39 protein-coding genes and 2 pseudogenes (1 of these 41 cut by a window edge) are annotated in these 43,029 nt (G+C 51.6%); 12 read left to right on the forward strand and 29 right to left on the reverse strand.

The features are described from left to right. On the reverse strand, positions 1-1,159 hold the 5' portion of the coding sequence (gene zwf, locus AWJ19_RS01585; RefSeq protein ID WP_068720946.1) for a glucose-6-phosphate dehydrogenase. It extends 368 nt beyond the left edge of the window; the window shows 1,159 of its 1,527 coding nt (coding positions 1-1,159); it begins with the start codon at positions 1,157-1,159; the stop codon falls past the left edge of the window. Between the two features lie 198 nt (positions 1,160-1,357). Here zwf and AWJ19_RS01590 point away from each other — a divergent pair. Next, positions 1,358-1,671 (forward strand): annotated as a pseudogene (locus AWJ19_RS01590) (helix-turn-helix domain-containing protein). A 101-nt stretch (positions 1,672-1,772) separates the two neighbouring features. Here the strand turns inward: AWJ19_RS01590 and AWJ19_RS01595 are convergent. Continuing rightward, the gene (locus tag AWJ19_RS01595) at positions 1,773-5,096 is read right to left on the reverse strand and encodes a LamG-like jellyroll fold domain-containing protein (protein ID WP_241781560.1); all 3,324 of its coding nucleotides are present in this window, start codon (positions 5,094-5,096) and stop codon (positions 1,773-1,775) included. On the opposite strand from AWJ19_RS01595, the gene AWJ19_RS35545 reads away from it, so the two are divergent. Then, positions 5,086-5,298, forward strand: a complete 213-nt coding sequence (locus AWJ19_RS35545) for a hypothetical protein (RefSeq protein ID WP_068720950.1) — start codon at positions 5,086-5,088, stop codon at positions 5,296-5,298. The genes AWJ19_RS01595 and AWJ19_RS35545 overlap by 11 nt on opposite strands. Before the next feature lie 49 nt (positions 5,299-5,347). Here the strand turns inward: AWJ19_RS35545 and AWJ19_RS01605 are convergent, their stop codons facing one another. Next, entirely contained in the window at positions 5,348-6,529 is a 1,182-nt protein-coding gene (locus tag AWJ19_RS01605; RefSeq protein WP_068720952.1) for an S-layer homology domain-containing protein, read from the reverse strand. Between the two features lie 408 nt (positions 6,530-6,937). After that, positions 6,938-7,621 (reverse strand): TetR family transcriptional regulator, encoded by a 684-nt coding sequence (locus tag AWJ19_RS01610; protein WP_068720954.1) that lies wholly within the window; start codon positions 7,619-7,621, stop codon positions 6,938-6,940. Positions 7,622-7,756: 135 nt separating this feature from the next. Between AWJ19_RS01610 and AWJ19_RS01615 the strand changes: the two genes are divergently transcribed. Beyond that, the gene (locus tag AWJ19_RS01615) at positions 7,757-9,109 is read left to right on the forward strand and encodes an MATE family efflux transporter (protein WP_068720955.1); all 1,353 of its coding nucleotides are present in this window, start codon (positions 7,757-7,759) and stop codon (positions 9,107-9,109) included. 76 nt (positions 9,110-9,185) lie between these two features. On the opposite strand, the gene AWJ19_RS01620 is transcribed toward AWJ19_RS01615, so the two are convergent. The 10 genes from AWJ19_RS01620 to AWJ19_RS01665 all read right to left on the reverse strand — a co-directional run bounded on the left by AWJ19_RS01620 (position 9,186) and on the right by AWJ19_RS01665 (position 21,286). Continuing rightward, a complete protein-coding gene (locus AWJ19_RS01620) occupies positions 9,186-9,605 on the reverse strand; it encodes a GNAT family N-acetyltransferase (protein ID WP_068720957.1) in 420 nt (139 codons plus the stop codon). Between the two features lie 113 nt (positions 9,606-9,718). Continuing rightward, on the reverse strand, positions 9,719-10,861 hold the full coding sequence (chrA, locus tag AWJ19_RS01625) for a chromate efflux transporter (RefSeq protein WP_068721019.1): 1,143 nt from the start codon (positions 10,859-10,861) through the stop codon (positions 9,719-9,721). 223 nt (positions 10,862-11,084) lie between these two features. Next, entirely contained in the window at positions 11,085-12,005 is a 921-nt protein-coding gene (locus AWJ19_RS01630) for a DUF4180 domain-containing protein (RefSeq protein WP_068720960.1), read from the reverse strand. Positions 12,006-12,113: 108 nt separating this feature from the next. After that, positions 12,114-12,968, reverse strand: a complete 855-nt coding sequence (locus AWJ19_RS01635) for a chromosome condensation regulator (protein ID WP_068720962.1) — start codon at positions 12,966-12,968, stop codon at positions 12,114-12,116. A gap of 112 nt (positions 12,969-13,080) precedes the next feature. Beyond that, positions 13,081-13,917 (reverse strand): carbohydrate ABC transporter permease, encoded by an 837-nt coding sequence (locus AWJ19_RS01640; RefSeq protein WP_068720964.1) that lies wholly within the window; start codon positions 13,915-13,917, stop codon positions 13,081-13,083. Between the two features lies 1 nt (position 13,918). Then, positions 13,919-14,851 carry a sugar ABC transporter permease gene (locus tag AWJ19_RS01645; RefSeq protein WP_068720966.1) on the reverse strand — a complete coding sequence of 311 codons (933 nt, stop codon included), beginning with the start codon at positions 14,849-14,851 and terminating at the stop codon, positions 13,919-13,921. Between the two features lie 114 nt (positions 14,852-14,965). Beyond that, a complete protein-coding gene (locus AWJ19_RS01650; RefSeq protein WP_068720967.1) occupies positions 14,966-16,318 on the reverse strand; it encodes an extracellular solute-binding protein in 1,353 nt (450 codons plus the stop codon). 231 nt (positions 16,319-16,549) lie between these two features. Beyond that, complete coding sequence (locus tag AWJ19_RS01655) at positions 16,550-17,866, reverse strand: extracellular solute-binding protein (protein WP_068720969.1); 1,317 nt, start codon at positions 17,864-17,866, stop codon at positions 16,550-16,552. A 27-nt stretch (positions 17,867-17,893) separates the two neighbouring features. Further along, positions 17,894-19,648, reverse strand: coding sequence for a sensor histidine kinase (locus AWJ19_RS01660; protein ID WP_082707643.1), 1,755 nt, complete (start codon positions 19,646-19,648; stop codon positions 17,894-17,896). Between the two features lie 33 nt (positions 19,649-19,681). Beyond that, the gene (locus tag AWJ19_RS01665) at positions 19,682-21,286 is read right to left on the reverse strand and encodes a response regulator (RefSeq protein ID WP_068720971.1); all 1,605 of its coding nucleotides are present in this window, start codon (positions 21,284-21,286) and stop codon (positions 19,682-19,684) included. 221 nt (positions 21,287-21,507) lie between these two features. Here AWJ19_RS01665 and AWJ19_RS01670 point away from each other — a divergent pair, with 221 nt between their 5' ends. Continuing rightward, positions 21,508-22,254, forward strand: a complete 747-nt coding sequence (locus tag AWJ19_RS01670) for a YdcF family protein (protein WP_068721023.1) — start codon at positions 21,508-21,510, stop codon at positions 22,252-22,254. Between the two features lie 107 nt (positions 22,255-22,361). On the opposite strand, the gene ybaK is transcribed toward AWJ19_RS01670, so the two are convergent. Next, entirely contained in the window at positions 22,362-22,835 is a 474-nt protein-coding gene (ybaK, locus tag AWJ19_RS01675) for a Cys-tRNA(Pro) deacylase (RefSeq protein WP_068720973.1), read from the reverse strand. 206 nt (positions 22,836-23,041) lie between these two features. Here ybaK and AWJ19_RS33775 point away from each other — a divergent pair, with 206 nt between their 5' ends. Then, a complete protein-coding gene (locus AWJ19_RS33775) occupies positions 23,042-23,185 on the forward strand; it encodes a hypothetical protein (RefSeq protein WP_198536447.1) in 144 nt (47 codons plus the stop codon). Positions 23,186-23,270: 85 nt separating this feature from the next. Here the strand turns inward: AWJ19_RS33775 and AWJ19_RS01680 are convergent, their stop codons facing one another. From AWJ19_RS01680 to AWJ19_RS01695, 4 genes and pseudogenes are all read right to left on the reverse strand, one after another. Next, a complete protein-coding gene (locus AWJ19_RS01680) occupies positions 23,271-23,522 on the reverse strand; it encodes a YolD-like family protein (RefSeq protein WP_068720975.1) in 252 nt (83 codons plus the stop codon). Positions 23,523-23,681: 159 nt separating this feature from the next. Beyond that, positions 23,682-24,851: pseudogene (locus AWJ19_RS34525) on the reverse strand (right-handed parallel beta-helix repeat-containing protein); the annotation flags it as partial. A 1,317-nt stretch (positions 24,852-26,168) separates the two neighbouring features. Then, complete coding sequence (locus tag AWJ19_RS36190) at positions 26,169-26,474, reverse strand: hypothetical protein (protein WP_241781561.1); 306 nt, start codon at positions 26,472-26,474, stop codon at positions 26,169-26,171. Positions 26,475-26,592: 118 nt separating this feature from the next. After that, the gene (locus AWJ19_RS01695; protein ID WP_068720977.1) at positions 26,593-28,266 is read right to left on the reverse strand and encodes a hypothetical protein; all 1,674 of its coding nucleotides are present in this window, start codon (positions 28,264-28,266) and stop codon (positions 26,593-26,595) included. A gap of 190 nt (positions 28,267-28,456) precedes the next feature. Here AWJ19_RS01695 and kduI point away from each other — a divergent pair, with 190 nt between their 5' ends. From kduI to kduD, 3 genes are read left to right on the forward strand one after another with little or no spacing between them, the layout of a single operon-like run. Beyond that, positions 28,457-29,290, forward strand: coding sequence for a 5-dehydro-4-deoxy-D-glucuronate isomerase (gene kduI, locus AWJ19_RS01700; RefSeq protein WP_068720979.1), 834 nt, complete (start codon positions 28,457-28,459; stop codon positions 29,288-29,290). Positions 29,291-29,324: 34 nt separating this feature from the next. Next, a complete protein-coding gene (locus tag AWJ19_RS01705) occupies positions 29,325-30,080 on the forward strand; it encodes a DeoR/GlpR family DNA-binding transcription regulator (protein ID WP_068720980.1) in 756 nt (251 codons plus the stop codon). Between the two features lie 52 nt (positions 30,081-30,132). Then, the gene (kduD, locus tag AWJ19_RS01710) at positions 30,133-30,888 is read left to right on the forward strand and encodes a 2-dehydro-3-deoxy-D-gluconate 5-dehydrogenase KduD (protein ID WP_068720982.1); all 756 of its coding nucleotides are present in this window, start codon (positions 30,133-30,135) and stop codon (positions 30,886-30,888) included. Between the two features lie 96 nt (positions 30,889-30,984). On the opposite strand, the gene AWJ19_RS01715 is transcribed toward kduD, so the two are convergent. After that, positions 30,985-31,506: a hypothetical protein gene (locus AWJ19_RS01715; protein ID WP_068720984.1), complete on the reverse strand. Its 522-nt coding sequence runs from the start codon at positions 31,504-31,506 to the stop codon at positions 30,985-30,987. Positions 31,507-31,532: 26 nt separating this feature from the next. Further along, a complete protein-coding gene (locus tag AWJ19_RS01720) occupies positions 31,533-32,615 on the reverse strand; it encodes a stalk domain-containing protein (RefSeq protein ID WP_068720987.1) in 1,083 nt (360 codons plus the stop codon). Between the two features lie 156 nt (positions 32,616-32,771). Between AWJ19_RS01720 and AWJ19_RS01725 the strand changes: the two genes are divergently transcribed. Both AWJ19_RS01725 and AWJ19_RS01730 read left to right on the forward strand, forming a co-directional pair. Then, the gene (locus tag AWJ19_RS01725) at positions 32,772-33,395 is read left to right on the forward strand and encodes an NUDIX domain-containing protein (RefSeq protein WP_068720989.1); all 624 of its coding nucleotides are present in this window, start codon (positions 32,772-32,774) and stop codon (positions 33,393-33,395) included. 36 nt (positions 33,396-33,431) lie between these two features. Then, positions 33,432-34,706: an MFS transporter gene (locus AWJ19_RS01730; protein ID WP_068720991.1), complete on the forward strand. Its 1,275-nt coding sequence runs from the start codon at positions 33,432-33,434 to the stop codon at positions 34,704-34,706. Positions 34,707-34,771: 65 nt separating this feature from the next. On the opposite strand, the gene AWJ19_RS01735 is transcribed toward AWJ19_RS01730, so the two are convergent. From AWJ19_RS01735 to AWJ19_RS01765, 7 genes are all read right to left on the reverse strand, one after another. Further along, positions 34,772-35,149 (reverse strand): hypothetical protein, encoded by a 378-nt coding sequence (locus AWJ19_RS01735; RefSeq protein WP_068720993.1) that lies wholly within the window; start codon positions 35,147-35,149, stop codon positions 34,772-34,774. Positions 35,150-35,291: 142 nt separating this feature from the next. Then, entirely contained in the window at positions 35,292-36,173 is an 882-nt protein-coding gene (locus tag AWJ19_RS01740) for an alpha/beta hydrolase (RefSeq protein WP_068720995.1), read from the reverse strand. A 22-nt stretch (positions 36,174-36,195) separates the two neighbouring features. Continuing rightward, positions 36,196-36,678: an NUDIX hydrolase gene (locus AWJ19_RS01745; protein ID WP_068720997.1), complete on the reverse strand. Its 483-nt coding sequence runs from the start codon at positions 36,676-36,678 to the stop codon at positions 36,196-36,198. 161 nt (positions 36,679-36,839) lie between these two features. Then, positions 36,840-37,694 carry a manganese catalase family protein gene (locus AWJ19_RS01750; protein WP_068720999.1) on the reverse strand — a complete coding sequence of 285 codons (855 nt, stop codon included), beginning with the start codon at positions 37,692-37,694 and terminating at the stop codon, positions 36,840-36,842. Positions 37,695-37,902: 208 nt separating this feature from the next. Then, positions 37,903-38,787 carry a DegV family protein gene (locus AWJ19_RS01755; protein ID WP_068721001.1) on the reverse strand — a complete coding sequence of 295 codons (885 nt, stop codon included), beginning with the start codon at positions 38,785-38,787 and terminating at the stop codon, positions 37,903-37,905. 390 nt (positions 38,788-39,177) lie between these two features. Beyond that, complete coding sequence (locus AWJ19_RS01760) at positions 39,178-39,447, reverse strand: hypothetical protein (RefSeq protein WP_068721003.1); 270 nt, start codon at positions 39,445-39,447, stop codon at positions 39,178-39,180. A gap of 81 nt (positions 39,448-39,528) precedes the next feature. Further along, positions 39,529-40,326: a hypothetical protein gene (locus tag AWJ19_RS01765; protein WP_068721005.1), complete on the reverse strand. Its 798-nt coding sequence runs from the start codon at positions 40,324-40,326 to the stop codon at positions 39,529-39,531. Between the two features lie 201 nt (positions 40,327-40,527). Here AWJ19_RS01765 and AWJ19_RS01770 point away from each other — a divergent pair, with 201 nt between their 5' ends. Then, entirely contained in the window at positions 40,528-41,328 is an 801-nt protein-coding gene (locus AWJ19_RS01770) for an AAC(3) family N-acetyltransferase (protein WP_068721007.1), read from the forward strand. Between the two features lie 178 nt (positions 41,329-41,506). Here the strand turns inward: AWJ19_RS01770 and AWJ19_RS01775 are convergent, their stop codons facing one another. Further along, positions 41,507-42,202 (reverse strand): helix-turn-helix domain-containing protein, encoded by a 696-nt coding sequence (locus AWJ19_RS01775; protein ID WP_068721009.1) that lies wholly within the window; start codon positions 42,200-42,202, stop codon positions 41,507-41,509. A gap of 95 nt (positions 42,203-42,297) precedes the next feature. On the opposite strand from AWJ19_RS01775, the gene AWJ19_RS01780 reads away from it, so the two are divergent. Further along, positions 42,298-42,918 carry a flavin reductase family protein gene (locus tag AWJ19_RS01780; protein WP_068721011.1) on the forward strand — a complete coding sequence of 207 codons (621 nt, stop codon included), beginning with the start codon at positions 42,298-42,300 and terminating at the stop codon, positions 42,916-42,918. Positions 42,919-43,029: the final 111 nt, after the last annotated feature.

A 43,029-nucleotide genomic window follows, 5' to 3' on the forward strand; every position in this document is an offset into this window, starting at 1 on the left:
TCCCTTCACCAGGCCCGATTTCAATCACCAGCAGATTAGGATCAAGCGGAAGCTTGCCTCTGTTAACGTTATGAGAGTCATTAAACGGTTCCTTGAACTCAATAACAATTCTGGTTGATTTCTCCTTCAACCGTTTGCCGGTGCGGATGTAAAAAGGCACCTCGCTCCACATCGGATCATCGATCCATAGCCGTGCGGCGATATATGTTTCATTCTGTGAACTTGCATCAATGCCTGGTTCATTAAGGTAGGCTGGCACCGCTTTGCCTTTAATATGGCCGGCGCCGTATTGTCCGCGCACAACATGCTGCGTGACCTCTTCCTTCAGCAGCGGCCGCACGGAACGGATGACATGGCGCTTTTTGCTGCGGACGTCCTCAGGACTGCTGTCTTTAGGAAGCTGCATGGCCATCATCATCAGCAGCTGCAGCATATGGTTCTGGAACATGTCGCGCAGCGCGCCTGATTTGTCATAATAGCCTGCCCGTTCTTCCACACCAACAGTCTCGGCAGCCGTAATCTGAACGTTAGCGATGTAACGGTTCTGCCAGAGCGCCCGGAGCACCGGGTTAGAGTACTTGAGCACTTCCAGGTTCTGCACCATCGGCTTGCCGAGGAAATGGTCGATCCGGAAAATCTCCTCTTCCCGGAAAGCCGCAGTCAGGCTCTCATTAAGCTCCCGCGCGGACTGCAGATCCCGGCCGAACGGCTTCTCAATAATCAGGCGTTTCCAGCCAGCAGTGTCTCCCAGACCGCTCTCATGAATATTTGCGGCAATCGGACCGAAAAATTCAGGGCCGACCGACAAATAGAACATCCGGTTACCCGGAATGCCGAGCTCCGCTTCCCGCCGCTGCACGTGGGCCAGCAGCTTCGTATAATCCTCCGGACGTCCAACGTCCAGCACGCTATATTCAAAAGCCAGCAGGAAACGCTGCAGCCCCGCTGATTCTAAGACAGGACGGCGGGAAAAGGTACGCAGTGAATCAAGCACCTGCGCCTGGAACGTTTCGTTGCTGAGCTCTCTTCTTCCCAGACCAATCACGGAGAGAGGACCGGAAAGCTTGCCATCGGCAAACAAGTTATAGAGAGCCGGATAGATTTTGCGTTTCGCCAGATCCCCGGTAGCGCCAAACAGCACAAAGGTAGATGATTCCACTTTCATTCCTCCCGTTATTATATATTGTTTATAAGGTTACTATTAATTACTCACAAACTTAACAAAACTCATCATACGCCTGCAAAAACCATTCGTCAACCTCATTTCGACATTTACGAAAAGTACTTATTTTCACGAAGTTTTCGCTATGGTATAGTTAGTGGGATATTAATAATAACTGCTAAGGACGGATGTGCGATGGATCAGGAAATCAGGCCGTTACTTGCCAAAGTGGAGCATGCTTATCATATCGTCGGGAAAAAATGGGTGAATTTCATCATTCATGTACTGATGGAAGGCCCCAAACGGTTCAGCGAACTGCACACCCTCATTCCGGATCTGAGCAAACGTATATTGAACGAGCGGCTGAAGGAGCTGGAGGGCTGCGGGCTGCTTACCCGTACCGTGATCCCGACCGGCCGGTCCGGACGGAATATTCGCTGACAGTCAAGGGGCAGGAGCTTGGGGCAGCACTCAGCCATGTTGAGAAGTGGGCGGTTAAATGGCTTTGAGGCCCCTGCTGCACGGGATCAGCTTTATGTATAGACAAAAAAGGAGCAGGACATCGCGTCCTGCTCCTTCTCTTTATTTCCTTCCAAATGGGCCGGGCCGTTTAAAGACCAGCCGATTGGTAATCAGCCAGCACCGCTTCGGGTGCAAGCACATTGTTATACAGCTTCAGCTCGTCGATCAGCCCCTTGAATGGAACATCCCAATAGTTGACCCCAAGCGTGAAGACCCCGTTTTTGTTCGTAAAAATATCCGGAAATCCGCTGCCCGAGAACTTTTCCTCTCCGTTAATGTACAGCTTGACCGTCCCGTTATTAACCGTGAAAGTGACATGCGTCCAGGTTCCGGCAGGTATAATATAGCCTGCTGTTGCCTCATAGACAGCGTTTGACCAAAGGATGGTTGCATCCGAAGGGCCCTTCGGCACAAGACTGATCCAGCTGCTGTTAGAGCTTGCCCCAAAAAAGGCGGTCGTGTAAGTCGTTAGCTGATCCGGCTTCAGCCACATTGAGACTGAATAATTGTTGCTGTTAATCAGTCCGTCCGGCAGCCGAATACCGGAAGCTCCGTCAAATAATGCCGCCTGGCCCGTTACACCGTCACCGTAAGTAATACTGCCTACAGTAGCGCTGCCGACCAGCTGACCTGTTACTCTGCCTTCACCCGAGAGCTCAAGCGAATCCTTCAAATTGCCGTCAAAAGAGTACACCGCGACCCGGCCGTCCGAAACCTTCACAGATAAGCTTGCGGTTACATTGCTTCCGTCGGTGGAGGCAGCGGTAATGATAGCATCGCCTACATGCTTTGCCGTTACAACCCCGGATGCACTATCAACCTCAGCAATAGCAGGTGCACTTGAGGTCCAGACCAACGCCCGGTTGCCGGCATTAGCTGGCAGGACAGAAACTGCTGGAATAAAGGTATTTCCGACAGCGATGCTTGCAGCAGCATCAGCAAAAGCAATCGCGCTCACCTTCACATTGGCATCCGGTTCACCGTTCACCAGCCAGCCGACGGCTTCAGGCGTCAGCGCTTTTTCATAGACACGGAACTTGTCAATCAGCCCCTTGTACGGGATATCCCAATAGTTGACGCCGAGTGCAAAGACGCTGTCTTCACTGTCAAACAGGTCGGTATAGTTTGTCCCTGTATATTTCAGCACTCCGTTCAGGTACAGCTTAACCGTTCCGGCATCGTAGGTGAACGCTATATGCGACCATTTGCCGGCCCCGATCTGCAGGCCGGCATCGGCATCCAGCCAGGTTTCACTGCCGAACCATACCCGGGTCGTTGCCCCGCCGTTGCCGTAAGGCAGCAGACTCATCCAGTTATTGGTGCCCTTGGCTCCAAAAAAGGCCGATGTGAAGGCTGTCAGCTCCTGCGGGTTCAGCCACAGGCTGAACGTATAGGCGCTGCCGTTAATCAGACCGTCCGGCAGCCGAACACCGGAGCTGCCTGTAAGCTTAAGCGCCTGCCCGTCCTCGCCGGCCGCATACTCCACTGCTCCATCAGCTGTGTTCAGCAGCTTGCCGGTTGCGCTGCCGTCAGCCTGCCGCCCGGCGCTCTCCGCCAGGCTGTCTTCAAAGTCATACGCTGCAACCAGTCCGTCTTCCAGCAGCGTGCCGCCAAGCTGAATGACAACGACAGTGAACGTCTTCGTGACCGAAGCATTGCCAAGCTTAATGGCAGCTGTCAGCTGAACCTCGGCATTGCCGCTTCCCGCCTGCGGCCGGGTAACCTTGCCGTCTGCGGCAACAACCGCCGGGCTGGAGGATGTCCAGTTAATGACAGCTCCGTGCACGCCGGATACCGGAAGGGTCAGGTCTTTATAGACCTTACTGGTGTCCCCAAGCGTCAGGCCGCCGGCAATATTAGCAACCAGCTGATCATCGCTGAGCAGCTTGATGGCACTGCCCCAGACGGCAACGCCCTGGTCTGACATCGCCGTAAAGACCATGACCTGTTCATTCCGGGTGGAATCCCATTGCTTCACGAATACACCCTTGTACAGGTGCTGTACTGTACTGCCGTTCTCTGTTTCGTCGATCAGCAGGCGGGCGTAATAATCGCCCGCCAGTTCCCAGCTGCCGCTAACCGCTCCGCCCAGAGTGCCGTCTGCCAGCAGTTCGACATCGACGGTCGGCTTGATTTTGGCCGAGGTATCCTTGCCGTGGTTGACAAACTGATAGGCACCTACGACATCTGCCCGCTGAACCTTGGCAAGCGTCTCACCGGAATAACGGTGCGGAGCCACAACCGGCCAGGCGTCCTCGTTCATGAACATCTGGTGCACCCGCACCTCGTGGGTTTCCCCGCGCATAGGAAATCTGGTATGGAAGAAATTGAACAGCTTGCCCTGCTCCTCATCATAATAAACCGAGTTATGCCCGGAGGAGACATAGCCGTATACCGGGAAATCCGCCTCCCCGTTCAGATTGCTGAACAGGAAATTACCGATCAGCTTGTTGCCGATGTTCGAGTGATCCCCGTCCGTCGCCAGCACTGCATTCTGCCCTGCCGCATCCTTGTAAGGACCGTCCGGATTCACGGAGCGGAATAGCCGCATATTGTAGCCGCCATCAGCAGCCAGCCCGCCATAGGTTACATACAGGTAGTAATAGCCGGCTGCCTGGTCATAGACAATATAAGGACCTTCTCCGGATTTGTAATTACCGCCGGAAATTTTGGTGCCAAAGTAACGGTCAATCAGTCTGCCGTCTGCGGTAGTCCCGTCTTTGCCGGGATATACCGGTTGTCCGGTCGCCGGGTCAACCTCCAGCAGGAAGATTCCGCCTGACCAGGAGCCGTAGGTCATCCACAGCTTCCCGTCCTTGTCATAGAACAGAGTCGGATCAATGGCATTGGTATATTGCTTGTTGTTATATGTGCCGTTTGCATTGAACCAGGCCGGATTCATGCCTTCCAGCGTTCCTTTGCCGATCAGTGTCTGAATGTTAGTATTGGTCCACTTTTTGTTGACCTTGCTGCTCACATCATACTGCTCATCCAGTGTAAAGCCGGAGTAGATTACAGTGCCGCCGTAAATATACGGACCTTCAATCTTCTGCGATACGGCAAAGCCGATTGCAGAACGGATATACGTGGATGAGGTGCTGTAATAGATCATATATGCGCCTTTACTGCCATCCCCGTTCACATAATCCGCATTCCAGAATACATCCGGCGCCCAGACGGCGTATCCGCCTTTGCTGTCGGAGTCATTCTCCCCCGCCCAGGCGAAGGATTCCGCCAGATTGGCAGACAGATCGCCGTAAAGCGCATTGTCCGGTGTCTTGTAGCCGTTGGTGAATGTGCTCCAGTTCAGCAGATCCTGTGATTTGGCCGCTTCAATATGCGAACCAAACACATAATACGTCCCGCCGTCCTTCACTACTGAAGGGTCATGTACGGATACGTTGCTGAACACCGGGGCAGACGGAGCCGGGGAGGCTTCCGGTGTAGGTGCCGGTGTAGCCTGCGGAGTCACTGCCGGCGTTGGCGATGCTGCAGAGCTTGGCGCAGCGGTTGGTGATACAGTACTTCCTCCGTTACTTACCGGTGCAGCCGTAGCTGTTGCCGTTGCCGCTGGAGTTTCCAGCTTGATTAAACCGCTGAATTTCGGGTCATAGCTTACCCTGCCCGTACCCCGAACCGTAAGCTGACTGCTTAGATTAAGAATCAGATTCCTGATTTCGCTTCCGGCCTCCGCACGAAGTGCGCCATGCGGTTAAGTGTCATTTCTGCGATTGTTCCTCTCACCAGCACAAGCTCCGGCTCCCCTGCAGCATTGACTACAACAGAATCAAAGCTGCCGCTAAGCTGGATGCGCGAACCCGCAGGCAGGGTATTCTCAAGCTTGACCCGGCTGAAGCCCGCTCCGCCAAGTGCCGTATCCTCTTCCAGTCTGACACCCGACTCCGCTGTTACATCCGGTATGCTACTACTGCCCTTCAGAACAATCCGCAGCTTGCCGTCCGGCTTGTCTGCGGTCAGCGAGGCTGCTGAGGTATTGTTCAGCACGACACTGTTTTCACCGCCGCCGCTGACGATAATCTTGCCCGCAACCTTCACGTTGTCCAGCAGAATATCTCCACCGGCAATCCCTTCCGTGAGATACAGGTTGCCTGTAATTTCAGTGTCCTTAAGCGACACACCGGCGCTGCTAATTACCAGATTCTTTGCCTGCAGCTGTGCATAACTGCCGCTTTGCAGAATAATCTCTCCTGACAGCTTGCCGATCATCCGAACAGCCTCTGCCCGTGTTACCGGACGTCCTCCTTTAAAGCTGCCGTCCTCATAGCCGCTAAGGAATCCATCGCCTAGCAAGCTTAGGACGGCTTCTCTACTCCACTCCGGCAGCGTTTCAGCATCCTGCGGTCCTGCCCCAGCTGCCGCAGCATCAAGCCGGAACAGCCTGTATAGCATAACCGCCGCTTCCTGGCGGCTGACAATCTGCTGCGGGTGGAAGGTTCCATCGCTGTAACCGGACACATATCCTGCAGATACCGCTTTCATAACTTCACTGTAGTAAGCCTTGCCCTGTTCCACATCACTGAAGCTGTTTGCAGCAGCCACAGTCTGCAGATTAAATACCCGGTTTACAAGGGCGACCCATTCCGCCCGGGTAATGTTCTGATCCGGCTTAAATACGCCGTTTCCGTACCCCGACAGCAGTCCTTTGTCTACCCAAGTCTGCAAATCTCCGGCTGCCCAGTGCCCTGTATAATCCGGTGCTGCAGCCGCCTGCTGTCCCGCAGAATTGCCGTCCGTTACTGTTCCCGAAGCCCCCAATGCCGGGGAAGGAACAAGCAGCAGCAGTGCAAGAAGTGAAGAAGTCAGCCTGCCAGTCCATTTATTCAAAAGTAAATCCCTCCGTTTCTAAAATTGGCCTCAACGGTTCCCTTACCATTCCCTTTCTCGCACATAAGCCATAAGCAGCATTTAAGGTACCGGAAAGCACCTCCTTATTAGCCAGTATAAATAAAACGCTTACAAGAGAAATTTGATAAAAAAGTTTCTTTTCGGCCTTCGTTTATTTTATACATAACTAAACTAAACCCTTTAAGAAACTCTGTAACCGCTTTTATTCTATAGCGATATTCCCATATTAGTCAATTGAAATTTTTAAATAGTGTGAATCTTTTTATATTTTTATTTATTAATTACAAAACCCAAAAAAGAGCAGCTTCCCCTCGGCATAATCCGGAAAGGTGCTGCTCTCTTTAGTATTCTTTTACCGCCTAATCATCACCTGACACGTATTGATCTTTACTTTTTTTCCAGCTCCATAATTACCTGCTCAATCCCCAGCACAATCAGCTTTAGGCCAAACTCAAACGCCCGGTCGGTCCCCATCAGCTCGAACAGGCCGGTCGTAAACATCCTCCGGAACAGCCCCGCGTCATTATCACTCATAGAATCCAGAAGCTGAAGCATTTCTTCACCCGGGAGCGCTTCCTGATCCTTAATCATAGCGGAGATATTACGTTCATGCTGATAACGGTCCAGAACGAAAAAGAACACATAGTTCATAAGCGTAGTAGCCACCTGCATTTTTTGCTCCGGCTCAAGCGGCGTCTCTTCTACGCAGAGCAGCATCCGGTTTGTAAACCGGATAATATCCGGTTCATGGGGCAATGTCATCATCATGAGCTGTGTGGAGCAGGGATACCGGCTAAGCACGTTTCGTACGGTTACCGCAAGTCCAGTCAGCTGCGCTTTCCAATCCCCCTCAGCGTGGAATTCCTCCAGTATGATTTTGGATATTTGATTGGCCAGGCCCTGGTAAAGATTCTGTTTGCTCTTGAAGTACCAGTATAGAGAGGGAGCCTGAATCCCCACTCTGTCCGCCAGCCGTCTCATGCTGAATTTCTCAATGCCCTCTTCTCCAAGAAGCTCCCATGAAGCTTCCAAAATCCGCTCCTCAGAAATCTGAGGCTGCTGCTTTTTCATTATTATCCGCCCTTTTATCTAACAGTGTAAGTTTATGCTTTACAAGCTCCTAAACCCATGATATCATCTAACACTGTAAGGTTCAATCTAACACCGTTAGATAAGCAATTAATAAACAAGAAAGAAGTGATTTAAATGGATGCAGAAAACCTCCATTATTTTGAGAAAGCCCCTGTCGCCAAAGCCGTAGCCCACTTCGCTGTCCCCATGATGCTGGGCATGTCAATGAGTGTCATCTACTCCATCCTGAATGCCTATTTTATAGGTACTCTCCACAATACTGCGATGTTAACTGCACTTGCGCTAACCTTGCCGTTATTCGCAATCATAATGGCGCTGGGGAACTTTATCGGCATGGGCAGCGGTACCTTCATCTCCCGTTTACTGGGTGAGAAGAAATACGATGACGTAAAGCATGTATCCTCATTCGCTTTTTACAGCAGCCTGGCACTCGGTCTTATCGTCATTGCAGTTGGCCTCCCGTTCATCGATTCCATTGTCCATAGCCTTGGAGCAACGCCTGAGTCCTTCGGCTTTACTAAGGATTATGTCACGGTTATGCTGATTGGTTCACCCTTCCTCGTATTATGCTTCACGCTTGAGAATATTGTACGCTCTGAGGGCGCAGCCATTACGTCGATGATCGGCATGATTCTCAGCGTTGCTGTAAATATAATCCTCGATGCGCTGGTAATCTTCGTGTTCCATTGGGACGTTATCGGCGTTGCGTCAGCCACAGTCGTCTCCAACCTCGTTGCGAGTGTCTATTACGCCTTCCACATGGGGTATAAAAGCCAGTTTTTAACGGTTTCCGTACGGTGGTTCAAAGCCAGCAAAGAAATAGTCAGCAATGTTGTTAAAATCGGAGTTCCCGTCTTCATTATGAGTATCTTTATGGGGGCAATGTCGCTGATCTTCAATCATTATCTTGTGGAATATGGCGATTCAGCCGTAGCCGCTTACGGTATTTCATCCCGATTACTTCAATTTCCCGAGTTTATCATTATGGGCTTATGTGAGGGAGTCGTCCCGCTTATCGCTTTCTCCTTTACAGCCAACAGATTGCGGATGAAGCAAAGCATCGGATTCACGGTCAAAACGATTGTAGTATTGGCAGTCGCTTTCGGTCTTATCGTCTATCTGATTTCCGACCATTTAATCGGCTTGTTTACAAATGACCCGCAGTTAATTGAAATGGGCAGCTATATTCTGCATGTGACCTTCTTATCCCTGTTCATTTCAGGAACAACGGCGTTGTTTACGGGGATCTTCCAGGCAACAGCGCAAGGGACCGCCGCATTTATTATGTCAATTATTCAAGGCGCTACGCTGATCCCTGTGCTCTACATCGCCAACCGGATGAACGGTTTTCACGGGGTGGTCTGGTCACTGGTCATTGCGGATGCTGCTGCGTTCCTTGTCGGTGCCGGAATGCTGTATATTCTGCGGAACAAATTACAGCCGGATCTGGAGAGCCTGGCGCAGTGAACAATGTTTTTCCAGGTAAAAATAAAGCCCGTTCTCAGCCGGCTGATTGGCGAAAACGGGCTTCATATTTGTAAGTTCAAACTGTAAGGTCCAGCTTCTTGGTAAGCAGGATTTCCAACGGCTGCGTATCCAGGATTAGACAGCCTGCGTCTATATAGCCAAGCTTTCTGTAAAAATGCTGGGCTTCTTCGTCAGCCTGGGTGGATGTCATCACCATATTAAATCCCTTTTGCTTCATCTGCTCCTCCCAGAAGTGAACAACTTCAGCTCCTGCACCCTTGCCCCGGTGGGGTTCATCTATCCAGATCAGGTTCATGAACGGGATGTTGTCCCAGAAGTATCCAAACCGCATCCATCCGATATTCGCTTCGTCCCCGTCCCGCAGAATATAGAATTCCTTCCGCTTTATTTTATCGGATATAAGGTTCTCAGGAATATGCCGGTCATGGCTGCTTATGTATTCATAGTCAGAATCGTTTGCGAAAGCGATGTACATGATGTTTCCTCCAGATAAAAAGATTTGGAACCATTATACCGCTTCTCTATCATTCGGAGTCTATAAATAACAGATATAATTAAACTCTGCTGCCGCTATCACAGTCTTCCGATCTATATCAGAGCCATCACAGTTCCACCCAGCGCACCTGTCAACACTACGATCCAAGGCGGCAGCTTCCAATAAACTAACATACTGAATAATATCGCTGCAAAAGCAAAGTCAGCAGGTGCAAGGATTGAGCTGGTCCAAATCGGCTGATAAAAGGCAGAGATTAATATACCTACTACTGCAGCGTTCACGCCCATTAAAGCCCCTTTTGCTTTTGGATTCCGGCGCAGGCCATCCCAGAAAGGAAGGGTTCCCAGGATCAATAAAAAAGCAGGCAGGAAAATAGCTACTGTCGCGAGCAGGCCCCCTGCCCATCCGTTCATCACAGCACCCAGATAGGAGGCAAACGTAAACAACGGCCCCGGGACAGCCTGAGCCGCCCCGTATCCTGCGAGAAAGGCCTCTTTACTCACCCAGCCTGAGGCTACGAATTCCCGTTCAAGCAGCGGCAAAACAACATGTCCCCCGCCAAACACAAGTGCACCGGAACGGTAAAAGCTGTCAAACACTGCAATCCAGCGAATGGAGGTCATTTCTCTCAGCACCGGAAGAAGCAGCAGCAATCCAAAAAATAAAGCTAAACATAACGCAGCCAATCTGCGCTTAACCGGAAAGCTGATTCTGCTGTCAGCATCTGCTTCGTGCCGTCTATAGATCAGGAAACCCAGTATTGCTGATAAAAGAATCATTCCGACCTGGGAAAAGGCTGTCTGCCATAATAATGTAATTACCATTGCCAATAATGCGATGGCTTTTCTTTTTAAATCGGGAGTCAGCTTTTGGGCCATGCCGATAATCGCGTGTGCTACAACGGCGACAGCCACCAGTTTCAAGCCATGAATCCAGCCTGCGTTACTTACATCCAGGCCCTGAAGAATCAATGCAAATAGGATTAAGGCTACTACAGAAGGTAATGTAAAACCAAGGAATGAAACAATCCCGCCCGGTACCCCGGCCCGCATAATCCCCATGCCAATCCCAACCTGACTGCTGGCCGGTCCGGGTAAAAATTGGCACAGCGCCACCAGGTCAGCATAATTTTTTTCGTCCATCCATTTTCTTTTGCGGATATATTCATCATGAAAATAACCAAGGTGGGCTATGGGACCGCCAAATGAGGTGAAGCCCAATCTGCCTGATACCATTAAAATTTCTAGCAGCCTCTTGAATAATCCCTGCTCCCGCTGTACCTGCTTATCCACTTCAATCACCCCTGTATGTTATCGAATGCCTAAATTGAATGTTACCTTTATACTGCCGTTCCCACAACGAATTGACTGAAAAATTACATTGCACTAACATTGCTCTTACATTTGCAGCAAAAAAGACCGTCAAAGAGACGGCCTTCATAGCTACACACTATAACGTTTAATCTTTCTGCAGCAGCCAGGCCGCCGCCTCTTCCTCATTGCCGAATGTCCGGAAGCTGCTCCCCTTGTTCAGCTCGGAGAGCAGCTCCTTGAACCTGCCCTTGCCTGCCTGCCCGCTGCCAATGACCGCCGCACCTCTCACTCTGTAATTCATGAATTTCTGCAGCAGCGTTCCGGCCAGCCCGGTCCGCAGATTATAGAATTCCTCCGGTAGCGCCGCTTCATTGAGCAGAACTTTATATACATCATGCTCCATGCAGGCACCGATCAGATCCAGAATATCCTGCTCTGTACTTAGCATACTGTCAGCCGGGCGTAATTCGAGGTACTGCTGTCCTTCACGGGTCATCACTTCAACCTTCACTTGCTTCACTCCATTCCCATTCTCATTAGTAAGGGCCCTGCGGACCTCTCCAATCCATTGCAATTCACTCGTATGCGCCGACAGCTTGTTCGCCTGAATCAGCTTCCAGAGCATAGCTTCCCGCGGGCTCCGCCCGGGCGAATACTGCCCTTTAGCCTCACGGCCCTGTTCCAGGTGGATAAGGCTCATAATCTCCTGCTCGTAAGCATCCAGCATCCCGAGAATTTCGGCGGTTTCCAGCTGATCGCTCCAGGCGAGCTGAATAAGGAAGGTGTTTCGGGCTTCCGGCTGCACCGGTGCCGACAGAACCCAGCGCTTCAACTCAGCCCTTCCTTCCGGGGTTATGGTATACATTTTCTTGGAAGGCGAGCTCTCCTGATGCTGTACCTCACTGGTCACATATTCTTCCTTCAAAAGTTCAACCAGCGCCTTATAAATCTGATTGTTATTCCCTGACCAGTACATGAAGGAAGAATCCTGAATGATCTTCTTCATGTCGTACCCGGTCAGGGACTGGCTGCTTAACAGACCCAAAATGGCATAATTAATCGACATCCCATTCACTCCAATACGAATAACCTATGTTAATAGTAACATAGGTTATTCCCATCATACAAACAAAAAATAATAAGCCATGCGCCGGAAACGGCACATGGCTGTTCATTATCCAATGAAGGGCAGGCGGATATCATACCAGCCGCTTACCCCGCATTGGCCATATTCATTACTGCCCGCTGCCATCACTGTTCCATCGGCTTTCAGACCGACAGTATGCGTACAGCCGGCGGCTACGGCTACAATACCGCGCCAGCCGCTTACCTCGCATTCGCCGTACTTATTCCAGCCTGTAGCCGTTACTGTACCATCAGCTTTCAGGCCGACGGTATGATGGCTCCCCGCCGCTATCGCTGTAATCCCGCGCCAGCTGCTTACCTCGCATTGGCTCTCCTTGTTCCGGCCCGCGGCCACCACCGTACCGTCCGCCTCAAGACCCGCGGTATGCAGATATCCAGCGGCTACGGCCACAATACTGTGCCAGCCGCTAACCCTGCATTGGCCATACCGGTTATTGCCTGTAGCAATAACCCTGCCGTCTGATTGCAGTCCGGCTGTGTGCCAGTCACCTGCTGCCGCCGCTATGATATTCCGCCAGCCGCCTACCTCGCACTCGCCATCCTGATTCCGGCCCGCGGCAACTGCTGTGCCATCCGCTTTCAGGCCGATCGTCCGGCGCCAGGCTGCCGCCACTGCCACAATCCCGCGCCAGCTGCTTACCTCACATTGGCCGTGCTTGTTCCAGCCTGCAGCCGCCACTGTACCGTCTGCTCTCAGCCCAATGGTATGGGCATTACCTGTATGTGCGTTGCCTGCGGCTACCGCGACAATATCATTCCAATCGCTTACATTGCATTGGCCGTATATATTATCCCCTGCAGCCGTCACCGTACCGTCCGCTTTCAGACCGGCCGTATGACGGTATCCCGCCGCCAGGGATGGCAAGGTTTGCCTTACAATCATAACCCCCGCTCCTTCATCATGGTCAGATGCCACTCATTAACAAGTTCATCTTACATTAAACCATAATGACAGGATATTTTCTGCAGCAAGACTGATTAAGAACTCAATACCTTTAACCTTTGGTAGCCCCGGCAGCAATGCCCTTAACGAAGTATTTCTGCAGGGCTACGAACACAATCAGCACCGGCACAACCGACATTGCGGTTCCGGCAAAAATCATATCCCAGCGCGAGGAGAATTCTCCTATATAGCGGTATATTTCCACCACCATCGTCTTCGGCTCGCCGGAAGGCAGCACCAGCATCGGCATCAGGAAGTCATTCCAGATCCCCAGCCCGTTCAGCACCACCATACTGGCCGTAACCGGACCCATCAGCGGGAACACGATCCGCCAGAAGATCCCGTAGCGGGAGCAGCCGTCAATTTCCGCCGCCTCTTCAATTTCCTGCGGAATGCCTTTTACGAAGCTGGTATAGAGCAGGCAGCCGAAGCCGACAGCACCGGCGACATAGACCAGGATCGGACCGGCCAGACTGCCGTACAAGCCGAACATTCTCAGCTCCTTGAACAGCGGAATCATGTAAGCCTGGAACGGAATCATCATCCCGGCCAGGAAATACAGGAACATGAACCTTGTCCAGCGGGCGTTCCGCCGCTCAATCGCATAGCCGGCCATCGGAATGATCAGCACCTGGGCGACGATGGACACCAGCGTCAGAATCAGGCTGTTCAATATGGCGCGCGGAAACTCCGTCTCGGTCAGCAGATATTTGAAGCTTTCCAGGTAAAGCCCTTTAGGAAAGGCAATCGCATCCCGCATGATTTCGGCGTTGCTTTTGAAGGCAGACATCAGATTGAAGAAAATCGGGAAAAAGAAAATGACCGCCAGCACCAGCGTAACAATAAACATCGAGATTTCAGCAATTCTTTTTTTCGTTTGAAGCGTCATATTACATCTGCACCTCCCGTTTCCGGAGGAATTTCACTTGAATGACCGTAATCAGCATAATGATCAGGAACAGCACCATGGCCAGTGCCGTACCAAAGCCCTGCCGCAGCTCGCCAAAGCCGACTTTATATATAATATAGGTCAATGTCTCGGTCTCAAAGCCCGGACCTCCATCCGTCATGACCGCAATCTGGTCAAAAATCTTCAGCGCGCTGATCATCGACAGTACCATGCATACCGTCATTGAACCGGCCAGCAGCGGGAAGGTAATGTGCCGGAACTGCTGGAAGCCGTTCGCCCCGTCAATGCTGGCCGCTTCATTCAGCTCAGGCGGAATGCCCTGCAGCCCGGCCAGATAGATAATCATGTAATAGCCCGCGCCTTTCCAGACTGTAGACAGAATAATCGACAGCATGGCGTATTTCGGATTGCCCAGCCAGTCAACGACCCAGCTGCCCAGTCCGACCGCATCAAGAATCTGATTGAACACGCCGAAATTATAATTCAGGATCATTGCCCACACAAAGCCCATTACGATCCCGCTCAGCAGTGTCGGGAAATAAAAAATGCTTCTGAACAGGTTGCGGAACCAGCGGACCCTATCAACAAGAATGGCCATGGCAATCGCTGCGATATTTTCGAGCACCACCAGGCTGATGGTCATGACCAGCGTATTTTTAAGCGCATTGTGCACGCGGGGGCTGTGCCAGATTTCCACGAAATTGGCGAACCCGATATACCGCATATCCTCGCTGATCCCGTCCCATGAGGTGAAGCTGAGATAAATGCTGCCTGCTGTCGGCACGATGACAAATAATGTATAGATCAGAAATGACGGCAAAATAAACATCAGTGCATAGGACTGCCACTGCTTCTTTTTCTTCGGCTTCAGTGCCGCAAGCGGCTTGTCTGTCTGTTGCAATGCTGTAGACATGGATGCTCTCCCTCCCGGAGCTGCTCACCGGAGAAGAAGGTCCGGGCCCGCCGGATAGCAGGCCCTTCCCTCCCCCGGGCAGCTTTTCTTTTTTTACATATAATCCGGTACTGCTTACTGCTGGTTCGCTTTCACCTGTGCGTCATATTCGGTGTCCGCCTGCTTCATATAATTGGTGACGTTCTCGTTCTTCACGACCAGATCCTGCAGGAGTTTATAGAACCAGTTACGGAACTGCGGAGGAATCAGGTTATCGCCCCACCAGTTGTTGATTGCCAGCGATTTGGTGACATTCGGGTCGGCAATCAGATCAAGCGCTACCTGCATCTGTTCCCCGGTTTCATAAGTAACCTTCTCTTTGGTGGAAGGAATGGCGTTGATGCTGGCCAGATATTTGGCATACTGCTCAGGTGCAAAGAAGAAGCGGATGAAATCCTTGATCGCCTCTGTTTTGTCCGCATCCTTGGCTGCTTCGGCAGAGAGCGACCAGCCGGCCGGCGACGGCAGACCGATTACGTTCACTTTGCCTTCACGGTCAGGAATCGCATAGAAGCCGAATTCAAAGCTTGGATCAGCCTCCTGAATCTGCGTAAACATCCAGGTGCCGGAGTAGAGCTGAGCCGCTTTGCCTGCTACTAGAATAGAAGCCGTCTGGTTATCCCCGGTGCTGAGCCAGCCTTTGTCCACATAGTTGGTGAACAGGTCTTTAAAGTCTGTCATCGCCTGTACAACATTCGCGTCCGTGAAGCTGACTGTCTTGGCCGTACGCTTGGAGTTCCAGTCCGGATCCTTCGAATACACATCATCAATCAGGAATTTGTTCACCCAGAAGCCCATATGGAAAATATCCTTACCGCCGACAACAAGCGGGGTGATGCCGCTGGCCTTCAGCTTTTCCTGGATTGCGAGAAACTCGTCATACGTTTTGGGAAGCTCGGTGATGCCGGCATCCGCATACGCTTTTTTGCTGTAGATAATGCCCTGCGGCACGTTTACCGACATCGGCGCATTCCACACCTTGCCGTCTACCTGCGGCGGATTGTCGAACAGCTCGGCCAGATCGGCAGGCAGCTCGACGATTTTGCCGGCATCGGCAAAGACCTGAGTGTCACGGATTTCAACGAGATCCGGGAATTCGCCGACAGCATCCTTGGTTTTGAGCCAGTCCAGATAAGCCGCTGAAGAGGTTTCGCTGATGTCTTTGATTTTGACGTTCGGATTCGCTTCCATGAAAGCCTTGACGGCATCTGCTATCGCCTCTTTGGTCGCCGGGTCGCCGGAAGCGTAGCCGATGGAGAACTGCACTTCTTTTTTGGCGTCCGTTGTTGCCGCTGGTGCATTAGTTGCTGTTGTGTTATTTCCGTTGTTAGCAGTATCTGAAGCGTTATTGTTACTTCCGCAAGCCGACAGAATGGCCGTAGCGGCCAGAAGGGTTGCAGACAATGCGGTTACTGATTTCTTATACATATGAACAAGACCCCCTATGAGACTGAAGATGGATTAAAGCGGGAAACAGCACCCGATGTGCGCATCATCTTAGAAAGCGTTTCCTTGTGTTTACAGGATAGCACTCCGCTCTCCAGGGTTGAATGCAGTTTTTTAAGCTCCGTATGCGGTAATTTTAATAGATCTCTATGGTAAAAAAAGAGGCAGATCCGCAGATCTCCCTCGCGTGTGCGTTATTCAGCTGAATATCTGCTATTCCTTCAAGCCCTCTTCCCGCGCCTGCCGGTCGTATTCCCGGTCCGCTTCTTTCATTGCGCTGCTTACATCGCCATTGCTGACAACGAGCTCCTCCAGCAGCTTATAGTACCAGTTGCGGAACTGCTGCGGAATGGTATTGCCGCCCCACCAGTTGTTGATCATCCTTGATTTCACAGTCTGCGGGTCGTCAAGAATACGCAGAGCCTCCTCCATCGGCTCACTGACCGGATAGACCGGTTTAACTATGGTGGCCGGAATTCCGTTAATGGCGGCCAGAAAGGTGCCGTACTGCTCAGGACTGAAGAAAAAGTGCAGGAAGTCCTTGATCGCCGCAGACTTCACCGGATCACCGGCGGCTTCCGCCGAGTAGGACCAGCCGGCGAGCGAAGGAAGGCCGGTCACCTTCACCTGCCCGGAGCGGTCCGGCACCGCATAGAAGCCGAATTCAAAAGCCGGATCCGCGGCCGAAATCGGCGAGAACATCCACGGCCCCGAGTAGAGCTGGGCCGCTTTACCTGAGACAAGGAAGGATACGGTCTGGTTATCGCCGATATTCTGCCAGCCCGGATCAACATACCGGGTGAACAGCTGCTTGAAGTCGCTTACAGCCTGAATCACATTGGTATCGGTAAAGCTGACCTCGCCGGCCGTTCTGTGTGCGTTCCAATCCGGATCCAGGGCATACACATTGTCGATCAGAAATTTGTTGATCCAGAAGCCCAGGTGAAACAGGTCCTTCCCCCCGGCCACCAGCGGTGTAATGCCGGAGGCCTTCAGCTTCTCCTGCACAGCCAGAAACTCATCATAGGTTTGCGGCAGACTGGTAATGCCGGCTGCCGCATAGGCCTTTTTGCTATAAATGATGCCCTGCGGCGGGGTTTCATAGAGCGGAGCGTTCCACACTTGTCCGTACACCTGTACAGGATGGTCCAGAAGCTCCACCAGCTCCTGCGGGAGCGGGGCGATTTTGCCTGCAGCGGCGAAGGCCTCTGTATCACGCATCTCCAGCAGATCGGGAAACTCGCCGACGGCATCCTTTATTTTCAGCCAGTCCAGATAGGCGCTGGAGGAAATTTCGCTGATGTCATTGATCGTAACATTGGGATTCGCCTGCATATAGGCGGCAATAACCGCCTTTAGCGCCTGGGTCGTCGCCATATCCCCTGCAGCATAGGCAATGGAAAAGGTGACGGACCGTAGAGGTTCTACCTTTCCTCCGCCCTCATCTCCGGAGCCGCCAGCACTGCAGGAAGCAAGGATCGCGATGGTGAGGATACCCGCTGCCGTTTGTTTTTTGCTAATCTTGTACATACACCGCTCGCGCTCCCTTACATTAGACTACGATTGTTGCGCAATAACAGGAAACAGCAGGGTAACGGAAGTTCCGATATGCTCCCGGCTGCTGACGGCAAGGCCATACTCCTCCCCGAAGGTAGATCGGATGCGTTCATGGACATTCTTCAGCCCAACATTTTTGCTTGGGGCAGCGGGGTCTTCCAGATTCCTGTGAAGCTGTGCCAGCGTCTCCCGGCTCATGCCGATGCCGTCATCATAAATGGTGACAGCCAGCACCTGCTCCCTGCGCTCAACCGTGATGCCGATCGTCCCCTTCCCTTTTTGGCGCAGACCATGCTGTACAGCATTCTCGACCACAGGCTGCAGCGACAGCTTCAGCACCGGCCAGTCCATATCAATATCCTGGGGAATCTCCTGCTGAAGTGTATACCGGTTTTCATACCGGACGGAAATAATGTAGAAATAATTATGCAGATGCATAAGCTCGCTGCCGAGGCTGACCCTGTCCTCCCCGTAATCAATCACATACTTCAGCTGATCCGAGAGGGCCAGAATCATATCCGCCACTTCCCCGGCCTCCTTGTCTACCGCATTCATGCGGATAACTTCCAGGGTGTTGTAGAGATAATGCGGCCGGATCTGGCTTTTGAGCGCGTTCAGCTCGGTCTGCTTCTGCTTGATCTGGGCCACATAGGCTTCGTCGATATGAATCCTGAGGCGTTCCACCATCCGGTTAAACCCATGGGCCAGCCGGCCCATCTCATCGTTGCTGTTCACGGTCAGCTGTGTATCAAGGTTGCCTGACTCCACCACCGTCATTTGCCTGATCAGCTCCCGGATTGGTGCAGCCAGACGGCGGGAAAACCACGCCCCCATCACTATCATCACCACTGCGCAGATTGCGATGGCAATGTACACGGTCATCCTTGCCGACAGCAGCTGCTCGAACAGACTGCCGCGGTGGATTGCGGCGATAATCTGCCCGTCCAGAAAAGGAATCTCCTGGCTGAGTGTAATCCGCTCCTCATCATCCAGCACGGGCTGTATGATAGCCCCCGGAGCCACATCCTGATTACTGAAATACACTCTGCCCTGCCCGTCCAGCAGGTATAGCTCATCCCTGGCGCCGAGGCTGAGTTCCCCGATAAACTGCTGGAACAGCGAGGTGTCGATGTCAAGGAAAAGGGTCCCAACCACCTTGGGCTCCCGGGTCACTCTGCCCGAGGTATCGATCAGGGTCCGGCCGATGGTGAACACGGTTTTGTGTGAATCAAAAAAATAATCATCCGTATGGGCCGGAAATACCGCTGCCTTGGCCGGATCTTTAGCCATGGCCGCCAGCCACTCCGGCCGGGCGAAGTCGTCCGTCACCAGCGAGCGGTTCTCCTTCTGCTGCGAGTATACCTTGCCGTCGGCATTCCTTACAAACTGCACACCGGTAATATAGGAATCGCTGAACAGCAGCGTTTTTAGAAAGCTGTCAATCGGGATGGCATTAATCTGCCCCAGCTCATTGACATTCGCCGTCTGGTTGCGGCTGTAGCTGTCGATGTATCCGTCGTAACGGCCGGTGTACATCAGCTTGGAGATTTCATTGTACTGGTTAAACGCCGAATTCAGATTATAGCCCATATACAGCACCATCTGCTGCAGATTGCTGGCCGTATAGCGCTCCACATAACCGGAAAAGGTCTTAACGGAAAAAAAGCTGAGCGCCAGCAGCGGAATCAGCCCGACCAGCAGAAAGGATGCCGAAAATTTGATAAAAACACTGCTGCTCCGCCCCCTGTTCAGCACACATACTCCCCCTCAAACTCTAATATCATGCCTTCAAGGCTTCAAGGACTGCTTATATTCCTGCGGCAGCCTGCCGAATTTCTTCTTGAACATGTCGCTGAAGTGACGGGCATTGTTGTAGCCGACCTGTTCGGCGATTTCATAGATCATCAGGCTGCTCTGGAGCAGCAGCCGGCGGGCATGGTTCAGCCTTACCTCCGTTAAGTAGTGCTTGAAGTTCTGGCCGGTATGCTTCTTGAAAAAGCTGCTGAAATAATACGGGTTCATGTACAGCAGCGCAGCCATGGATTCCAGCGTAATATTCTCGGCATAATGCTCCTCCACATAGGCTTTCACCTGCAGCAGCTGAGGCATCTCTTTACCGCTCAACCTGCCGGCCAGCTGGCTGAACAGCTCCTCTACCGCGCTGCAGAAAGCAGCACCCAGGGCAGCATAAGTCGGGGCTGCCGTAAACTGCTCCAGCAGCGCCGGACTTGGACCCTGCTGCGCGGCAGCATCTACACTGTATTCGGCCAGCTCCTGCTCCAGCTGGAGCACCGTATTGTAGATGTGCGATACCGCCTGGGCGGGGCTGCCGCCCGAGAGCTGCTCCACCTGGTCAAGCAGCTCTTTGCACCGGACAGAGGCAGTCTCCTTCTCCAGCATCTTCAGCGCTTCTATCAGCGACAGCTGCGTATCCGCCAGGGGGGCCGGCGAGGTCAGGGAAGACAGTGCACCAGGTGCACCATCGTCTTCAATAACCCGGTTGAGGCCGCAAAAATATTTCGATCTTAGCGCTTTCAAAGCGCTGCGGTATGAATCATCGGCCTCCTCCAATCCGCCTCCCGGCTTGCCGACGCCGATAGTCACCTGCAGCTTCAGATAGCTGTTGATCTTCTGGTGCAGATCATCTATCAGCGAACGCGGCTCGTCCGGCTGCTCGTGCTGCAGGAGTATACACAGCCGTTCTCCCTTGCGGAATACGTATCCGCTGCCACTGCTTTCGACCGTCTCCTTGATAATATTGCTGAGCGCGAATTCCACCAGCTTGCGTTCATGCTCCTCCCAGCGGGACGAGCCGCCGCTGTATTCATCGATCTCCACTGCACAAATGGTAGCAAAGCGGGTAATGGCCGTATTCCCCAGCCGGGCCAGCGTGACTGCAGCCCCCTTGTTGCCGTCCGTCAGCTGTTCAAGCAGCTCCTCAATCGTGCCGGAGACCTTTTTGCGTTCATAGGATTTCAGCCTCTCCTTGTTCCGCTCCTCTTCCGACTCCTGGCGGATCAGCGCGACTGCCTTGCCTGCCGCCTGCTCCAGCTGGCCGGTATTGACCGGTTTAAGCAGATAGTCCACTGCACCGTACTGTAGTGCCTGCCGTGCATAGGCGAACTCCTGATAGGCGCTGATGAACACCACCTTGATGGAGCGGCCTGATTCATGAATTCCGCGTATAATATCAATGCCTGAATAACCCGGCATGCTAATGTCACTGATAATCAGATCGGGAGCAGCGCTGTCAATCAGCGTCTTCAGCTCAATCCCGTCGCAGGCTTCTCCGACGATTTCAAGGCCCAGCGACTCCCAGGCGATCAACTTTTTGAGCCCGCGCAGAATAACCGGCTCATCATCAGCCAGTACAACACGTATGCTTCTGTTCATGCTTATTCCTCCGTGGATATGACATCATGCTGCCGTTACCGGGATTGCCCCACCACTACTGTACCACATAAGCCCGGTGCGGCAGATGCAGCTTTTTAATGGAAAACCGCAGTTTTTTAAGCGGGCTGAAGGCAACCGGCCGTCCCCTCATCTTGCAGGAGCATGGCACAATCCCGCTGCAGCTTGTATACTTGTACCAAAAAGGAAAGGCGGTCATCTTCCTGATCTATTTCATTAAATTCCTCTACAGCTTCATCCTGCCGCCGGGCCTGTTCGTCCTGCTGCTGACTGCGGCTGCACTCTGGATCTGGCGCAAAAACCGCCGTCCGGCCGTCACTCTGCTGATTGTTACCTCTCTGCTCTACCTGTCTATGACACCGCTGATGTCCAATCTGCTGATGGGCAGCCTGGAACGTAAATACAGTCCGCCAACCCGGATCGACGGCGATGTGATCGTCATCCTCGGCGGCGGGGCCACAAGCGGAACGCCGGATATTGACGGTGATGGCAATCTGTATGGGCCCGCTGCTAACCGGCTGCTGACCGCAGCCCGGCTGTACAGGGAAACCGGCCTGCCGCTGCTGTTCACCGGCGGCCAGGTGTTCGCCGACAGCGGCAACGAAGCTGACATTGCGAAGCGCCAGCTGATTGGACTTGGCATTCCGGCAGAGGATATCCTGACCGAGAACAAGTCGCTCAACACCGAGCAGAACGCTGAATTTACCGCAGCGCTGATGAAGGAGTACGCGCTCAGCCGCCCGGTGCTGGTCACCTCCGCCTTCCATATTGCGCGCGGCATGGAGGAATTCCGCAGCGCCGGCTTATCCCCGCAGGCTTACCCGAGCGATTATAGGATCAGCCGCATGGGTTCCTTCTCCCTCTCCAAGCTGTTCCCTTCACCCGGATCGATGGAATCTACCGGAGTGGCGCTGAAGGAATACCTTGGCCTTCTGGCGGCGAGGTTATAGACAGCCTGGCCGGAATCCACCCCGGACATGCGGCTCCGGTAGCGGACCAAATAAAAAGCAGTGGCCGAAGGAATTTCCCCGCGCCACTGCTTTTTTTGCCCTGCAGCCTATTTGACCAGATCGTAAAATACGGAATCGGTCATGCCGGCCAGCTCCTGTGGATCCAGCTCCATCTGCATGCCGATTTTGCCGGCACTGACTGCAATTGTATCGTACAGCTCCGCGCTTTCCTCAATAAAGGTCGGATACAGCTTCTTCATCCCGACCGGCGAGCAGCCGCCCCGGATGTACCCGGTCCACTTCAGCAGATCCTTCACAGGAAGCATCTCAATCTTCTTCTCTCCTGCAGCCTTGGCCGCCTTCTTCAGATCCAGCTCCCCGCCTACCGGAATGACGAACACATACAGATTGGGTCCGTTGTGTGCCACCAGGGTCTTAAAGACCGTATCCGGATCAAGACCGATCTTCTCGGCCACTGCGGTCCCGTGAATAGCCCCGTCCTCATTGTCATAAAGATGCAGCTTATAGCGGATGCCCTTGGCATCCAGCATCCGCAGCGCGTTGGTTTTGCCGGTCTGCATGTTCCCCACCCTTTTCTGCGCAGTATCATTTTATAGATTAGTAACCTGCTGAATATGTATAAAAGCTATTATAACATGTTGCGTTCACAGTCTATAATAAAACCAGACTCTGTCTATTCGCCGTCTCAGGAAAGGAGATTACATGCGTACTGTATTTGACGCTCATCTGCACATTATCGATCCCCGCTGTCAATCCGGATGCGTTAATGTTCGGTACCGATCTGCCGTCCACAAGAGCGCGCCGCCCCTACCACCCTGCGGATCTTGAGCTGATCTGCGAGACACTCGGGGAAAAGCTCGCCGGTAAAGTGCTGTATCAGAACGCGGCAGACTGGTATCTAAAGCGCTGACGGACTGCCGGACAATAACAAAAACCCTTGGTTTTCCAAGGGTTCAGTTATTGAAATCGTCATCCGGTCAAGTTGTCTTGCCCGGCTAATCGCGCGGATAATTCACTGCCATAATATCCATAAACGGAACCTTGTGCAGTTCCCCGTTAAAGCTGACATGCACCTTGCCGGTCCGGGAGTCCATGCCGGTAATCTGCCCGCGCACCTCTTCTTCTTTTCCCCATACGGTCAGCACGATCACTGACTCCTCCTGCATTGCTTCTGTCAGCTGGTTTCCGAGCTCCTCCAGCACAAACTCATCTCTTGTCGGCCGTTTGGCCACTTTCGCTTTTGCCACGCTTTACCTCCATTAAGCCATTCCTGGGATTCCTTTTAGCAACTGTTCAGCAGCTATAATGAATGCTCCTGAATATTATAACATGTACTCTCCTGGCAGCAACCCGCTTTGCAGCAAAAAGGAACCGGACGGCAGCCCGGTTCCTCTAAGTACAATAAACTATTGAATAGTGGCGCCGATGTTAGTGCCGGCTGGTGTACCGGAACCAATCAGATCGCTGCCTGAGGCCAGCTTCAGGAAATTGCCGAGGCTGAAAGAGCCGTCAGCATTCCGGCTAACTGAAGGAGTCAGGCTTACGAAATCAGCACTGCTAGCCACAAGACCCTTGGCATTGGTGCTGGCGTTATTCTTCCACCAGACGTTAGTGCTGGAAACATCCGTTCCGCTTGTCTTGTCGCTCGATGATCCCGCAAAGCTCAGGTTATTCGTAAATACATGGGTACCAGCATCAAAAGCAAAGTTGCTTCCGCCGTTGCTCCATGATGTATTGTTGGTCATTTTGATGGAGCCGGGGTTGCTGTTATAGGTGAAGCCGTGCTTTTTGTTCTGGAAGGCCATGCTGTTCGTTACAATATGATTTACGGATATGGATTCACCGCCCAGCTTAAAGCCGTTGCCGTCACTGTTTGAGGTTGAATTGCCGTTGGAGGTTTGGCCGTTCTTGTAAGCAATGCTGTTCTTAATGGTGACTGCACCGATCGGGCCGGTATCCGTCTTGGTGTACAGGTCCCATCCGTCATCGGTGTTCCAGGCTGCTATACATTTATCAAACACGTTTCCGGGGCCAATCGTCAGCTTGGCGGCAAACCCGTCAGCATCCTCTCCGTTATCCGGGTCAAAATTGTCATGGGAGTATACGCCGATAATCTGATTGTAGCTTGGCCATTCGCTCATACTGGAGGCAGATGAGGCATAACGGCTGATTTGCAGGCCCGAATCCCGGTTATGATGCGTCTCTACATTTTCGATAATGTTATAGTTGCCGCCTATAAAGATCCCGTTGTCTCCGGCTCCCTTGACTTCAATCCCTTTTACGTGCCAGTAATGCCCAAAGATCTGCAAGCCGCGTTCCGAGGATGCAAAGGCTTGAGCGGAGAAATCAAAAACCGGCTTTTCACTTCCATAGGCAACGATGGTCTTGTGCGCGCTGGCGGTGCCGCTGTTGTCCCGCTCGATCGTCACTGGTGAAGAGAAGGCATAAGTGCCGCCGCGCAGGTAGATCGTTCCGCCTGCAGCAACCCGGGTCAATGCAGATTGCAGCGTAGTCGGGCTTCCAATCGTACCGGCATTGCCTGCAGCACCGTTAGCCGCGACATAAAGCGCGCCGGAAACAGGAGTTGCTGTCGGGACAGCGGTAGGCGCAGGAGTAGGCGCTGTTGTCGCTGTTGCTGAAGGAGTTGCCGTCGGTGTAGGCGCTGCTGTAGGCGCTGCTGTAGGCGCTGCTGTAGGACTGCTGGTTGGTGCCGTTGTAGCGGTTGGCGTGGATGTAGGAGTTGCAGTGGTATCGCTTACAATTACATTATCAAATTTGGCAGCCGTCTTGTAGGCAATCAATCCAACTCCGCCGGAGGTTAAATTGTTATCGTGTGCATTTAGTTGCAGCACATTATTCACGTACATGCTGATCGAATCTCCCGCTAGTTCCAGCCGGATATTGTACACTGTCCCTGTCGTGATTGAGAAGCCGGTCTTCGTAGCGAGTGTAGTGCTTTCGCCGCCGAACTTTTTGCGGATTTCCAGTGTTCCCCCGTTCGAATTGGAGATGGAAGCTGCATAGTAATTGTTGCCGTCCTTGTAACGGCCGCACACATACGTACGGTTTGTGCCGTTAAAATTATCGATTTTAACATCAGCCTTGACGCTGTAGTCGGTCCAGGAGCCGCTGCCTGCCGAGGTGCGGCCTTCTGAACTGCCGGATTGATAATATACATAAGAGCTGCCGTCCTTAACTACTGACCAGATACCTGTCGTGCTGGTCCAATTGCCGGCGCTGCCGGACTCAAAATCATCACTGAAGACGTTTGCCGCATGTACTGACGGTATACCCCATTGCAAGCCGCCAAAAGCGATTACAGCAGAAAGCGCAATACATGCAGTGAAAGAAAATCTCTTTTTTATTTTCACGTTAACATTTACCTCCAGATTATTTTTTTATTTTTTCAGTAGCAACTGCAGCTGTAGCATTCCATGTCATTCTTGCTGTTTTACGAAACAACAGTTAATTATCGTTCATCGCATCCCTCCTTGCCCGGATAACTGCAGATTACTGCGAAGGGTGTTTTTCCGCAGGAGTCAACCTAACTTCCACTATAAATCCTTTTTCAGGATTGTACAGATGCTTTTAAGTAAATTTATTACATATATGTGAATGTATTCGGTTTTTCTTTCGTGTCTTAATTGTAGAGGGAAACGATAGGTATCTGAGCATGCAAAAAGCTGCCCTGCCGGGCAGCTTCATATGATCCTCTATTCAGCTATTCCGCATCCGCTCAACCAGTGCGGTATACACCTTATACTGCTCTTCCCACGCATGCATGCGGTTGCCGAACCCTTTTCCCTCCAGCAGCGCTTCTATAACATCCAGACAGACATGCCAGCCGGCCAGATCCCTGGGAGTGTGGTCCGTAATTGTTCTTATCGTCTCGATTAGCCGAAGACTGCTTTCTCCCGGCCCTGCTTCAAGCTCAAATCTGACCTTATCCTCACCCCAGGCATACTCCAGCACAGCGGCAGGGCGTAATCCGAGATGCCCATCACCTCATACGTCCCGTCTCCTATATCAAACGTCATGCTGCCGCCAATGCACAGCTCACCGGACCTAAGCTCAGGAAACCACTTGGACAGCAGCTCATTATCCGTCAGGTAAGCCCAGACTTCATCTGCTGTATGCTTGTAATGGCGATCAAACGTTGCTGTGAAGCCGCCCGGCACTTTCTGTAGTCTGGCAGTCACCTGGATTCCTCCGAATCTGAATGGAATTGCTCCGGAACGAAACAGTAATGTAAGATTATACTCCCGAAAAGGATAGCATTTGTAGGGCGCGTTATCAAATAATAAGCAGCTGCTATAACTATACCTTATATTCTTCCAAGCTTACAGGTTTGCCGTTAATTAAAGCTGCCGGCCCTTTATCTGTACCTGCTTCAAGCCGGAGCAGATCACTACTAAGGGTAGTGTATTCTACCGAGAGTACAGATCCTGCCGTGAACACCGGCTTACGAGCTGACAGAGCAGCGGCAAACTCCGCCAGGCTGCTGATGCCTTTTTCCGCTGCCTCGGCTGCCGCTAAGGCTTCAATCGCTACGCCACCCGGCATTCCTGCCGCCGTTACTTCCAAGTAATCCTCCCTGCTGGTCAGCTGATATGCCCGGGACAGCCAGACAGCAAAATAAATCCCCCGGACCAGGCCGTAAAGCGCCTGTTCCTGCTCCAGCCATTCTCCCATCGGCAGCACGCCGACAACCGTGTTCTCTTCCCCTTCCGGCACAGGGAACAAGGACAGCACCGTCCCCTTATGGAACAGCACCTCCATATAAGGACTCTGGTGGCGGGGATCGCCTGCCCGGTAGCCTTCGCCCGGATGGAAGAAATACAGCCGGTTGACTTTCCCTTCCCCATCGACCGGCAGTGAATAAGCCCAGCGGAGCTGCTCATTATCAAATTCTTCTACCCGCTCCCACAGGCCGCCTGCCGCATACGCGTCTGTAATATAAGCGTATGAATGGAGCAATGGCTGCTCCTTAGATTCGCCGGGATTTACTTTTTGCGTAAGCTTCTTCATCTCTACAGGTTCCCGGCGGTTTAACGCTGCTTCCCGGGCCTGTGCCGTAGCCTCGTAGAATAGAAACCCTGCATATTCTGTACGCGGCATACTCCCGCTTAGCGGGAAATCGCCGAATTGCACATAATCATGCAGCACGTTACGGTCAGCGGGCACATCATGCGGCCAGCCGCGGGAATGTGCGCCGGCCCAGGCACCGCGCAAATAGAAGTCACTCCGCACCTGCCAGAGGTAGTCCAGCATCGCTCCAAGCAATGCCCGGACTCCGCTGTCTGCCTCCAGCTCCCAGGCGCAGGTGAACGCCTGCACCCAGTGCCAGAACCACGGCAGACTGCCATACTCCGGCATCCCTTTTGCCCGGATATGGCTGAGTGTCCGCTCCAGACTGGCCACGCCGTCTGCACGCAGCTCCTCATCGCCAAACAGCTGGCCGAAGATCAGCTTGGCGGCTGTATATTTGGCTTCGTGGTGCCCGTAATGCACCACCTCTTTACGGAAAAAGCCGCTGCGGTAAATATGCCCGGTTGCCGTATGTAAGGCTACCCTAAGGGCAGCACTCAGTTGACCGTTATAATGCCTGCAGAACCAGACCAGCAGGCTGCCCATAATTTCTACCGGCAGCTCATGCGGCGCGGCTTCGCGCGGCAGCGGATTCAGGCCAAGCGGCCAGTGGCCGTACAGGCGGGTTCCCGGCTGCCGGTTCTGCAGCAGCACGGTTTCCAGCAGCACCGCCTCCGCTTTCTGCCGGGCCTGCTCCCGCTCTGCTTCCGGAAGCATTGAATCGTCTACAGCAGCCGCGAACAGATAGGAAGCATAATAGAAGTTATTGCGGACGTCATCGTGAAACCAGAGGCCGCTGTCCAGCAGCGGCAGCGCCTGTGCCTCAAGTGCCACCTTTTGAATGATCTCCCGTTGTCTCTGTGCATAGGGATTATCTAGTTTATAGTGTAGCTTAGCCGTCATCATTTTCCCCTCCCAGGGTATTATTTCCATCCTATTGTGCACGCTTTCCGTTCATATAGCAATCACAAAAAACAACAAATAAACTAAAATAAACAGACTAAAAAAGATTATCTCTTGCCAAATGAACGTAAATGGATTAAATTGTACCTATACGAACGAAAATACGTCAGCGAAGGGGATTGAATACGTAATGGAAAGACGTTTTGCATCGCATCCGAATGAAGTGAAGCAGTTTGACACAGAGCGCCTGCGCAAGGAGTTCCACATCCCGGTTATTTTTGCTCCGGATGAGCTGAAGCTTGTCCTGACTCATGAAGACCGCATGATCGTGGGCGGAGCTAATCCGGTAAACGAAGATGTTGTACTGACAACGGACCTGAAGGAGCTTGGGGTAACTTACTTCCTGGAGCGCCGCGAGCTGGGTGTTATCAATGTCGGAGGCAAGGGCTCTATCGTTGTAGACGGCACTGAATACGAAATTGATTTCAAAGAATGTCTCTATGTCGGACAAGGCGCTAAGGATGTTGTATTCAAAAGCGCAGACAGTGCCAAGCCTGCCAAGTTCTATCTGAACTCTGCTCCGGCACACCAGTCCTACCCTACTACCAAGACTACACTTGCAGAATCCGAATCCGGCGCACTCGGCGGTCTGGAAAATTCCAACGAACGCACCATTCACCGTTTCATCCATACTAATGGCGTACAGAGCGCTCAGCTTGTAATGGGTATGACTCAGCTGAAGCCGGGCAGCATGTGGAATACAATGCCTTCCCATACTCATCCGCGCCGGATGGAAGCTTACTTCTACTTCGATCTTCCGGATGATTCCATTGTGTTCCACCTGATGGGCGAGCCGACTGAAACCCGCCACATCGTTATGCACAATGAGCAGGCTGTCATTTCCCCAAGCTGGTCGATTCACAGCGGTGTAGGAACACACAACTATACCTTCATCTGGAGTATGGCCGGTGACAACAAACGTTACGATGATATGGACCCCGTAGGCATGAAAGAATTAAAATAGAAGAAAACCAACTACGGAAAGACGAGGCAGGCGGATGAACCCGATACGGCGACACGAGATGATTATGGAAGTTATGCTGAACCAGAAGGATGTAACGGTAAATGAGCTCAGCGACAAGCTGCAGGTCAGCGGAAAAACAATCCGTGAGGATCTTAGCAAGCTTGAGGAGCAGGGATTGATTGTGCGGGTGCACGGCGGAGCCGTACTCGCCCAAAGCGATCAGTTCGGCATCCTCCCCGTAAAGAACCCGCTGGATAAATATTCAGACGAGAAAACGGAGATTGCGCTGCGTGCCATTTCCCACATCAGACAGGATGACATCATTGCACTGGACGGCGGAAGCACGACGCTGGAGATTGCCCGGCGGCTGGACAACATGTCTCTGACAGTGGTTACCAATGATGTGTACATCATCAGCGAGCTGGTTCCAAAAGACAACATCCGTCTGGTCGTTCCCGGAGGGTACCGGGTCCGCAATATGCTGGCCGGTCCCGAAGCCGTCGCCTACGTGCAAAAGCTAAATATACAAAAAGCATTCCTGTCGGCTACAGCCGTGCATATCGAGCACGGACTGTCTATCTACACCGGTGATTTAATTGATTTCAAGCAGGCGCTTGTATCCACAGCGCGCAAAGTATTTGCGGCCTGTGACCACCACAAGTTCGGACAGACTGCGCTGCGCACCTTCGCTTCATTGCAGGAAGTCGATGTGCTGCTTACAGACAGCGGCCTGTCCCCTGAAACGGCGGAGCAATTCCGCAAGGCAGGCATCAGCATTGAAGTCGGCTAAGCTGCCGAACACAAAACATTCATATTAACCTATTAAAGGAGCGAATTATATTATGTCATCATTATTCAGCCTTGCAGGCAAAACAGCAATCGTAACCGGAGCAGCACAAGGTCTGGGCCAAGGGATCGCCCTGGCTTTTGCCGAAGCAGGTGCAGACGTTGTATCCATCTCCCTTAACGACAGTGATGAAACTGTAGCAGCAGCCCAAGCGTTCGGCGTAAAAGCCCTGAGCATCGCCGCTGACCTGAGCGACCACACCAAGCTGCAGGCTGCATTCGACCAGGCGCTGGAACTGACCGGCAAAGTGGACATCCTCGTTAACTGCGCAGGCATGATCCGCCGTACTCCAGCCAAGGACCACAGTGAAAAAGACTGGTTCGATGTAATCAACCTCAACCAGAACACTGTATTCCTGCTGTCCCAGATCGCCGGCCGTCACTTCCTGGAAAGAGGAACCGGTAAAATCATCAACATCTGCTCCATGCTGTCCTACCAGGGCGGTATCAACGTTCCAGGCTACACAGCAAGCAAGCATGCTGTTGCCGGCTTGACCAAAGCTTTCGCTAACGAATGGGCACAATACGGCCTGAACGTTAACGCTATTGCTCCTGGATACATGGCTACTGAAAACACTGCACCAATCCGTGCGGACCAGAACCGTTCCGATTCCATCCTTGAGCGTATCCCTGCAGGCCGTTGGGGAACTGCTGAAGACGTTAAAGGTCCTGCAGTATTCCTGGCTTCCGCTGCTTCCGACTACCTGAACGGCCATATCCTGGCTGTTGACGGCGGATGGCTGGCCAGATAATATCGCTTCATTCCTCCGGATGAAGGAGCTTTCTCACATACACTTACACCCGCATGCCTCTGGCATGCGGGTGTTTGGTTTTTTACAGGCTATGATTTAGGCCGTCAGCTCCACAAACTGTTCAGGATAAGCGCGGATGTAAGCTGCGATCGCAGCTAGACTCTTCACTGACACGCTCTGAATCCGGTCATAATAAACTGTAATTTCTCCTGCCAGCCCGGTGTCCTGCTCCAGATCTTTGAAGGCAGCCTCACTCCATCTCCGTCCCAGCCGGTTATTTCGCAGCTCCAGCATATCTTTGGTATCCTGCAGAAGCTGCATCATTTCTGAATCCCCGAAGAAAGACAACGCTTCCTGGACCCCGTCCCAATAGCCGGGCATATCCAGCATATGGGACAGCCAGGTATAGTACTCTGCTTCAGATTTATGTCCGTGATCATAGAACACCCGGAACATACAAAGTGCTTTCTGTGCCCGGCTCAGCTGCCCGATTACCTCAGCCTTGATTTCAGGGCGTTTGCCGCGTATAAGCATAAACACCGGTTCCATACAGGCCCAGCCCAGCCTTTCATCGCTGAACGCTTCAAACGTCCCCCGTTGCATTTTTACCAGATGCATGTCGCCCTCCTTGATTTAAGTTATCCCTACTGCAGCTTCAGTACATTTCTTATTTGCTCCACTGCCTCTGTGTTCAGCTTATCCTTCGGATTGATTATAATTTTATCGGTAATGATGATCAGGCCTTTATCGTAATAGACCTGCTTGTTCAAAGCCTCCACTGCCGCTCTTAACGGAACAAAGGTCCGGCCATTCAAGATTTCAGCGTTAGGAATAACGGTCTTCCTATTCATATATAATACTGTCGCTTCCAGCTTTTTGAGGTCGACCGCTATATTGGCACCAAAATTTGCAGAGATGAACTTCAGCGGCACCATCGTCCGTCCGTTACGGATATAGGGCTCAACCTTATAATTGTCCTCATCGACCCGGGTAAGCCGGTTTCTCGCCAGTACAACAGAGTCTCCAACCGTAAGCACAACCCCATCCTCCAGGATCGCATCCGTGAGGGCACTCCTGGTTGTCCCCTCTCCGTCAGATTGGCACGGACTGCCCTTATACAACGCCATATAGTCAGTGATTATATCCACTGCTTCCGGCCGTATGTCTTTGGTTAGCTTCGTATTATTAAGCACCTGTTCCGTAATAATCCAGCTGCAGTCCATATTCTGCTGTGCGGCCGCAAGCGCCTGGATCAGGGCAACCGTCTGGCTGTCTGGCAATGCCTTCTGAGCTGCAGTAATCCAGGTAATATCCGGTTCCATGTAGTGATCCAGCACCTTCAGGTAGCCAATCACGAACATTTCCTGTGCGTTCAGAGCGGACATATCCAGTGATGCAGTTGATTTACCGTACACCAGCTGCGCGTATTCCTCAGCATGCTCCCTGTCCGACCAGGCCAGGTCCGAATATAAGGCATTGATTACGGCCGCTTTCACATCCAGCGGGTTTGCCGGCAGGGCCAGATAGTCTGCTACAGTGCGGGTTAGCCCGTTTTTTTCGGCCTCAGCTACAATTTTCACATCCAGATAGGCTTTGTATATAGCTGTTGAAGTAACCGGAGAATCCGCATGAACAAGAGCCGAACCGCTTCCGGTAAAAAAGGCTGTACACATAATAGCTGCTGCAATAATCAGCTTCCCTAAGCGTGAACTCATAAATGTATTCATTTTCATACCTCCCTGATTTGTTGTGACAGAATTTCAGGTAGCTATCCGTGTACATCGCTGCATCCCTCCGGCTAAGCATTGCCTGTCTGACAAAGGCTGTGCTATATTAAGCCGATGAACATCAGGTTGTAAAAATGATCCAAAGGAGTACGGCACATGAACGACGAATTACTGACTACGTTTGATGAACACGGAAATATTACCGGAACGGCTCCCCGAGGTGATGTGCACCGGCTGGGGCTGTGGCATGAAACCTTTCACTGCTGGCTGGTCAGCCGTGACCCCGGTGCGGGCATGTCTATCTGGCTCCAGCTACGCAGCCGTCAGAAACGCGATTACGCCGGTCTGCTGGATATTACGGCAGCCGGGCATCTGCTCTCCCATGAAACAACCGAGGATGGACTGCGGGAGCTCGAGGAGGAGCTGGGAATCACTGTCCCTTTTACCGCCCTGCATCCGCTGGGCATTATTCCATATACCATGGATTCAGCGGGCTTTCTGGACCGCGAACGGGCCAATGTCTTCCTGCACGAAACCTCCTTGCCGCTGGAGGCTTTTCATTTGCAGCCCGAGGAAGTAGCAGGGCTAGTTACCGCCAGCTTTGCTGATTTCCGCAGCCTGTGGGAGGGCAAGCTCTCTTCCATCCGGATCCGCGGCTTCCGTGTCGAAGGAGACAGCCGCATGACGATTGATGAGGAAGTCGGGACCGGCAGCTTTGTTCCGCATGAGCAGTCCTATTATATGAAGATTATTGCAGGCATTGCGGCAGCATTTACTTAATTATACCAAATCACATCCTGAATCATGGAGATTGTTATGACTAGAACACGCCTCAGCAGATCTTTTTACTTTTTATGGGGGACACAATCCGCAGCAAATGCGGCCGATGTCCTGTACATTATGGCTTTAACCGTGCTGGTGCTGGATCATACCGGCAGCCTGATCTCGGCGACACTGGTTCCCCTCTTCCGTTCCCTTTCACAAATGCTGAGCGGCCTGCTTGCGCCGCTGCTGATTGAACGGTTCAGGCTGTCCCGCCTGCTTTTACTGTCACAATCCGGCCAATTCCTGTTCTTTGCCGCAATGGCGGTGTACCTTGGCACCCAGGGCAGCAGTGCTTCCCTGGCCATCGTGTTCGTTCTGATCTTCGCCATGTCCTTTCTGGACGGGTGGACCGTTCCGGCGCGCAATGCGCTTGTACCACGGCTCACGGCCTCCCGTGAAGGGCTGCTCCGGGCCAACGGTCTGCTGTCGGTCAGTGATCAGATCGTACAGTTTGCCGGCTGGGGGCTGAGCGGCCTGATCATCGTCTGGATCGGCACCTCCTATACCCTGCTGCTGACAGCGGTCATCTATGCTCTGGCCGCCCTGCTGACCCTGCAGGTCAAAGAACCGCAGACGGCAAGTCCGGCAGACGCCGGTTCGGCAGTTCATGCTGAATCAGATACTTCCCTTCCCTCTACACGTGCTGTGCTGTCTGAAGGCTGGAAGATCATCTGGCGCACGCCAAGCCTGAGGGCGCTTACCGCTATTGATGCTATCGATATGCTCGGGGGTTCGGTCTGGGTTGGTGCGTTTACCCTGATTTTTGTACAGCAGGCACTGGGACAGGGCGAGGAATGGTGGGGCTTCATTAATGCTGCCTATTTCGCCGGAACCATCGGCGGAGGATTCGTGGTCCTCTCAGCAGTGCGCAGAATCGGCAGCAGTCTGCTGCGTTATATGCTGATCGGAATGACTGGCTATGGGTTGCTTACCTTCCTGTATGCGGTCAATACCAATCTCATCCTTGCGCTTGCGCTCGTCCTCGTGATGGGGCCCTTTGCCGAGCTGAGCATCGTAACCCGCCGGACACTTGTCCAGCACAGCGTGGACAGCACACAGCTGCCCAAGGTATTGTCTGCCCAGGCGACTGTGCTTCACCTGTTCTTCTGCATCTCGCTGCTCGGGATGGCTTGGGCGGCCGAGACGTTCGGTATCGTCAAGCTTTATATTTTCGCAGCTGTTCTGACCTGCTTTGCCGTTGCTGTAGGGATGGTATACGCAAAATCCCTGCGAAAAGTGGAAGAGAGCGAGCTTCACGGGCATTAAACAATTGAAGGTGCAAAAGGCCAGCTACACTGGGCCCATCTGCACCTTCTTTTCGTTTTCCGATATTAGATAAAAGCGTCAAAGTGGCCCTGCGAGTCTAACGTTGCCGTCCTCGGATCCGTCATGCCGATGCCTCTGAGGCCACCCTTCCAATCCGTGCGTGAAAGCGGAGCCTGGCTCTGGGGAAAAAGGGATACCACATCAGCAGAAGCGGTACTCCCGACCTTTTGTGCGAGCTGCGCTTCGAGCACCCGGATCTGCCGCTGCAGCTGCTCACGGCGGCTGGAAGACGCTACTCCGCCATCCTGCGCCGCATTCAGCTTTTCCAGCTCCATCATCAGCCGGTCCCGCCGCTTCTCCAAGGAACCGACATCACTCTGTGTGCCGCCGTAAGCTGTAAGCGCCTGTACTGAACTAATGCCTGCAACTGTCTGTACCGCCATATTGGTCCCTCCGTTTCCCTGGACTGCTTATAAAGCACAACCGGTTCATTCAAAAGCTCTTTTCCTTTTATTACCCTTCCAGCAGCTTCATGACAACCCGGATACATTAGAATTTATGATGCAGGATGCCGAGTCCACATCCTTACGCCATATCTATTGGTTTCCTTTGCAAAAAACGGACGGTTAGTTCGTTCACAGCACCGGCGTGCTCCATCGTCAAGGAATGGCTTGCCCCGGCAATCAAATGAGCCTCAAGACCAGGAATCAGACTTTTAGCGTTCGCCATTGCCTTCCCGGCCGGGTAGATTACCTCTTTATCCCCTATTAGGAGCAGAGTGGGAATGTGATAATCAATAAATTCTTTTTGTTCAAAAACTGAGGGCATCAACTGAAGAAGCGGCTTGCCATGGCTGTATCCCGATAGAACCTGAGCGCGAAATACAGGGGGCAGCGGCTCTCCCTTGCCGGAGAACCATAAAAAGGCCTGGTCAATCCGCTTTTCGGTGTGAAACAACAACGCAGGATAGATTTTCGCAAAAAACTTAAGGCTCACTCTATGAAACGCTCCGGCAGGAGCATACAGCAGCAGCTTTGACACTCGCTTCGGGTAAGCCAGCGCAAAATTCAAGGCTAAAAACCCGCCCATCGAATGGCCTGCCAAGTCTGCCCTGCTGCATTGCAGAGCGTCCACAACTTCAAGCAGCCACTGGTTGGCAGCCTGCCGGTTTTTTATTGCAAGGGCTGGTTTACTTTTACCGAAATCACCCATAACGTCAACCGCATATACGCACCGCTCCTGCACCAAATGCTGTATGTTGGGAAACCACATCGTACTGCTCATTGTCATTCCATGCAGAAGAAGCAGCGGCTCCTTACCCGGATCACCAAAACGAGTCACATATGTATCTCCGGATGTCGTCGTTATATAATATGACGTTCCTTCTAACTCAAAGCACTCTAAGCTTTTTTCGTAACAAAGATAGTATTCTTTTTCGCCTGCTTCGGTTTTAAAGATTGATCCCATACGCTACCCCTCATTTGACGAATTAGATGGTTCTGCTTAACTTCACTTCAAATTCAGGTTTAGTCACATAGTCCATGTACCGCGTTTTCCCGTCAAAATCTAAGTAGGCCTGATATCGCGCGCGGATTGCGGGGGCTGTAATCATCTCAAGTACCTGATCCTTGGCAACCCAGCGGCAGTCTGATGTCTCGTCAGAGGTACGCAGTTGTCCGCCAACAGGCTTACAGATAAAGTCCAGCATCACTTTCGTTGGTACAGTTGTCACGCCGTCATACCATTTATGAACGCCTGTGTTGGAGACTACTCCATATAGCTGCGAGACGATAACGTCGATTCCGCTTTCCTCATTGATCTCCCTAATCAGAGCATCCAATAGGTTCTCACCGATCTCCACCTGTCCACCCGGGCACACCCAGCCTCCACGATAAGTCTTCACCAAAAGGATTTGCCCCTCTTCATTCTCCACAATTCCGCTAACGGCAACAATATGCATTGGCCATACCATGAACATTCCTCCAATTCATTTACTTCTTATAGAAATTACTGGTATATGCATTCATATTCGTGAACAATTGCCAAAAACCCTTTGATAGATCATTTCCGAAAAAAGAAGAACCGCCTCCCTCATCCGAAGATGCGGAGTACGGTCCTTCTGTGAGATCCCTTTTACAGGCTCTCCATTCCCTTATTGACGATGTAGGGCCCCGAGCCCAATGTGGAATGCTGATGATCCGCCGGCTGAGCCAGAGTTGGCGCACCGCCCTGCGGCACCGGCTTCGAGACATATTCGAAATGGCCGGTTCCATCCGGCAGCGGACCGCTGGCCCAGCTGCCCTCACTGCTCTCCTCGCCTTCGGAGAGGTTAAGGAACTGGCGGGTCGCCGGCTCCACCGTCAGCTCACGCGGGAAGGAGGCCGGGGCAATGATGCCCTCCATTTGCTCAATTTCAGCGATAGCCGCCTTCCACTGGTTCTGGTGCAGAATGTCGCGGGAGATCATAAAAGAGAGCATATCGCGGATGCCAGGGTCTGTCGTCTGTTCATACAGCCGCACTACCTGGACTAGTCCTTGGGACTCCGCATTAAGATTGGCCCGGAAATCTGCCAGCAAATTGCCGCTGGAGATAATATATTTACTGTTCCAAGGGTAACCGTTACTGTCGGTCGGAGCTGCACCCATGCCGGAAACGATTAAATGCTGCGGATTGGTTCCGCCAAGCACAGCTGCGAGCAAAGGGTCCTGGGCAGCAGCGTCCAGCTCGGCAGCCGGAGCGCCGTCCAGCAGCTGGGCGATCATTGTGCACAGCATCTCGACATGGCCGATTTCCTCTGTTCCGATGTCCAGCAGCATATCACGGTATTTCTGTTCTGCCCGGCAGTTAAAGCCCTGGAACAGGTACTGCATCATAACTGACATTTCACCGTATTGCCCGCCCAGTACCTCCTGAAGTTTACGGGCGTACACCGGATCAGGTCTCTCAGGCTTTGCCCGGTACTGGAGTTCCTTGATGTGATAAAACATAGTATGCATCCTCCTTGTCCATGCGTGTGTCTGATTTTTCCTAATTCAATTACCCTCACCATCGGGAATTAATTAGTCTGCCTGACAAGTCTGCAGGATATCCTAACGTATTATGCGGTTTATCTACTTAACTTCACACAAAATATAAACCAGCATTCCCGTTCCTCACGGAAATGCTGGTTTATTTGAAAACATATTGCTCTTAGGCTTAGAGAGCAGGCTCCAGCTCTTTATCCGGAGCCGTGATGCTGTTAACGGCTGTGCTGTTAATCCATGACAGCGCAAGCGTTCCCTCGCCCATGTGTACGCCTACAACGGGTACAAAGGTCATGATTTCGGTACCGATAGAAGGTGACATTTCCTTAATGGCCGCTTCCAGGCTTAGCGCCTCTTCAAGATTATTCGCATGCATAATACAAATATCCTGGATCTGCCGGATATCCTTACTGAGGGTTTCCAGCAAGACTTGCTTCGTCTTCCTGAACGTGCGGATTTTGTCCACCACGACAATTTTGCCTGCATCGAATTTCAGCAGCAGATGAATACGCATCAGCTGGCCCAGCAGCAGCTGAGAGCCGGAAAGCCGGCCGCTGCGGTGCAGCTGGCTCAGGCTGGCCGGGATCAGATAGAAAGACATCTCTTTGATAATATCTTCAATTCTGTCCCTGATCTCAAGCGCAGAGCAGCCTGCCCGCTGCCAGTGCACACCGCGGCGGATCATCTCACGGATCGGATATGCACCGACTCTTGAATCGATGCCGACTACATTAACGCCGGCAATGTCTGCAGCCTGCATAGAGGTATGGAAAGTCCCGCTGAGCTCGGAGGAGCAATGAATCGCAATAATTTCGTCATACTCTTCCTTCAGGCGCTCGTATAGCTCCACAAATTCACCAATCGGCGGCTGGGAGCTGCCTGCCTTGTCGCTCTTACGCATTTTTTCATAGAATTGATCAGCGCTGATATCTATATTTTCTTTGTAACATTCATTATTAACAATTAGACGCAGAGGAATAATATAAACATGGTTATTCTCGGCGAATTCAGAATCAATGGTGCTCGTGCTGTCGGTTACCCAGGCGATGGATTTCATAGTCATTACTCTCTTTCGTGAGGGATTTGATGTCATTCGGTAACGGTATCCTTAACTATCTGCTTCATGCGTAAATTATACAGGAAGCCAAGCGTCCGTATAGCGTTCACGTGAATATTCCTGCACTTTTTTTCAACTAAATTCGACATAATTTCACATTATATATGACAGATATACCTATTAATAAACAGACAGTCTATGGTATGTGAATTCAAAAAAACAGATAATCACCTGTTATATCAAGAAAAGAGAGCCGCACAATTTCCGTGCAGCCCTCCCCATAAATTCAGCCTTCAAGCTCCGCGCTTGCCTCTAACTAAATTAAGGACCATCCCCCCATTAGAAGATGTGGAGTATGATCCTTTTAACTAACGGTGAAACAGATTTATATTAGTCAAAAAGGGACGTGAAGCCAATCGCAGCAAGCAGAAGCACGCCGATTCCCAAAAGGATGCCTCCTATGAGGAAATACTTGGCCTCCTGCTGAAAAGATGCTGTTTCTGGGCCTCCGGGTACAGGCGGACCAGGCTTGGCAGCTACGCCTTCCAGACCAGTACGCCCTCCGGTTCTCCGCCGTTTGTAACCAATGATCATCAGCACAACACCGAGCAGACATAAGAAGCTGCCGGGATAAACGAATGCCATCCACAGATCGTCCATAAGCTACCTCCTTGTTTGGCTGTCTTTCTTTATACTAAACAATGTTGCGTTCTGCCAAACAAGGTACCGTTCGTATCTCTATCAATCATCCAGGTTCTCAGAAATAATCTTCTCGCCATAGCGTGCCCGTAATTGATTGGCCATACAAGGGAGTGATTTTGTACCATAGGCGATTCCATCAAGTACGGTGTGTGCCGATCCATAAATGCCCATTATACTCTCATTCCCCAGTATATCGAATTCACGGATAAAGTTTTCGGTCATCTTGTTTTCCCGGTATTCGTTATCATGTCTATAGTTATAACGCCGGCCTTGCTGGATGGAGCCTTTTGTTAAAATGTGCTCCTTCGATCCTGTCAAACCGTTAGCCTCAAGATAAGCCAAGAAACGGCTTCCGGTAGAATCATACTGATGTCCAACGTCTGTGCCGTGAAAAATCGTCTCTGGACACTCGCTTTTTATTTGTTTGTAGAAATTCTTGGTATCCGGATTATAATCAAGCGTTCCCATCCAGTCCTCATAGATCTCATCCAGAATATCGTCATTGTCCGACTGCATCCAGACGTTTAGATATTCGGCGGTAAAATAGGACAGCTCGACGAACAAATGCCTCATGCCCTCGTTATGATAGTACTGAGACCATAATTCAAATTCCTTGTCCAAAATCTCAGCTACGCCATGCGCTTCACCGTACAGATAAATGGTGCCGGATGCCTGGGCCGCAACAATAGTTGCTCTGGCCGGCTGCAGCGGTTTGTCCGATGCCTTCCCTTCGCCGGAATCCCTGCAGGCGGCAAGGGCAAGGATAAGGAGTAGCAGTAATGGGTATAGAAAGATCGTTTTTACTTTTGCTAAGCAGGCAGGCTTTTCGTTGTTCATTGGCAGGATTCAACCTTTCATGTAAATAAATTCAATTTTATCCGCCAGCAATTGTACCACATATTGGAAATGTGTATAATGATGAAAGTAATAGAAATTAAGGGCACTGCTTCGCTAGCATTGCTAGAGACAACCCCGCTACTTGTTGTAGCCAGGTTATTTTTTTGTTATTAGTACACTGAAAAGGCGGCGAATCCGTTTATGACTACAAAGGAAACAAGAGCTCTCCTCACCAAAGAAGACCTCACTAAGCAGTTCAAAGACTGCGGACTCATGGAAGGTCATACCGTTATGGTCCATACTTCATTAAGCAAGCTTGGTTTTGTTATTGGCGGAGCCGAAACGTTCATCCGCTCCCTTCTTGAAATCGTCGGAGCAGAAGGAACTTTGATGATGCCGTCCCAAACGTGGAAAAATCTCGACCCTTCCACGGGTGTACACTGGGAGGAGCCCGTGGAGTGGTGGCCTGCCATCAGAGAACACTGGCCCGCCTATGACAAAGAGGTAACCCCGGCTATTGGCATGGGTGCCGTAGCCGAAATGTTCCGCAAATGGCCGGGAGCCAAAAGGTCTGACCATCCGGCACGCTCTGTAGCGGCAGTGGGCAAATATGCGTCGTTTTTAACGGAAAATCATGATTTGAGCAATATTTTTGGAGAAGGGTCCCCGCTGGATAAGCTGTATCAGCTGCAGGGTCACGTGCTTTTGGTTGGCGTGGGCTACGACAAAAACACTTCACTGCACCTGGCAGAAACACGGGCGGATTTCCCCGGCAAGAAGTTTTCCGAGGAGAGCAGCGCCATGATGGTAAACGGCAAGCGCGAATGGGTAACTTACAGGACTCAGACCGTGGATGATGAGGATTTTGTGCGGTTGGGGCAGATCTATGATAACGAACAAAAGGTGAAGCTTCATAAAGTCGGGAATGCCGATGTCCGGTTCCTGGAACAGCGTCCCTTGGTAGACTGGGCAACGGCTTGGATGGAGCGCAACAGGGTCTAGTATTAAACGATGACTCTATGCTATGGTAATCGATCGTTAATATTCGCTGGAGCCGTGATTAATCCGCACTGTAGTATGTTTTTTTATAACTTGCCGTTATTTATAGTACCCTTCACCGTATCGCTCTAATGACGAAAAGAGGACACCAATATCGGTGTCCTCGATCATTACCTTTTTATCACAGTGATTTTATATCCAGCGAAAATACTTCTTTGAAGCCTTTTTCACCGTCAGCAGTAATTTGTATAGCGCGTGTTTCAGGTAGACGCCGGACCCATTTCAGCTCTAAAAACCTCTCAAGCAAAGCATTTCCTAATGCTCCGGCAAGGTGATGACGTCTTTCACTCCAATCCAGGCATTTGTGGGTAAAAGCGCGACGCTTCTTCTTAACCATATTTAAGTCAATTTGAAGGTCTGTAAACAACTTCTCCCCATTCTCAGTAATAGCAAACCCTTCTTTTTCCTCACACAAAAGATCCGTTCTAAGCAGTGCATCGGTTAATTGCACCCCTAAACTTCCGGCGAGATGATCATAACAGGTTCTTGCGTAACGCAGCGCCTTGTCTTCTGAAGATTGCTTTAAAGACTTTATTTCAACCGGTGGCGCAATGGATAATAAAGTTTCCATGACCCGGGCAACCTCCTGATCGCGGATTCCATAGTATCGATGTCTCCCTTGCTTCTCAACAGCAATTACATCAGCATTGACCAATTTCGCCAAATGAAAACTTGCTGTCTGAGGCGTAATTCTCGCCATATATGCCAGCTCACCTGCTGCATGAAACCTCCCGTCCAGTAAGACAGTTAATATTGCCGCGCGTGAAGCTTCACTCACCAGAGAAGCAATCATAGCTGCGTTCGATTGTGCTTTCATTTTGACCTCCATTGTGCAATCCATACTTCGATGATCGTGGAACTATTTATATTATACAATTTAGGCAGGATGTATAAAATAGGAGGACAAACAGAATGGATAACACCAAGCAGATCTCAACCGCAGAAACGATACAGCCTAAGATTTTATATTATGGAACACCTGTAATCTTGCTGAATACATCTAATGAAGATGAAACAGTAAATATTAGTCCGATTTCATCATCTTGGGCATTAGGAGACTGTATTGTACTAGGGGTTGGTCTTGGGGGAAAAGCAATTGAAAATTTAGATCGGCTCCCCGAGTGCGTTATTAATATTCCCGGGCCTTCGCTCTGGAAGAACGTTGAACAACTGGCCCCCTACACGGGAAAAAATCCAGTCCCTGAATATAAGAAAGCGTATGGGTGCTCCTATCAAAAAGACAAATATGCTGCTAGCGGACTAACGCCCATAGAATCTATGACGGTTAAACCCACACGAATAATGGAATGCCCCTTACAAATTGAAGCAAAGGTAAAAAGCATTCGAATACCCGATTATTCGCCTACCTTTGCCATTATTGAGACCCAAGCTGTTCATGTACATGCCCACAAACAAATTATTATTGATGAAAATCATATCGATCCCCTAAAATGGAGTCCGCTAATCTATAATTTTCGTCATTACTTTGGTCTGGGTAAGGAACTCGGGAAAACCTTTAGGTCTGAAAACTAAATATCTGTCAGAGTCATAAGCTTCTGCTTGGCTGGAAGCTTATGTTGTGAGTTACAATCTTAAATTCCTTAACAAGAAAAACCCGCACAGCCATCCACTGAAGTGCACCCC

The organism is Paenibacillus sp. DMB5 (genome assembly GCF_001517085.1).
GTDB lineage: Bacteria > Bacillota > Bacilli > Paenibacillales > Paenibacillaceae > Paenibacillus_AQ.

What these genes read in the sequence shown, in the direction of transcription:
- AWJ19_RS01755 (WP_068721001.1), bottom strand. Translation starts at nt 38,787, where the DNA reads ATGAAATCCATCGCCTGGGTAACCGACAGCACGAGCACCATTGATTCT.
- AWJ19_RS01730 (WP_068720991.1), top strand. Translation starts at nt 33,432, where the DNA reads ATGACTAGAACACGCCTCAGCAGATCTTTTTACTTTTTATGGGGGACA.
- AWJ19_RS01645 (WP_068720966.1), bottom strand. Translation starts at nt 14,851, where the DNA reads ATGTCTACAGCATTGCAACAGACAGACAAGCCGCTTGCGGCACTGAAG.
- AWJ19_RS01705 (WP_068720980.1), top strand. Translation starts at nt 29,325, where the DNA reads ATGAACCCGATACGGCGACACGAGATGATTATGGAAGTTATGCTGAAC.
- kduI (WP_068720979.1), top strand. Translation starts at nt 28,457, where the DNA reads ATGGAAAGACGTTTTGCATCGCATCCGAATGAAGTGAAGCAGTTTGAC.
- AWJ19_RS33775 (WP_198536447.1), top strand. Translation starts at nt 23,042, where the DNA reads ATGTTCGGTACCGATCTGCCGTCCACAAGAGCGCGCCGCCCCTACCAC.
- AWJ19_RS01665 (WP_068720971.1), bottom strand. Translation starts at nt 21,286, where the DNA reads ATGAACAGAAGCATACGTGTTGTACTGGCTGATGATGAGCCGGTTATT.
- AWJ19_RS01610 (WP_068720954.1), bottom strand. Translation starts at nt 7,621, where the DNA reads ATGAAAAAGCAGCAGCCTCAGATTTCTGAGGAGCGGATTTTGGAAGCT.
- kduD (WP_068720982.1), top strand. Translation starts at nt 30,133, where the DNA reads ATGTCATCATTATTCAGCCTTGCAGGCAAAACAGCAATCGTAACCGGA.
- AWJ19_RS01720 (WP_068720987.1), bottom strand. Translation starts at nt 32,615, where the DNA reads ATGAATACATTTATGAGTTCACGCTTAGGGAAGCTGATTATTGCAGCA.
- AWJ19_RS01760 (WP_068721003.1), bottom strand. Translation starts at nt 39,447, where the DNA reads ATGGACGATCTGTGGATGGCATTCGTTTATCCCGGCAGCTTCTTATGT.
- AWJ19_RS01780 (WP_068721011.1), top strand. Translation starts at nt 42,298, where the DNA reads ATGGATAACACCAAGCAGATCTCAACCGCAGAAACGATACAGCCTAAG.
- AWJ19_RS01630 (WP_068720960.1), bottom strand. Translation starts at nt 12,005, where the DNA reads ATGTCGATTAATTATGCCATTTTGGGTCTGTTAAGCAGCCAGTCCCTG.
- AWJ19_RS01770 (WP_068721007.1), top strand. Translation starts at nt 40,528, where the DNA reads ATGACTACAAAGGAAACAAGAGCTCTCCTCACCAAAGAAGACCTCACT.
- AWJ19_RS01745 (WP_068720997.1), bottom strand. Translation starts at nt 36,678, where the DNA reads ATGGTATGGCCAATGCATATTGTTGCCGTTAGCGGAATTGTGGAGAAT.
- AWJ19_RS01650 (WP_068720967.1), bottom strand. Translation starts at nt 16,318, where the DNA reads ATGTATAAGAAATCAGTAACCGCATTGTCTGCAACCCTTCTGGCCGCT.
- AWJ19_RS01740 (WP_068720995.1), bottom strand. Translation starts at nt 36,173, where the DNA reads ATGGGATCAATCTTTAAAACCGAAGCAGGCGAAAAAGAATACTATCTT.
- AWJ19_RS01620 (WP_068720957.1), bottom strand. Translation starts at nt 9,605, where the DNA reads ATGTACATCGCTTTCGCAAACGATTCTGACTATGAATACATAAGCAGC.
- AWJ19_RS01715 (WP_068720984.1), bottom strand. Translation starts at nt 31,506, where the DNA reads ATGCATCTGGTAAAAATGCAACGGGGGACGTTTGAAGCGTTCAGCGAT.
- AWJ19_RS01695 (WP_068720977.1), bottom strand. Translation starts at nt 28,266, where the DNA reads ATGACGGCTAAGCTACACTATAAACTAGATAATCCCTATGCACAGAGA.
- AWJ19_RS01640 (WP_068720964.1), bottom strand. Translation starts at nt 13,917, where the DNA reads ATGACGCTTCAAACGAAAAAAAGAATTGCTGAAATCTCGATGTTTATT.
- AWJ19_RS01765 (WP_068721005.1), bottom strand. Translation starts at nt 40,326, where the DNA reads ATGAACAACGAAAAGCCTGCCTGCTTAGCAAAAGTAAAAACGATCTTT.
- AWJ19_RS01635 (WP_068720962.1), bottom strand. Translation starts at nt 12,968, where the DNA reads ATGATTGTAAGGCAAACCTTGCCATCCCTGGCGGCGGGATACCGTCAT.
- AWJ19_RS01775 (WP_068721009.1), bottom strand. Translation starts at nt 42,202, where the DNA reads ATGAAAGCACAATCGAACGCAGCTATGATTGCTTCTCTGGTGAGTGAA.
- AWJ19_RS01655 (WP_068720969.1), bottom strand. Translation starts at nt 17,866, where the DNA reads ATGTACAAGATTAGCAAAAAACAAACGGCAGCGGGTATCCTCACCATC.
- AWJ19_RS01750 (WP_068720999.1), bottom strand. Translation starts at nt 37,694, where the DNA reads ATGTTTTATCACATCAAGGAACTCCAGTACCGGGCAAAGCCTGAGAGA.
- ybaK (WP_068720973.1), bottom strand. Translation starts at nt 22,835, where the DNA reads ATGCAGACCGGCAAAACCAACGCGCTGCGGATGCTGGATGCCAAGGGC.
- chrA (WP_068721019.1), bottom strand. Translation starts at nt 10,861, where the DNA reads ATGGTATCAGGCAGATTGGGCTTCACCTCATTTGGCGGTCCCATAGCC.
- AWJ19_RS01735 (WP_068720993.1), bottom strand. Translation starts at nt 35,149, where the DNA reads ATGGCGGTACAGACAGTTGCAGGCATTAGTTCAGTACAGGCGCTTACA.
- AWJ19_RS01725 (WP_068720989.1), top strand. Translation starts at nt 32,772, where the DNA reads ATGAACGACGAATTACTGACTACGTTTGATGAACACGGAAATATTACC.
- AWJ19_RS01615 (WP_068720955.1), top strand. Translation starts at nt 7,757, where the DNA reads ATGGATGCAGAAAACCTCCATTATTTTGAGAAAGCCCCTGTCGCCAAA.